General features: G+C 65.1%; 50 protein-coding genes and 1 tRNA gene (1 of these 51 only partly in view). 18 read left to right on the forward strand and 33 right to left on the reverse strand.

Annotated features, from left to right (window positions below):
• The 10 genes from F0185_RS29050 to F0185_RS29095 all read right to left on the reverse strand — a co-directional run.
• On the reverse strand, positions 1-1599 hold a 1599-nt coding region (locus F0185_RS29050), incomplete at its 3' end, for a glycoside hydrolase family 16 protein (RefSeq protein WP_370664086.1).
• A gap of 272 nt (positions 1600-1871) precedes the next feature.
• Complete coding sequence (locus F0185_RS29055) at positions 1872-2849, reverse strand: DUF2804 domain-containing protein (protein WP_167231001.1); 978 nt, start codon at positions 2847-2849, stop codon at positions 1872-1874.
• A gap of 139 nt (positions 2850-2988) precedes the next feature.
• Positions 2989-3399 carry a hypothetical protein gene (locus F0185_RS29060; RefSeq protein ID WP_167231004.1) on the reverse strand — a complete coding sequence of 137 codons (411 nt, stop codon included), beginning with the start codon at positions 3397-3399 and terminating at the stop codon, positions 2989-2991.
• Positions 3400-3409: 10 nt separating this feature from the next.
• Entirely contained in the window at positions 3410-4606 is a 1197-nt protein-coding gene (locus tag F0185_RS29065; protein WP_167231007.1) for a porin, read from the reverse strand.
• A 371-nt stretch (positions 4607-4977) separates the two neighbouring features.
• Positions 4978-5388 (reverse strand): hypothetical protein, encoded by a 411-nt coding sequence (locus F0185_RS29070; protein ID WP_167231010.1) that lies wholly within the window; start codon positions 5386-5388, stop codon positions 4978-4980.
• A gap of 10 nt (positions 5389-5398) precedes the next feature.
• On the reverse strand, positions 5399-6598 hold the full coding sequence (locus F0185_RS29075; RefSeq protein ID WP_167231012.1) for a hypothetical protein: 1200 nt from the start codon (positions 6596-6598) through the stop codon (positions 5399-5401).
• A gap of 399 nt (positions 6599-6997) precedes the next feature.
• On the reverse strand, positions 6998-7867 hold the full coding sequence (locus F0185_RS29080) for a pirin family protein (RefSeq protein ID WP_167231015.1): 870 nt from the start codon (positions 7865-7867) through the stop codon (positions 6998-7000).
• Positions 7864-8268, reverse strand: a complete 405-nt coding sequence (locus F0185_RS29085) for an OsmC family protein (protein ID WP_167231017.1) — start codon at positions 8266-8268, stop codon at positions 7864-7866. The genes F0185_RS29080 and F0185_RS29085 overlap by 4 nt, the downstream gene beginning before the upstream one ends.
• A 140-nt stretch (positions 8269-8408) precedes the next feature.
• Positions 8409-10481 carry a hypothetical protein gene (locus F0185_RS29090; protein WP_167231019.1) on the reverse strand — a complete coding sequence of 691 codons (2073 nt, stop codon included), beginning with the start codon at positions 10479-10481 and terminating at the stop codon, positions 8409-8411.
• Between the two features lie 321 nt (positions 10482-10802).
• On the reverse strand, positions 10803-12992 hold the full coding sequence (locus tag F0185_RS29095; RefSeq protein ID WP_167231021.1) for a hypothetical protein: 2190 nt from the start codon (positions 12990-12992) through the stop codon (positions 10803-10805).
• Between the two features lie 521 nt (positions 12993-13513).
• On the opposite strand from F0185_RS29095, the gene F0185_RS29100 reads away from it, so the two are divergent.
• Positions 13514-14326 (forward strand): PEP-CTERM sorting domain-containing protein, encoded by an 813-nt coding sequence (locus tag F0185_RS29100; protein ID WP_167231024.1) that lies wholly within the window; start codon positions 13514-13516, stop codon positions 14324-14326.
• A 58-nt stretch (positions 14327-14384) separates the two neighbouring features.
• Here F0185_RS29100 and F0185_RS29105 read toward each other — a convergent pair whose 3' ends face one another.
• From F0185_RS29105 to F0185_RS29140, 8 genes are all read right to left on the reverse strand, one after another.
• Positions 14385-14765, reverse strand: a complete 381-nt coding sequence (locus F0185_RS29105) for a DUF7668 domain-containing protein (RefSeq protein ID WP_167231027.1) — start codon at positions 14763-14765, stop codon at positions 14385-14387.
• 67 nt (positions 14766-14832) lie between these two features.
• The gene (locus F0185_RS29110; RefSeq protein WP_167231043.1) at positions 14833-17115 is read right to left on the reverse strand and encodes an SUMF1/EgtB/PvdO family nonheme iron enzyme; all 2283 of its coding nucleotides are present in this window, start codon (positions 17113-17115) and stop codon (positions 14833-14835) included.
• Positions 17116-17123: 8 nt separating this feature from the next.
• Entirely contained in the window at positions 17124-19364 is a 2241-nt protein-coding gene (locus F0185_RS29115; protein ID WP_167231046.1) for an SPFH domain-containing protein, read from the reverse strand.
• Between the two features lie 127 nt (positions 19365-19491).
• A complete protein-coding gene (locus F0185_RS29120) occupies positions 19492-20523 on the reverse strand; it encodes a hypothetical protein (RefSeq protein WP_167231048.1) in 1032 nt (343 codons plus the stop codon).
• On the reverse strand, positions 20520-21575 hold the full coding sequence (locus F0185_RS29125; RefSeq protein WP_167231194.1) for a hypothetical protein: 1056 nt from the start codon (positions 21573-21575) through the stop codon (positions 20520-20522). The genes F0185_RS29120 and F0185_RS29125 overlap by 4 nt, the downstream gene beginning before the upstream one ends.
• 8 nt (positions 21576-21583) lie before the next feature.
• Positions 21584-22147: a hypothetical protein gene (locus tag F0185_RS29130; protein ID WP_229477256.1), complete on the reverse strand. Its 564-nt coding sequence runs from the start codon at positions 22145-22147 to the stop codon at positions 21584-21586.
• Between the two features lie 17 nt (positions 22148-22164).
• Complete coding sequence (locus F0185_RS29135) at positions 22165-23430, reverse strand: hypothetical protein (RefSeq protein ID WP_167231054.1); 1266 nt, start codon at positions 23428-23430, stop codon at positions 22165-22167.
• 72 nt (positions 23431-23502) lie between these two features.
• Positions 23503-26700, reverse strand: coding sequence for a penicillin-binding transpeptidase domain-containing protein (locus F0185_RS29140; protein WP_167231057.1), 3198 nt, complete (start codon positions 26698-26700; stop codon positions 23503-23505).
• A gap of 228 nt (positions 26701-26928) precedes the next feature.
• On the opposite strand from F0185_RS29140, the gene F0185_RS29145 reads away from it, so the two are divergent.
• The gene (locus tag F0185_RS29145) at positions 26929-27801 is read left to right on the forward strand and encodes a thrombospondin type 3 repeat-containing protein (protein ID WP_167231060.1); all 873 of its coding nucleotides are present in this window, start codon (positions 26929-26931) and stop codon (positions 27799-27801) included.
• A 51-nt stretch (positions 27802-27852) separates the two neighbouring features.
• On the opposite strand, the gene F0185_RS29150 is transcribed toward F0185_RS29145, so the two are convergent.
• From F0185_RS29150 to F0185_RS29170, 5 genes are all read right to left on the reverse strand, one after another.
• The gene (locus F0185_RS29150; RefSeq protein WP_229477254.1) at positions 27853-29973 is read right to left on the reverse strand and encodes a peptidase domain-containing ABC transporter; all 2121 of its coding nucleotides are present in this window, start codon (positions 29971-29973) and stop codon (positions 27853-27855) included.
• Positions 29970-31040 (reverse strand): HlyD family secretion protein, encoded by a 1071-nt coding sequence (locus tag F0185_RS29155; protein WP_167231066.1) that lies wholly within the window; start codon positions 31038-31040, stop codon positions 29970-29972. The genes F0185_RS29150 and F0185_RS29155 overlap by 4 nt, the downstream gene beginning before the upstream one ends.
• A complete protein-coding gene (locus tag F0185_RS29160; protein WP_167231069.1) occupies positions 31037-31270 on the reverse strand; it encodes a hypothetical protein in 234 nt (77 codons plus the stop codon). The genes F0185_RS29155 and F0185_RS29160 overlap by 4 nt, the downstream gene beginning before the upstream one ends.
• Positions 31242-32195 carry a hypothetical protein gene (locus tag F0185_RS29165; protein WP_167231072.1) on the reverse strand — a complete coding sequence of 318 codons (954 nt, stop codon included), beginning with the start codon at positions 32193-32195 and terminating at the stop codon, positions 31242-31244. Before F0185_RS29165 ends, F0185_RS29160 begins: the two co-directional genes overlap by 29 nt.
• A 114-nt stretch (positions 32196-32309) precedes the next feature.
• Complete coding sequence (locus F0185_RS29170) at positions 32310-32498, reverse strand: hypothetical protein (RefSeq protein WP_167231075.1); 189 nt, start codon at positions 32496-32498, stop codon at positions 32310-32312.
• A 189-nt stretch (positions 32499-32687) separates the two neighbouring features.
• On the opposite strand from F0185_RS29170, the gene F0185_RS29175 reads away from it, so the two are divergent.
• The 6 genes from F0185_RS29175 (at position 32688) to F0185_RS35525 (ending at position 38887) form a co-directional block, all read left to right on the forward strand.
• Positions 32688-33362 carry a ribonuclease HI family protein gene (locus F0185_RS29175; protein WP_167231078.1) on the forward strand — a complete coding sequence of 225 codons (675 nt, stop codon included), beginning with the start codon at positions 32688-32690 and terminating at the stop codon, positions 33360-33362.
• A 25-nt stretch (positions 33363-33387) separates the two neighbouring features.
• A complete protein-coding gene (locus tag F0185_RS29180; protein ID WP_167231081.1) occupies positions 33388-34065 on the forward strand; it encodes an HD domain-containing protein in 678 nt (225 codons plus the stop codon).
• A 253-nt stretch (positions 34066-34318) separates the two neighbouring features.
• Positions 34319-35563, forward strand: a complete 1245-nt coding sequence (locus F0185_RS29185; RefSeq protein ID WP_167231084.1) for an MFS transporter — start codon at positions 34319-34321, stop codon at positions 35561-35563.
• A 25-nt stretch (positions 35564-35588) separates the two neighbouring features.
• Positions 35589-36422 (forward strand): substrate-binding periplasmic protein, encoded by an 834-nt coding sequence (locus F0185_RS29190; RefSeq protein ID WP_167231087.1) that lies wholly within the window; start codon positions 35589-35591, stop codon positions 36420-36422.
• Positions 36423-36551: 129 nt separating this feature from the next.
• Positions 36552-37415 carry an archaetidylserine decarboxylase gene (gene asd, locus F0185_RS29195; RefSeq protein WP_167231090.1) on the forward strand — a complete coding sequence of 288 codons (864 nt, stop codon included), beginning with the start codon at positions 36552-36554 and terminating at the stop codon, positions 37413-37415.
• A 20-nt stretch (positions 37416-37435) separates the two neighbouring features.
• Positions 37436-38887 carry a C13 family peptidase gene (locus tag F0185_RS35525; protein WP_167231093.1) on the forward strand — a complete coding sequence of 484 codons (1452 nt, stop codon included), beginning with the start codon at positions 37436-37438 and terminating at the stop codon, positions 38885-38887.
• A gap of 63 nt (positions 38888-38950) precedes the next feature.
• Here the strand turns inward: F0185_RS35525 and F0185_RS29205 are convergent, their stop codons facing one another.
• A complete protein-coding gene (locus tag F0185_RS29205; RefSeq protein WP_167231096.1) occupies positions 38951-39583 on the reverse strand; it encodes an NAD(P)H-dependent oxidoreductase in 633 nt (210 codons plus the stop codon).
• A gap of 280 nt (positions 39584-39863) precedes the next feature.
• Positions 39864-40784 (reverse strand): LysR family transcriptional regulator, encoded by a 921-nt coding sequence (locus F0185_RS29210; protein ID WP_167231099.1) that lies wholly within the window; start codon positions 40782-40784, stop codon positions 39864-39866.
• 109 nt (positions 40785-40893) lie between these two features.
• Here F0185_RS29210 and F0185_RS29215 point away from each other — a divergent pair, with 109 nt between their 5' ends.
• From F0185_RS29215 to F0185_RS29225, 3 genes are all read left to right on the forward strand, one after another.
• Positions 40894-41493 (forward strand): FMN-dependent NADH-azoreductase, encoded by a 600-nt coding sequence (locus tag F0185_RS29215; RefSeq protein WP_167231102.1) that lies wholly within the window; start codon positions 40894-40896, stop codon positions 41491-41493.
• A 47-nt stretch (positions 41494-41540) separates the two neighbouring features.
• Positions 41541-42407 carry a pirin family protein gene (locus tag F0185_RS29220; RefSeq protein ID WP_167231105.1) on the forward strand — a complete coding sequence of 289 codons (867 nt, stop codon included), beginning with the start codon at positions 41541-41543 and terminating at the stop codon, positions 42405-42407.
• A gap of 199 nt (positions 42408-42606) precedes the next feature.
• Positions 42607-43104 (forward strand): hypothetical protein, encoded by a 498-nt coding sequence (locus F0185_RS29225; RefSeq protein ID WP_187362681.1) that lies wholly within the window; start codon positions 42607-42609, stop codon positions 43102-43104.
• Here F0185_RS29225 and F0185_RS29230 read toward each other — a convergent pair.
• Complete coding sequence (locus tag F0185_RS29230; RefSeq protein ID WP_167231108.1) at positions 43074-44195, reverse strand: acyltransferase family protein; 1122 nt, start codon at positions 44193-44195, stop codon at positions 43074-43076. The genes F0185_RS29225 and F0185_RS29230 overlap by 31 nt on opposite strands.
• Positions 44196-44282: 87 nt before the next feature.
• Between F0185_RS29230 and F0185_RS29235 the strand changes: the two genes are divergently transcribed.
• On the forward strand, positions 44283-45263 hold the full coding sequence (locus tag F0185_RS29235) for a M14 family metallopeptidase (protein ID WP_167231111.1): 981 nt from the start codon (positions 44283-44285) through the stop codon (positions 45261-45263).
• 13 nt (positions 45264-45276) lie between these two features.
• Here F0185_RS29235 and F0185_RS29240 read toward each other — a convergent pair whose 3' ends face one another.
• From F0185_RS29240 to F0185_RS29250, 3 genes are all read right to left on the reverse strand, one after another.
• Positions 45277-46209, reverse strand: coding sequence for a 4-hydroxyproline epimerase (locus F0185_RS29240; RefSeq protein ID WP_167231114.1), 933 nt, complete (start codon positions 46207-46209; stop codon positions 45277-45279).
• A 98-nt stretch (positions 46210-46307) separates the two neighbouring features.
• Positions 46308-46628 (reverse strand): quaternary ammonium compound efflux SMR transporter SugE, encoded by a 321-nt coding sequence (sugE, locus tag F0185_RS29245; RefSeq protein ID WP_167231117.1) that lies wholly within the window; start codon positions 46626-46628, stop codon positions 46308-46310.
• Positions 46629-46825: 197 nt separating this feature from the next.
• Positions 46826-51076, reverse strand: a complete 4251-nt coding sequence (locus F0185_RS29250; protein WP_167231120.1) for a tetratricopeptide repeat protein — start codon at positions 51074-51076, stop codon at positions 46826-46828.
• A gap of 221 nt (positions 51077-51297) precedes the next feature.
• Here F0185_RS29250 and F0185_RS29255 point away from each other — a divergent pair, with 221 nt between their 5' ends.
• The 4 genes from F0185_RS29255 to F0185_RS29270 all read left to right on the forward strand — a co-directional run bounded on the left by F0185_RS29255 (position 51298) and on the right by F0185_RS29270 (position 53497).
• The gene (locus F0185_RS29255; RefSeq protein WP_166894736.1) at positions 51298-51660 is read left to right on the forward strand and encodes a DUF1304 domain-containing protein; all 363 of its coding nucleotides are present in this window, start codon (positions 51298-51300) and stop codon (positions 51658-51660) included.
• Between the two features lie 5 nt (positions 51661-51665).
• Positions 51666-51992 carry an ArsR/SmtB family transcription factor gene (locus tag F0185_RS29260; RefSeq protein WP_167231123.1) on the forward strand — a complete coding sequence of 109 codons (327 nt, stop codon included), beginning with the start codon at positions 51666-51668 and terminating at the stop codon, positions 51990-51992.
• A gap of 140 nt (positions 51993-52132) precedes the next feature.
• The gene (locus F0185_RS29265) at positions 52133-52429 is read left to right on the forward strand and encodes an ArsR/SmtB family transcription factor (RefSeq protein ID WP_167231126.1); all 297 of its coding nucleotides are present in this window, start codon (positions 52133-52135) and stop codon (positions 52427-52429) included.
• A 9-nt stretch (positions 52430-52438) separates the two neighbouring features.
• Entirely contained in the window at positions 52439-53497 is a 1059-nt protein-coding gene (locus F0185_RS29270; protein ID WP_167231129.1) for an alkene reductase, read from the forward strand.
• Here F0185_RS29270 and F0185_RS29275 read toward each other — a convergent pair.
• Both F0185_RS29275 and F0185_RS29280 read right to left on the reverse strand, forming a co-directional pair.
• Positions 53494-54060: a YceI family protein gene (locus F0185_RS29275; RefSeq protein ID WP_167231132.1), complete on the reverse strand. Its 567-nt coding sequence runs from the start codon at positions 54058-54060 to the stop codon at positions 53494-53496. The two genes, F0185_RS29270 and F0185_RS29275, sit on opposite strands and share 4 nt — an antisense overlap.
• Positions 54061-54087: 27 nt before the next feature.
• Positions 54088-54606 carry an SRPBCC family protein gene (locus tag F0185_RS29280; RefSeq protein ID WP_167231135.1) on the reverse strand — a complete coding sequence of 173 codons (519 nt, stop codon included), beginning with the start codon at positions 54604-54606 and terminating at the stop codon, positions 54088-54090.
• Between the two features lie 178 nt (positions 54607-54784).
• Between F0185_RS29280 and F0185_RS29285 the strand changes: the two genes are divergently transcribed.
• Both F0185_RS29285 and F0185_RS29290 read left to right on the forward strand, forming a co-directional pair.
• Positions 54785-54861 (forward strand) — tRNA-Arg (locus tag F0185_RS29285).
• 431 nt (positions 54862-55292) lie between these two features.
• Entirely contained in the window at positions 55293-55832 is a 540-nt protein-coding gene (locus tag F0185_RS29290) for an FxDxF family PEP-CTERM protein (RefSeq protein ID WP_229477255.1), read from the forward strand.
• Between the two features lie 235 nt (positions 55833-56067).
• Here the strand turns inward: F0185_RS29290 and F0185_RS29295 are convergent, their stop codons facing one another.
• Together F0185_RS29295 and F0185_RS29300 are read right to left on the reverse strand one after the other, a co-directional pair.
• On the reverse strand, positions 56068-56574 hold the full coding sequence (locus tag F0185_RS29295) for a DUF8051 family protein (protein ID WP_167231141.1): 507 nt from the start codon (positions 56572-56574) through the stop codon (positions 56068-56070).
• A gap of 289 nt (positions 56575-56863) precedes the next feature.
• Positions 56864-57348 carry the 3' end of a sensor histidine kinase, YfiR-like protein-associated gene (locus F0185_RS29300; RefSeq protein ID WP_167231144.1) on the reverse strand. The gene runs 1405 nt beyond the window's last position, so the window shows 485 of its 1890 coding nt (coding positions 1406-1890); its start codon lies off the right edge, out of view; its stop codon occupies positions 56864-56866.

Below are 57348 nucleotides of genomic sequence, written 5' to 3' on the forward strand. Positions count from 1 at the left end.
GTTTGGCGGGGGGGCGGGGGGCGTGGCTGGGTGGGTGGGGGGCGTGGGCGTCGGGGTCGGCGTCGGGGTTGGTGTCGGCGTTGGGGTTGGCGTCGGCGTTGGCGTTGGCGTACCCGACTCCCACACAATATCGTCAATCGCCATCTGGAACGGCGCCGTCGGCAGTTGCGTCGCTTCGCTGGAAAACTGGAACAGGTCCAGCATCGACTGCAAGGCCACTTTCGGCCCGACCAGGGTCGATACCGGAATCGTCGCCGTGGCCCAGTCACCGTTGCGCACCAGGCCGTACGTGGTCGCGTTGGCCGGGAACTTGACCGCATTCTGGTTGGTGTAGGTATCCTGGATACTCACATTGAAGGCCACATTGGCCGGAATCTTGATGCGGAATTTCAGGTTGCCGTTCCTGAAATTGCTCATATCGTGCGCCTGGCGCGATTGCACGCTGCCGCCGAACCACTGGTTGGGCGCGGTGTAGTTCAAGGCCATGACATTGCTGCCCTCGAACGGCGCGATATTACCGGCCGACATGGACGCGTTATTCCACACGAAGATATCGGAACTGGCGCCAGCCACCTGCTTGTTGTTGACGGCGGTGTTATCGGTGAAGACGCCGAACTTGCCCACTTCCGGCGTCGACTGGTTGCCCAGCTTGACCGATCCCTTGCCGTCGAGCTGGTACACGCGCACATAATCGACGTACATGGTGCCCGGCAGCGGCGCGGTGACTTGTCCGGGCGAGGCGGCGTCGGTGAAGTTGCCGCCCACGGCCAGGTTCAGCAGCAGGTAGAACGGCGCTTGCAGCGCGCTCGAATTGACCGGCAGCGGGTTGTCGTACATATTGTGCTCGACGCCGTTATCGACGACCGTAAAACGCATTTGCGACTCGGTCCAGTACAGGCGATAGGTCACGAAGCGGTTCGCCATCGAGGTCGGCGCGATATACCAGTTCTTGGTTTGCCACGCGGTCGAGGCCGCGCAGCTTTCGTTACCCGGCACGCAGGCGGCCTGCTGATACGTGATCACGTTCGCGCCGACGAAGCTGTCGATCGGCGCATTGCCGGCGGGGGCGCGCGAACTGGCGCGGTGGCCCATCTCGACAATATCGATTTCGCCATTGCGCGGCCAGCTCTGCGGGCTGGAACCGAGCAACCATGCGGCCGGCCACAAGCCGGTGCCGAGCGCCGGCGTGCTCACGCGCATTTCGATCATGCCGTACTGCACTTGCACCTTGCCGGCCGAGGTCACTTTACCGGAAGTAAATGAGTTGCTGCCAATGGTCTGGCGCTGGGCCTTGATCGCCAGCGCGCGCGAGTTCGATTCGAACGGCACGTTCACGATCGACAGGTTGTTCGGGCTGTAGTACTGCAATTCCTGGTTGCCGTAGCCGCACAGGTTGATCTGGCAACCGTTGCCGTCGTCCGCCGTCCACACCAGGCTGTTCAGGCTGGGGCCGTTGAATTCTTCCGACCACAGCAATTGCCCGATGACGGGATTGGTCACGCTGGCGTGCGCGCCGGCGCCGTACATGGCGAGAATGCCGCCCGCGATGGCGGACAGCATGAATTTCCGCTTTGCCTGGATGTTGTTTTGATTTTTCACAATGTCTCCTGATAACTGCTCTTCATAAAAACGGCATCAAGCCGGAAAGCACTGTGGTAGCGCTTCCACCATCGCTGACACCGCGCTGTGCCGAACTGCGCAAAATGCGGGGGCCTGTTGAATTATTGGAGCAAGGAAACAACCCGTTCCCTCCATTATGGAAACGCTTCCAACTCAGGCAGGTGGAATATATGCCGCCTGAATTTTGATGTCAAGATAAAAAGAATTGCATGTTGCGCAGGCCGCACGCACGCGCCTGCTTGTCTGCACGCCTACCAGCGCGAGGCGTGGTCCTCGGTCACGCCCGCCAGCCGCGTCACGGCCCGGCGCGGCGCATCCCTGCTGGCCCTCACCCATCCGGAAAACGTGCCGATCGGCTGCACGTAACGGCTCGCCGCCACCAGCAGGTTCTTGTCTTCGCGCCGGCACCCTTCCGGCGTGAAATGCAGGTCGAGCAAACCGTCGTCGGTGAAGACATGCCACGGCGCCATCGGATCGTGCTCGTTGAAATCGAAGGTGGCCGCGCCGAGGCCGATCAAGCGCCCGTCCAGCCACAAGGCGTTCTCGTGCGCGCCAAAGTAGCCGGCCTGCAGGTTGAAGCCGAGCGCCAGGCTGTGCGCCGAGGCCCAGCGCCACGCCGTCTCGCGCGCCAGCAAGCCGTTCGAGTAGTCGAAGCTGGCCACCCCGCCATCGAGCGCATAGGCCTGCGTGCCGACGCGTACGCTGCCGCTCAGCGCCAGGCCCGATGATTTTTGCGTCGCATGCACCGCCCCGCCGCGCACCGGCCCGACGGCCAGCAACAGCGGTGCGCCGGGCGCGTCGAAGGCGGCCTCGATCTCCAGGCCCTTGCAGCGCAGCGACAGCGCGCTTGCCGACATGTCGATACGGCTGGCGCCGAATCTGAAGCGGCTGTGGCCGCCCGCGTGCCCGGCCAGGCGCGCCGTCAGTCCCGGCAGACCGTCGCGCGAGAAGCCGGCCACCACCTCGCGCCGGGTGCGCTCGAACACGTAGGCAAACGCCGTGTTGGTCCAGCCGACATCGACGATGGCGATGCCGCAGAACAGCTGATCGGTGGCCAGTGCGGTGTAGTGCCAGCGCTTGTGGTGAAAGCGCCGCCACCAGCGGCTGCGCGCGTACGGCGCGGCCAGCAGCGCCCAGTCGAAGCGCGTGGCGGCGCCGGCAAAGCGGCCGAAGGCGGGATGGCCGTCCGCTGCGGGAACGGTCAGGGGTGCGGCGGAAAGTGGCGTCATCGAGGTGGCAAGGTGGCGGCGGTCGCCCAGCCTAGCAGATGCTGCCCCGCAAGGGCAAGCTGCTTGCGCCAGAAACGGAAAAGCCCTCCGCCGGGGGCTGGAGGGCCTGCATTCCTGCGCCGTGCCGTGCCGTCGCTGATTACTGCACCGTCAGAATCACCTTGACGGTATCGTCCACGGCCGACTTGTCGATGTAGCCGATCGCGCTCAGGTCGGCCGCGACCGCTTTTTTCACCTCGGCGGCCGTGTGATATTCCTTGGGCGCCGTGCCCTTGCCGGTAAACACTAGCTTGGTCCAGATTGCCTTGACCTGGGCCGGCTCCTTTTGCAGCACCTTGGTGTAGAACTCGGTGCGGATGGCCGCGCCCTCATTGAATTCGATCGGCGTAAACAAGGTCGACTTGCCGATGAAAAACTGGCCCGCCTGTTCGCTGAACATGCGCGTGGCCGGGTTCTTCGGATTGACGATCACCACGATTTCCGCAAAGGCGGGCAGACCCGCCGCAAACAAGCCTGCCGCCAGCAGCATCTTGCCGATTGTTGTCTTCATCCTGCTCTCCTTAGAATACGAAATCGATACCGGCGGCATATACGTTGACGGTATCGTGGAACCCTGGCCTGGCGCGCAAAAAGGTACCGGCGCCGTCACGCGGCTTGATGCGGTCGACCTGTACCTTCAAGGCGGCGGACTTGGCAAAATCCCAGCGCACGCCGATCGCGTTGGTCGACTGCTGAGCCGCCTTGACCACGCCATTGACGCCGGCCGTGAGCGGCGCCAGCGGGCCGGCCGTCGGCAAACCGGCATACGTGCGGGCATTGTCCTGCTTGGTGTCGCCATAGTAGTAATACGGCGTGATCTTGCCGAAGCGATAGCCGAACATCGCGTAATACGAATTGGTATCCGGCACGATGCGCGAATCGGTCCTGCGGATCGCATACTCGGTCTGCACCAGGAAATTCTTGTAGTCCATCGTGAAGCCGGCCGAGGTGAACGAACCGTCCACATCGGTGATGCTCAGATCGTTCGCGACCTGGACCAGGCCAACCCGGCGCAAGGTGGCCAGCAAGCCATCGAGCTGTTCGCTGTCCTGGATCGTCACCTTGGCGTCGGCACGGCCGACGCGGAAGGTGAACGGACCGTTTTCGGCGACGATATGAATCATCGTGGCCGGCTTGTAAGTGACCCGGTTGTCGTCGGTGATTTTGGCCGATACATTGCCGATACCGGCCTGTGCGGTCACCGTGGTATCGCCGAAGCTGTGCTGGTACACCAGGTCGACGCCGTCGAAGGAATCGCCATTGACCTGGCGATACACTTCGGTGGGCGGACGGATCATGGTATTGGCGTAACCAACCTGGCGGAAGTCCGAAATCATGTAGACCGGCATGCCCATGCGACCGACGCGCACCGACAGCTCATCATTGATCTTGAATTTTGCAAATGCCCACGCCAATTCCGCGCCCCAGGCATCGCGCGCATTCTTGCGCGCCAGGCCCTGCACGGTAAACGACAGCCAATCGTTCATCTTGACCATGCCCTGGATACCAAGATTGGAATCGACCCCGGGACGCGGGTTCTTGCCCACGCCGGCTTGTTGATTCGGCCGCGCGAATTCGATGTCATCCGTATCGGTCGCGGTCAAGGCCGCGGTACCGAATCCGCTGATCGTCACGGTAGGCCCATCGGCCGCCTGCGACGACATGCTGAAAGCTGCCAGGATGACTGAGACCATGGCAAGACGCATTGGTTTATTCATATTTTCTCCTCGATAGTTCGCTAGTGCTGAGTCCCTAGTGTGGGCCACGAGTAACTGTTTGTGTACCGCGCGCGCGGCTTAATTCACGAAAGCGTTGTATCGAAGGAACATAGGCAGGCATTGGCGCGCTTGAATATGGCCTAACAAATAACCTTCTCCGTAAACCGTATTTTTATGGCATGCCAAAAGAGAAAATATCCAGACGTGACAAAGCGCAAGCGTGAATTACGCTTGGCAAGCAAAGACGAGGCAGGAGGAAAACAATGATGACTGCCGGGATGTGGCGAGGAGGGTTGCGCCAGTCGCGATGACGGGCGCAAGGGGGCCAACCGATGAGAACGGCCCGGCGCACGCGCGCGGGCCGCTTTCGTTTACTGCACTGTCAGGATGACTTTCACGCTGTCGTCCACGGCCGACTTGTCGATGTAGCCGATGGCGCTGACATCGGCGGCAACCGCCTTCTTTACCTCGGCCGCCGTATGGTATTCCTTGGGCGCCGTGCCCTTGCCGGTGAACACCAGCTTGGACCAGATGGCCTTGACCTGCGCCGGTTCCTTCTGCAGCACCTTGCTGTAGAACTCGTTGCGGATGGGTGCGCCCTCGTTGAACTCGACCGGCGTGAACAAGGCCGACTTACCAATAAAGAACTGGCCCGCCTGCTCGCTGAACATGCGCGTGGCCGGGTTCTTTGTATTCACGATGACCACGATTTCCGCCAGGGCGGGCACGGTTGTGGCGCACAAACCCGCCGCCAGCAACATCTTGCCGATAATTGTCTTCATGTTCGCTTCCTCAGAATACGAAGTCGACGCCGGCGGCGTAGACATTGACCGCATCGCGGAAACCTGGCTTGGCGTTCAGGAACGTGCCCGAGCCATCGCGTGGCTTGATGCGGTCGACCTGCACCTTCAGCGCGGCCGATTTATGGAAGTCCCAGCGCACGCCGAGCGCATTGGTCGACTGCAGCCCGGCCTTCATCGCCGTGTTCACGCCGGCCGACAGCGCCGCCAGCGGCCCGGTCGATGGCAAGCCCGCGTAGGCGCGATCGCTGTCCTGCTTGACGTTGCCATAATAGTAGTAAGGCGTGATCTTGCCGAAGCGGTAGCCGAGCATCGTGTAGTACGAGGTGGTGTCGTGGATCACCAGCGAATCGGTCCTGCGCACGGCGTACTCGCTCTGCACCAGGATGTTCTTGTAGTCCATGGTGAAGCCGAGCGAGGTGAAGGAACCGTCGACGTCGGTCACCGACAGGTCGCTGGCGACCTTGTCCATCCCGACCCGGCGCAGGGTGCCCAGCAGGCCGTCGAGCGTTTCGCTGCCCTGCAGGCTGACCTTGGCGTCGGCGCGGCCGAAACGCACGGTGAACGGGCCGTTTTCAGCGACGATATGAATCGTGGTCGCCGGCTTGTACTCGACCCGGTTGTCGTCGGTAATCTTGGTCGACATTTTGCCGATGCCGACTTGCGCGGTCACGGTGGTGTCGCCAAAATTGTGCTGGTACATCGCATCGATACCGTCGTAGGAATCGCCGTAAATCTGGCCGTACACTTCCTGCGACGGACGGATCATGGTGTTGGCGTAGCCCACCTGGCGGAAATCGGAAATCATATACACCGGCATGCCGATGCGGCCGACGCGGATCGAGATTTCGTCATTGATCTTGAACTTGGCGAACGCCCAGCTCAGTTCGGCGCCATAGGAATCGCGTGCATTCTTGCGGGCCAGGCCCTGCGCGGTAAACGACAGCCAGTTGTTGATCTTGGCGGTGCCCTGGATGCCGAAATTGGAGTCCACGCCGGCGCGCGGGCTGTTGCCCACGCCTGCGGCCTGGTTGAAACGCGCGTATTCAACGTCATCGGTATCGGCGGCCGTCAGGGCGGCCGTGCCGAATCCGCTGATGGTGACGGCAGGAGCATCATCGGCTGCGTGCGATGAAACACTGAAAGCTGCCAGGATCGCTGTGACCAGGGCCAGGCGCAGTGGTTGATTCATTCTTTGTCCTCAAAGGTGTAATTGTTTCAGGGAACGGATTGTGGACTACGGGCAACTATTTGCCTACCGAGGACCACTTCAAATTCGCTAAATCGTTGTATTGAGGAAACACAAGCGGGGATTGGGGCGCTTGTGTATGGCCGAACGAATAATCTTCCGCGCGCAGGGTTGGGGGTGGAGAAAGCCGGCAGCGTGTTGCTGCCGGCCGCGTGCGTGGTCAGTCGGGAAGAAGTACCAGGAACACCATCGCCAGGCCGAACAGCATCGCCGCCTGCAGGCTGAAAACGACAGCGGGAATTTGCAGCTCATCAGGAATTTTCATGATCACCTCCACACCTTGTTTGCGTGAAGGCTTAGATTCCGGGCTTGCCGCAAAGTTCCATTTTCTTTGAAGCAAGCCTAACGTTTTGGCAAGGGAATGAACTCGGTTTCGCCGTGTACCTTGTCGAAGTGCTGCTGCTCCCAGTCGTCGCAAGCGCGCGCGATGCGCTCCTTGCTCGACGAGACGAAATTCCAGTACATATGGCGGTGGCCATCGAGCGGCGCGCCGCCGATCACCACGAACTGCGCGCCGGCGCCGGCATACACGCTCGCGACGGTGCCGGCGTCGAGATAGGCCATCGTGTTCGGCGCCAGCAGCTCGCCATCGATGGCAATCTCGCCCGTCACCGGATAGATCGCCGCTTCCTGCGGCAGGTCGTCCAACTCGATGCTGCGGCCCGCATCGAGCGCAATGTCGAGATACAGCGTTTCGCTGAAGGTGGCCACCGGCGACGTGTGGCCGAAGGCGCTGCCGATCAGCACCCGCACCAGCGCGCCGTCGAGCTGCGCCACCGGAATCGCGGTCGCCGGCGTGTGCGCAAAGCTTGGCGCGTCTTCCTCGTGCGCGCGCGGCAGCGCGGCCCACAGTTGCAAGCCGTGCGAGCGGCGCGGCTTGCCGGCCAGGTCTGGCGGGGTGCGCTCGGAGTGCACGATGCCGCTGCCGGCCGTCATCCAGTTGATCGCGCCCGGTTCGATGCGCTGGACCGAACCGACGCTGTCGCGGTGCTCGATGGCCCCTTCGTACAGATACGTCACCGTGGCAAGGCCGATGTGCGGATGCGGGCGCACGTCGTGATTGGCCTCGGCCGGCTCGTCGATGGGACCGAAGTGGTCAAAGAAGATGAACGGCCCGACCGCCTGCTTGGCGGCGGCCGGCAGCACGCGGCGTACCCGAAAGCCGCCGCCGATGTCTTTTTCGTGCGGTTTGAAGAAGTGGGCCACGCTCATGGCTGCACCAGGGTCGTGGTGATGTCGGTCGTCACGCCGGTCATCAATTTTTGGATCGGGCATTTTTCGGCGGCGGCCAGCAGGTCGGCGCGCTGCGCGTCGGACAGCTCGCCACCGAATCGCAAGGCGGCGGAGAGGCGGTACACGCCCTTGCGCTCGTCGCTGGCGTCGCGCTCGATGCTCACTTCGATGTCTTCGACCGGAATGCCCTTGCGCTTGGCGTACCAGACCACCGTGAGGGCCTTGCAGGCGCCCAGGGCGGCGTCGTACAGGTCGTGCGGCGACGGGCCGGCATCGGCCCCGCCCTCTTCGACCGAGCCGTCGGCCGGAATCAGGTGGTTGCGCACGTGGACGATATGGCGCATCGGTTGCGACAGATCGCGCTTGACGGTAATGGTCATGGGTTTCCTTCTGGATCAGGGTGGGTGTTGGCGGAATTTACACCCTTTCGCGGCATTGCGCATCCCACGGAATGGGGGGATGGCGCGAAAATCCGGTCGACATCGAGCGGCGTGGCGCCGCTCTTGCGCACTGCCCGGGACTACTTCAGCTTGAGTTTATCGGGGCCGCCGAAAAAGCAGTAGGGACAGACCTGCTTGCGGTGCTTGGCGATATCGGCGAGCTTGAAGGGCAGCGTATCGAAGTAGTTCAGTTGGTCCTTGCCTAGGTCGGGACTGTAGGCATCGGCGAAGCGGCAGCGCTTGGCGGGATCGGTGTAATGGATTTTGCTGAGCCGGTCGGTCACGACCCAGCCCAGGGCCTGGCGCTTGGGGTCGTTCTGTTTTTCCGAATAGCCCGGATAAAAAACGGTGTGCTGCCAGCGCACGTAAGGATGCGTCCGGTCCAGCCTGTCCTCTTTGGCAATCCGCAGTTCCTGGTTAAACAGCTCCTGGGTCCATCCGCCCCACGGACGATAGATGCGGCAGCGGACGATGAAACCGGTGTAGCTCGCCAGCGCGGCCGAGCTATGGTTGATCGAGACGTGCAGCGGATCGGCGACACTGGCGATGTCGACATCCGATTCGGCGATCGGATTACCAGTATCGTTGGCATAGACCCGCCATTGGATGCGTACCCGCGGATCGAAGCGGTTATACAGCTCGCCGCCATTTTCCATGATGACGTCGATCGCTTCGCTTCTCCTGGCGGACCAGGTATCGTTCACCACAGGCGCGTAGGCCGGGCCGTTGTTACCCTGGATATGGATATACGACTGCTTGAATTGTTCCTCGAAATGAAACCAGGCGCTCATGCTGTCGGGGCGAACGACGACATCGTCGAGCGTGAACGCAAAGGTGGGGCCTTTGGTTCCGGGCAAAGTGAACCCGATGATGCCCTTGAAGCCCGACACGGCATCGAACACGCCGCTCGACAAACCGCTTTCGGCGTTTTCGAGCACGCTGCCGACGACGGCCGAGACGACCGTTTCGAGCAGCATCACCACCACCAGGCTCGCGCCGCTCGTGGGCCACGCCAGCAACACCCCGACCACGCCGATCACGCCCTGCAATGCGGTCAACCACGCCGGCTGGCTGATGTCCACGTCGAAGCTCTCGGCGGTGACGCCGTCGGCGCTGGCATAGCTCATCAGGTACTGCGTATTGCCTTCCATGTAGGTGTGGACGATGCGCAGCTTGAGCGCAAAGTCGACATGCACGGCGATGGCGCTGAAACTGCTGGCGATACCGGTGACCTCGATGACGTCGTGGCCCAGCACGACGTCGATCGCATTGAGCGATGTCAGCGAAACCGCCGACGGCTCGTACACGGTATTGTATGGATTGTTGATCTGCCTGATGGCGCCCGAAATACCCTCAAACTTGGATTGCTCGAAGCGCGAAAACAGTTCGTAGCGGCCGCTGTGCAGGAACAGGTCGTTCAGGATCACGCTATTGATCGAGACCGCGACGCCGGTCTTGTGCGGGCCTTTCTGGCGCAGGGTGGTGCCGCTCCAGACGGTATCGTAGAACGGCACCCCGTAGTCGTCGTCACCCGTGTGGGCCGCCTGCTGCAGGGTTTTTTTGAAGCCCTTGTCGGTCGGCGCCAGGTTCATGTCCACCAGCTTGCTCGCATCGCCCTGGCCGAAACCGGCGATATCGACGCCCAGATTGAGCGAACCCTGCGTAATCAGGACGCCGAGCGCGGAAATCACATAGGCGCGACGGGTAAATGGTTCGAGCAGTGGTGGTGTAAACAGAAATTGCTTCGGATCCTGCGTGACCGCCCCCCTGATCGCGAAAGAGGTCAGCAGGCTGTTGCCCACGATATTGCCGTAGACGGGATTCGGATCGGTGCCTGAAATGAAGGTGCTGCCGGACGAGACGACCACGACGCGTTCGGTGTCCAGGCCAAACTGGATCGCTTGGCTCTTGTCATCGACCAGCCGCACGACCGGCATGCTGATCCGGGCCTTGACGCTGATCACGCAGCCCAGGGTAGGAAGTCCGGGGCCGGAAAAGGTGAGCGGCCCCACCAGCTCGATATCGGCGAAAACGAGATTGTTGGGGTTGTCGATCAGATCGAGCATGGGCTCGACCAGCACCAGATCGAAGGCCACGGTATTGGCGCCATGGGCCACCGAATTTTTCAGGCGCACCTGCATCAGGTTATTCACATATGCCGCGTGAATGAACGCCTGTAGCGCTTTTGCGCTGATGCTTAATGCTGCCGCAAACCCCGCATGCAAGGCCATATCAGGAAGCCCTATCGCAAAAAGGACCATCCCGCCAGAAGGCGGGATGGGTGGAAGACGATTGAGTGTCACACGCACGGGTACCTGACCCGAGCCGTAAAGGAGAGCAGCGCACCGTAGTAGGCCAGTCTACAATTTTTCCCACGGGTTCTTTCGAGACCCGGACGTTTCCGATTTCATAATCGCATTCCGGGTGGTGAATGTCAAAACATTAATCTGATATTTTTCGCCTTTTCCGCAACATCATTTGAGTATCTTTTTGTCCGGCCCGCCAAAAAAACAATAGGGGCAAACCAGCTTGCGATGCTGCGCTATGTGAGCAATATCGAACGGCAAAACGTCATGGTAAATCAGGTCGTCCTTGCCAAGCTCGGGGGTGTAGGCGTCCGCGAAGCGGCAGCGCTTGGCCGGATCGGTGTAATGGATTTTGCTCTTGCGTTCAGCCACCACCCAGCCGGTCGCGTGCCGCTTGTCCATCTGGTCGAGCGGCGCCGAAAAACCGGGGTAATACGCCACATGGTTCCAGTGCACGTAGCGGTGGGTGCGATTGAGCCGGTCGGTGATCCTGACGGCCATCTCCTGGCTGAACAATTCATCGGTCGAGGCGTCCCACGGGCGGTAGATGCGGCAGCGGATGATGAAGCTGTCGTATTTGCCCAGTGCCGGCGAGGCATGATCGACGCTCACTTGCGCGTTCGCGGCGTTGAACGGCAGATCGGTATCGACCAGCACCACCGCGGAAGGGCCGGCCAACACCTTCCAGGCGATCCGCACCTGGGTGTCGTGGACGTTATGGAGCGGTTCCGGGGTACTGAAACGCACCACGATCTGGCTCAGTTCGCTCGAAGGCCAATCCAGGTGCTCGACTTTCCCCGTGCTGGTGTAGTTGGGGAATCTCGTGACATAGATGCGCGCGCCGGCCGCGCTGCGTTCCAGCTTGAACCATGCCGTCATGGCCCCCGGCCGCAGCAGGACGTCGTCGCAGCGCAGGGTGAAGGTCGGCCCGCTGGTCTTTGGCAAGGTAAACTGGATGGCCGTGTGAAAACCGGACAGGGAATCGAGGACCGCCGGCATCAGGTCGTCCTGGGAGGCGCCAAGCAGGTTGCCGACCACGGCGCCGACAACCGTCGCCGCCACCGCCGACACGGCAAGATTGACCGCGCCGTCGTGCGGGGCGAGCATGATCCCGCTCGCGATCCCCATGGCATGGATGAAGCCGAGCCAGACCGGCGAATCGAGATCGACGTCGTAGATTTCCCCGGTGATGCCGTCGGCATTCGCATAGCGCATGACAAAACTGGTATCGCCATCGAAATACGTATGCACGATGCGCGCTTTGAGGGAAAAACCGACATGCACCGGCAAGACCTCGAAATTGCCGCCCGTGCCGCTGATCGTCAGGATGTCCTGGCCGAACACGATCTTCAAGGCATTCAGTGCGGTGAGCTGCAAGGTCGATGGCTCGAAGCTCTTCTTGGGGAATTTGCCGATCAACTGCAAGAGCGCAGTTTGCACCTGAGCATATTTTTGCCCTTCAAAGGTGGCCATGACCTGCGAACGTCCCAGCTGGTCGAACATGCGCTGGAAAGCCATTTCGTGCAGGCTCACCGCGGCATCGGTCTTGTGCGCCCCGGCGGTGCGTAACTTCGACGCCGTCCATTGGGTGTCATACAGGGGGGTGCCGTATTCGTCGTCGTCCGTGTGTACGGATTGCAACAGGGTCTTTTTCCATCCTTTCGGTGTCGACACGCGATTCAGATCGACCAACTGGGCGGCGTCGCCCTGGAAGTACAACTCCTGCACGTCGACCCCGATGTTGAGCGAGTCGGCCGACACGCGCACGGAGATGCTGTCCTTCTTGCTGCCCAGAGGCCCCAGCGTGTAGCCGAGCCGGACGAAATGGGCGAGCTGGGGCGGCGTCAGAAGCACTGTCGGCATCGCCCTCGCGATCACGCCCGAGAGCATTCCCCCGTTCAGCGGGCTTAATATGGATGAGGGATACACCGAAGAGACCTGGTCGGCGCCGATCACGGCCAGATCGTAGGTCAGCATGCCAAGGCTGCTCATCTTCAGCCCGAAGTGCAGCGCATTGCCGTTCGGCCGGATGGCGGCCACTTCACAGGTAGCCGTCAGCTTCACGCGCACGTTCACGCTACGGGTGGGCTTGTTTTCGCCGCTGCAGGTGAGCGTGCCGGCCAGGTCCATCGCCAGGATGACATGTTTGCCCGCGTTCGCTTGCAGCGTGATGCGCGGCTCGGCCTGGAACAAGTCGTAATCGACCGTATACTCGCTCAGATCGCTCTGGGCGACGCCGTGCGCTCCGCCCTTGATACGTCCGAGCACAATATTGTTGACGTAGCCGGCATGGATAAACGACTGCAGCACGTCCTTGGTGAAACTGAGCGCCGCGGCAAAGCCAGCATGCAGTGCCATAATGGAAGTCTCCCTGGAAGCGATTCAATTGCAGTCGTGGCAAAGCGGCCGGCGACGATCCAACCGTCAACGCCTGGCCGTCCCATAGCGAAATAGCAATGTATCACTTAATCTTCTATGGCGATATCAGCAATTTTCCCGGCGGGCGCGCAATGGAGAATGGGTGCGCCCCGAAACCCGACGATAGCGGTAGACGCACGGCAAAGTCATCGCTGCCCTGGCGCGAACAGCATGCGCTCAGGTCGCGGTCGAACGTGAAGTCGCTGGCAGCGCAGTCAATTCGATCACGCCTATTAAGAGCCTATTCTTGTAGGCAAGGCGCCGCTTGCTGCCGGCCCCTCGGAAGCGGGGACGGCGTTGCTCGTCGTAGCATGGCTAGCCATGCGTCCTCCTCCCGCCTTGTCCGCGCTCCCGCTGGACCGGCATCCAGCTACGCTCCCTACAAGAATAGGCTCTAAGCAAGCGATAAAATATTGACTATAATGCAACCTCACCAACGTGCTTACTTCGAGGCCTTCCCTATGATACAACGCGCTTTTGCACTCCCCTTCGCCGCGCTGCTCGCTGTCGCGCCTATGCAGGCGCATGCCGATTTTTCGGCTAGCGCGACAATGTCCAACATCCGCTTTACGCTCACCGATCTGAACCTGGACGACGGCATCGCACCGTCGCTGGTTCCCAAGCTCGACGGCGGCGCGGTGACGCGCGATTTTTCGACTTGGTACGAGGACAATGATGCTCGCACATACCAATCATTTTCCGCCGATCCGGCGTATTTCGACGCGCGCACGGTCGCTTTCGATACCCCCACGGCAGGCCCCAAACCCAACCGCGTCACCGGCTCGGTCAGCATCGGCGGAGACTCGTTCGATCACTTCGCGCTTGCCGCCAATGCAACGGTCGCCGGGACCCGCCAGCGCACCGCTGGTGCGGGAGCGCTGCTGGTTCGCTCGTTTACGCTCTCGCCCAACACCGCCGTGACGATCACGATGGATGTCAACGTACTTTCCGGCAAAACCAATGCCAACTTCAACGGGTATGGCACCTCCAGCGCCTCTTTCTGGATTGGTAACGGGGCAGTCGAGCGCGCGGCGCATGCGGTCGAGTCCCTCTACCAGGGCTCGGGTACGCCGGGGCTGCGGACCATGAGCACGACCTATGAAAGCCAACTGGGGGAAACGTCGGTTGACGCGTACTTCTGGGTCACCGCGTATGCCTGGGAAAACGGCAACGGCATGCCCCTGCCCGTGCCTGAGCCCGAAACCTATGCGATGTTGCTGGTCGGTCTGGGGATGATTACATGGCGCCAACAACGGCGCCGGCTCGGCCGCTAAGAAGCGGCGCCGTGCGTCGTGCGGTTTGACGAGGCGCGGCGGCGGCGCAGTGCGCGCCTTACGGCACGTAGACCATCTGGATATCGACAACGTAATCATCGCCGCTGTCGATGACTGCCAGGCCCAGCACCAGGTCGCTGCCGCCTTCGCCAACGGTCCACAGATCGACCAGGACGTCCCAATGATGACCGGTCCACATGCAGACGGATGTATTCCAGGTGTCATCCGGAAGCGGCACCAGGGTCTCCCCGTAGCGCTCGATGTAGCCCTCGATTTGCATCGCGGTGTTTGCCGGCACCGGCGCGACGCCCGGTACGCCGGCAGCGAGTTGATAGTCGTGGCGCACGAAGGCGTCCACAATGTTCAGGATGACAGGACGCCACGCCGAGGGAATCGGGCGCTGATTGTCGTCCTTTACTGCCGCAATTTCATCAGGCATATGATTGGTTCACTTTCTGCAATCCGCCACGCTGACGATGGCGGTAAAACAGCGCAGGGCCGCGCGATCACGGCGCGACGATATTGCGCGCCACCCGGAATCCCACGATATCGTTGCTCAGCTGCGCCGAAAACCCGTTGCGCAGCGCCGAGCGCAGATAGCGCGGGTTGTACAGCCACGAGCCGCCGCGCAGGATGCGCCGGCTCTGGTCGCCGCCCTGCTCCCAGGCGTCGCCGGTGTTCGGCGCGCCCTGGTAATTGTCGTGCACCGTGTCCTGCACCCACTCCCACACATTGCCGTGCATGTCGTACAACCCCCACGGATTGGGTGCGAACAGCCCACCGCGCGTGGTGCCCTGGCGGTACTCGCCCTTGGGACTGCCGTTGTAGGTGTAGTTGCCGTCGTAGTTGGCCAGGCTGGTATCGATCTCGTCGCCGAAGCTGAACGCGGTTTTGGTGCCGGCGCGGCAGGCGTATTCCCACTCCGCCTCGCTCGGTAGCCGGTACACCTGGCCGGTCTGCTCGCTCAGCCAGCGCACGTACAGCTGCGCGTCATGCCAGGTCACGCCCACCACCGGATGGTCGTCGGCCTGGGCGAACCCCGGCTCGGCCCAATTGACCTCGCCGTGCGGTTGCCAGCCAGTCGCGCGCACGAACTGGCGCCACTGGCCCACCGTCACCGGAAAGCGCCCCATCGCCAGCGGTTGCTCGATGCCGACCCAGTGCTGCGGCGTTTCGCGCTCCACCCACGCTTGCTGCGAGCCGGCCCGCATCGCGATCTTGCGCTCGTGCTCCGGGGACCCCATCTGGAAGCGCCCGGTCGGCAAGAGAACCAGTTCCGGCCCGGTGCCCGTCCCGTCCAGGAAGCGGTCGCGCAGCACGCCTTCGGTATCGGCTACCTGACTGCCTTGCTCGGGCGGCTGGGCCGACGATTCGGCCACGCTGCGTTCGGCCATCTCTTCGCGCGCACGCTGCTGCTCGGCGCGATACGCCGCCACCGCCTTGGCCTGCATCGCCTTGCGCTGCTGCTCCTCGCGCGCCTTGCGTTCTGCCTCAAAGTCGGCCTCGCGCCGCTCGCGCAGCTGGCGGCTCAATGCTTCCTTGCGTTCGCGCTTGGCCGCATCGGCTTGCGCGCGGTCGATCGCCTCCTGCTCCTTGCGCTGCTTTTCCTTGAGCAGATGGGCGGCGGCGGCGGCTTCCGCCTCGGCCTTGCGCTGCACCGCCAGCTGCCTGGCGCGCACTTCTTCCTGCGCGCGCTGGGCCACCTGCTGGGCGGCGTGCGCAAGCTGTTCCTGCGCCTGTTGCGCCGCATGCTGGACCGCCAGTTCCTGCGGCGACGGCCCGACCGCGCCGCGCAGGGCGGCCAGCAGGTCCGGCACCGTGAGCGGGCGCCGGTCCGGGTCGAACGCAAACCCGCTGCGCAGCGCATCCCATTCGCGCGCGGACAAGGCCTCGGGCCGCGGCGGCTCGTGACTGGCGCTGCGCGGACCGTCGAACGGCATGTGCCCTTCCACCATCTGGTAGATCATCACCGCCACCGCATACACGTCGAGCGCGCGGCTCGGCTGGCGTTGCAGGGTGCCCGCTTCCGGCGCGCGGTAGCCGGCGGTGCCCGAATTACCGGGCGCTTCAAGCCCGATGCTGCTCGCGCTGCTGCGCGCACGCGCGGCGATGCCGAAGTCGAGCAGTTTGATTTCGCCCTTTTTGGTGACGAACACATTGCCCGGCTTGATATCGCGGTGCACCAGCTTGTGCTTGTCCCACGCGTACTGCAGGGCCTCGGCAATTGGCGCCAGCAGTTCCTGCACGCGCGCCAGGGTGAGTGGCCCTTCACGCGCCAGCAGGCTGTCGAGGTCCTCGCCTTCCAGGCATTCCATGATGATGAAGTAGCTCGACGTGGCCGGATCCTGCGCCCATTCGTAGACCCGCACGATGTGTTCGTGCGCCAGGCGGCGCGCCTGGGTCGCTTCTTCGATCAGCAGTTTGGCGTGGGTGGCGCTTTGCGTCAGTTGCGGCGGCAGGATCTTGAGCGCGACCATCGCGCTGTGACCGAGTTCGGCATGCGTGGCCAGGTCCATCGCCTGCCACACCTGGCCCATGCCGCCCTGCGCAATGAGCTGTTCGAGGCGGTAGCGGCGGTTTTGCGGGCCGATCTCCTGGCCCACCATCAGCCCGATCTCGGTGCCCTGGCGGATGTGGATCGCCGGCGCCATGGGCGTGCCGCTGCCGCCGGGCGGCGCGTACTCCGCGTCCAGGATGGCGTTCTTGCGGCTGTCGAATTCCTGCTGGCTTAACAGGCCGTCTTCGTGCAGGCTGCGCAGCTCGCGGATCTTGTCTCTTGCCGTTTGCATCTGTCCTGTCAAGGTTGGATCGCCGCGCCGCATTCGGCGCAGAATTTATCAGTGGGACCGGCGCGGTGCCCGTTGACGCACACGCGCACCTGCGCTCGCGCCGCCTGATCATAGCCTACCCTCGCCCCGCCCTGCGCCACGCCGATGCCCAGGCCCGACTGCGAGGCCAGCGCCGCCTTGTTCACATCGTTCTGCATCCCCAGCAAGTCGAGCTGGTGGCGCCGGTCCTTGTCCACTTCGGCGTCGCGCAGGGCGCGTTCGCGCTCGACCCGTTCCTGCGCGCCGCGCGCCGCTTCGGCCGGCGTGACGCTGTAGGTCGCCGCCACCACCGACGCCAGCGCCGCCAACTGGTGCGGCGTCATGCTGGCGTGGACCTGGGTTTTCATCACGTCGGCCAGCGCCAGCGCGTTCGGGCCGGCCGCCAGCGCCACCTTGCCGGTGTCGCTCAGGGCGCCGATGGTCGAGACGCGACTGATCTCGATGCGCGCCAGCTCCGCTTCGTGCGCCTGTTGCGCGAACTGCGTTTCGCGCTCGTGCCCGAGGCGCTTGAGTTCCTGCTGCCAGGCCGCTTCCTGCTCCTGCAGGCGCAGCGCGTGGCGCTTTTCTTCGGCTTCCAGTTCGATCTGCTGCGACTGGCGCTGGTGGCGGCCGTCGGCGTCGATCGTGCGCAGCAGTTTTTCGTGCTGGGCGATCGCATCGTGCTGCGCACCGCCACGGCGCAGGGTCTCGATATTCTGGTTGATTTGTTCCGCGTCGCTCCTGGCGCCCGCATCCTTGAGCATGTCGGCGCGCAGCAGGTCGCGCTTGCGGTCCAGCGCCAGTTCTTCTTCCCATTCGGCGATGCGCTCGGTCTCGCGCTTGTAGGCGGCGTTGGCCAGCGCCAGCGACTGCCACTGGGCGGTGTGCTGTTCCTGTTCCAGTGCCGCCTGGCGCTCGCTGGCGGTTTTTTGCGCCTGGTGCAGGCGCGCGAGCTCCGCGCGTTTGCGCGTTTCGTCCTCGATCCCGAGCGCCTGGGTGATCTTGTTCTGGATCTGCTGCTGCAGCAGCTGGTGCGAAAAGCGCTGCTGCGCCAGCTGGCGCATCTCCAGCGCGCCCTGCTGCGCCACTTCGAGTTCGGTGCGCATGCGAATCTGCGCCAGGTGGCGCAGGTGCGCCCACTCGGTCGACTCGTCTTCGCGCGCCGCGCCCTTCTTGGCCAGTTCGTGTTCCAGCTCGGTGACGATGTCGCCGGCGCCGCGCTCGATGGCCTGCTTGCGGTTCTTCGACTCGACGATGCGGCCATACAGGTCGATCTCGCGCGCGCGCAGCGCCTGCAGGCGCTCGGCGTTCTGCAAGGTCAGCCCGGCTTTTTCGATGCTGTCGTCCTGGCGCAGTTCCTGGCGGCGGTAGCGCAGGCGGTTTTCCTGCTCTTCGACCCGGATGCGCTGCCATTCTTCGTCGTTGTATAACTGGTCGAGTTGTTTCGCGTGTTCGAGCTTGACGTGGCGCTCGTCGACCACCAGCCACAGGGTGCCGATGCGCGCCTGGTGGGCGTCGAATTTATCGTGGCGCAGGGCCAGCGTATCGACCTGCGCCACCGCCAGCCCGTACTGGGCCAGGCGCAGCTTGAGCGCACCTTGCAGGCGCTCGTCGAGCTGTGGGCGCAGGTCGCGGTTGCCCGACATGTCGCGGATCGACTGGCCGGCGATGAATTCGGCCGCCAGCTGGCGCACCGAGGGCGCCAGCAGTTCGCGCAGGTGGTCGGTCGTCACCGCGCCCGGCATGGTCATGAAGTGCCGGGCAAAGGCGCTGACCTGTTCGATCTTCACGCTTACGGTGAACTGCGCGCCGATGGCCAGGTGCTCGGACGTTTGCAGGTCGTCGAACGAGAATTCGACCGGCATGGCGGCGGTGCGCGTGATCAGGATTTCGGCGTGCTGGTTGCGCAGCAGGTGGTTCAGGCGCGTGAAAAAGCCCTCGATCTCGTATTCGCCCTGCGGCACCTCGGTCGCCTTGTCCGCCTGGAGGATGTAGGCGCGGGTGGTCGCCGGCACCCGCAAGGTCTTGACGAACAGGCCGGAAAGCTGCTCGACGCCGAAAAACACCGCCAGTTCGCCGGGGCCGGGAATCCAGCGGTTCTCGCGGAACACCGGTTCGTTGCGCGGCCCGCCCAAGGTCAACCCGCATTTGGCGCAATAGCCCGCATCGCCGGCATTCTGATGCTCGCAACGCGGGCAGGTGACGCCGCCAAAACCAAACATCTGGAACATATCGACTCCTGGTTGTTCAACTTGCACCACATTTTACGAAACCTGGCACGGCCGTACGATTTTAGCAGGGGACAAGGCGCACGACCGTCGCGCACACCGCCCCTCGCCGTTTCTCCTGAACGGGTGTTCAAATAATCCCGATCCGCTCCACCAGCGCCACGCTGGCGCCGCGTTCGCGCAGCGCCTCGGCAAAGCCCGGCGCCAGCGCGCTTTGCCACGTTTTGGGCAGCAAAATGCGGTCGCCGGCGACGGCCTGCCGCAAAATCAGTTCGCACTTCGGCGCGCAGCCGTCCACCGTATCGACCCGCCCCGCGTGCCAGGCGCCCGAGCAGCCGCTCGCGATGACCCGCCCGCGCGCCAAAAATTCGCGCCCCCGCGCCATGCGGTCGGCCATCACCAGCGCCAGTTCGAACGAATTGCCCTGGAAGCGCGCCTGCCCGAAGCGCACCACCGTGCGCCAGCGACCCAGCGCGCGGCCGTCGAAATGGCGCGCCCCGGCCAGCGCCTGGCGCACCGCCAGCAGCTGGACCGGGTCGAGCCCGGGCGCGGCGATGCTCTCTTCCTCCTCGCCCCCGGATCCGGGCCCGGCCAGCGGATACACATTCACCTCGACCCAGCACAAGCTGTCGTTGACGCCGCCGCTGTGCAGCGGAAACCAGGCGCGCGCCGAGGCCACGCTGGCCGCGCCGTCGGGCTGCCCGGTCAGCGCGCCTAGCCAGCCCAAGCCATCCGGCCCGCCCAGCAGCGCGTGCGCCGGGGCGTCGACCACGTCATGGCCGCCGATGCGTCCCAGTTGCCATTGCTCGGACCAGCCGTTGGCCAGCACCGGGCCGCTCGGCCGCCACACGCCGCGCGCCATGCGGTCGGCCAGCACCACGGCCAGTTCCCAGTCGCGTTCATGGCGCCCGGGAGCGCGATCGATGCTGATGACCACCTGGTCGCGGCTGTCGGAACAGCCTTCGGTCAGGCGCGCCAGGCGCACCACCTGTTGCATGCGTTCGGCCAGGGCGGCGTCGCCGGCGCCGCTGCATTTGACGTCGGCGCGGCCCGCACGCGGGCGCACGGTGGCGCTGACGGTCAGCACTGCGCCGCCGGCCAGCACGCTGCGGCATTCGGCCCCGTGGCGCTTGTCGGTCGGTTTGTCCGTTGCAATGCTCATGCCGGCTCGCTTTCGGGGAGAACGATGGCCACGCGGCGCGCGGCGCATGCGTGTTCGAGGTTGGCGATGATGCGGTCGGCGTCATCGAACAGCGCCGCCAGGTCGGCATCCCCGGCCAGTCCCAGGCGGGCCAGCAAGGCCCAGGCTTCGTCCAGCGCGGCGCCGGCGCGCAGGCTGTGGCGGGTGCGGGCCAACTGGCGGTCGGCCGGCAGCATCTGGCCCGGCGCGGCCAGCTCCAGCGCCGGCATGGTGTTGACCGACAGGCTCACGCCATCGAGCCGCTGCAACAGCGCAGCATGCCGCTGGAACAGCGCCTGGCCGGGCGGCAGCAGTGCCATGCGCAGGCCGTGCATGACGCAAGGCAGCTCGAGGAACAGGCGGCGCAGCGCTTTGGCGTCGGCGCCAATGGCGTCCAACGGCGCGGCAATCGGCTCGTTCTGCGCCGGCGGCGCCGGCGCATCCGCCACACTGACCGCGCGCGCCAGCAGCATTTGCGCGTAGTCGATACGGTCGCCCAGGTCCACCGGCACGCAATCGTCGACGCTGATGCCGAAGCGCGTATATAACAGTTGATTGAAGCCGCCGCGAAAGGTGTTCCATTCGTCCAGCGTGGTGCAAGGCGGCAGCGCCAGGTGACCGAGCGCCAGTTCGCGCTGGAGCGCGCCCTCGATGGATGCCGCGAACTCGCGCACGCCGAGCGTGTCGCCCGCCTCGCTGGCCAGGAACAGGTCGAAGCGCTGCTGCGCCACGCGCGGATCGGGACCATCGACGGCGAACGACAGGCGCAGGCCCAATTCGGGCGCGGCGGCGAACGGCGCCAGGTCGACACCATACGGGCCGGGATGAAAGCAGAACGCGTTTTCGGTCTCGGCCAGCACCATGCGGCTGCCTTCGGCAACGCGGCGCGTGTGGCCGCCCTGGTCGGCCACCACGCCGGCACAGCCCTTCGGCACCGTGCAGCCGGAGCCCATGCGCAGCGCCAGCGTGGCCGTGCCCAGCGCCGTGGTATCGGGCGGGGTGGCTTTGGCGTGGCGTTTGAACAGCCCGATCATGGTGTTTCTCACGCGGGCACCGGTTCCACCGCGAAGCGCGCGCCGCACTGCTGGAAGTGCGATGCCGGCGCGCCATCGAAGCGCCAGCCGCATTCCAGTTCGCCGTCGGCGTCGAGCCGCCCTTGCAGCAAAATCGCCCCTCCGCCGTCGACCACGCGCAGCATCGCTTGCTCGCGCAGCAGGCGCGCGGCGAACGGCGCGGCGGCGTCGAGCGAGAGGATCAGGCGCCAGTCGTCATCGTGGGCCACGAAATGCAGCGTCCAGTAACCGTCGTCGGTCAACAAGCGCGCCAGGTCGGCGCCACCGGAGGCGGCGCGCAGCATGCCGGCGCTGCCGCTCCAGCTGTCGTCATTGGCCGCGCGCGCGGCGCCGCGCCGCTCGATCGCCAACTGGCGAAAGCGCCGCAAGGTCAGCGGCGAGGCACGCAGGGCCGCCAGTTCCGCGCTGTTCAATGGTTGGCTGCCGACGATGGCGGCGAGCAGCACGGCGTCGGCCAGCATCAGGCGGTCGCCCTCCACGCGCGGCGACAGCAGCAGGCGTTCAAGCAGCTTGCGCTCCGGTCCCTGGTTCATTTTCACATCATTCTCCTTCATGGAACAGCGTCGAGCAGGCTGGCGATGGCGGCGTCGCGGCGCTTGCGCAGGGTTGGCAGCGAGACCTGGTCCAGCAGCGCCAGTTGCTGCATGGTCGGCAGCTCGCCGGTGGCCGGGTCCAGCCATTCGCCGGGATAGCTGTCGTCCTGCCCACCGATCATCTTGAGATACACGGCGAGGCGCACAGGCAGCGAAGTCGCCGCCAGTGCGCGGGCGATCCAACTGCCGTGCTCCTGCGCCGCCCACGCCAGTTCCATGAAGCGGGGGGGCAGTGAAAGGCTGGCGGCAATCGCGCTGTCGTACAGGACCGGCTGCGGCGCCTCGGGCGCGGCCGGATCGGGCTCCGCGCCGTCGCTGTCAAGCGCCACCTCCGGCAGGATGCGGCTTTCGCCCTCTTCGACGGCGGCGTCGGCCACCCTCCACAGGTCTTCGAGCCAGTTGGCCGCTTCGCCGGCGTCGTGCAGCCAGTCGCTGTCGCGGTTGGACGACAATTCTTCGTAGTCGCCGATCTCGAGCAGCATGACGCCGATCTTCCCGGGGCTGGTTTTCAGGTTGGCGAAGCGCTTCGATTTGGTGTGCAACGGCCCCGCGCCGCCGCCGAAGCGTTCCAGCGACTCGCTCCAGCGCAGCACCCACTCGGCCTTGCAGGCGCCGATGGAGCGCATCTGGCGCACTTCGATCGGCATCGCCGTCACCTCGCGTCCGAGAATGGCCGCCACCTGCGCCGCATGTTCGCGCCAGCCGCCGAAAATGCGCGCAATATCGCTGTAGGCGGTGTCCAGCATGCGGTACGCATACATCTTGTTAGGGCTGCAAGCGCGCCCGCAGGCGACCTGGTAGTTGTCCGAATCGACCTTATCGCGCACGCCCGCGTACATATCGTTGACCTTTTTGCGCAACATGGCATCGCCGCCGGGAGCAGCCCAGAACGGGCCGATTTTCCGGTGTTCGTTGGCCACCGCGGCGCACAGCGCGGCCCAGTCGGCGGGGCGCGCGCGCAGCTCGTACAACAGGCTCAGTGCCAGTTCGAGCACGCTTTCGCCATAGCTGTTGGCGCTCGCCCCGGCACGCGCCGAGCGCGCGCACGCGCGCAGCGCTTCGGCCGCCAGGTCGACATACTCGGCCAGCGTATCGGGCGCGTCTGGCGCATCAAGCAGGCGCGCCGGCGACAGAACCGCGAACGCCGCCAGGGAGCAGTGCCCAAGCAGTTTGCGCACCTGTTCCCAGCCCTGCTCCTGATACCGGGTTCCCGGCAAGCGCATCGCATCCCCATCGTTGTCTTAGCATCAAAATAATGCCATACAACCGGGATCGGCAAGGCGCGCTTGAAACGCCTATTTACCCTTCTGTTCTGGATTGCGCGCCGCCATCGCCCCAAGCACCGCCGCCACGATGGGCGCCGCGTGCTCGCCCCCGGTAGCGTCGGAATGGCTGACAAAGGCCGCCACCGCCAGGCGCCGGGTCTGGCCCGGCAGGCTGCCCGGCTCCAGCCAGCCGGTGAACCACACCGTGGCCAGGTCGCGTCCCTCCACGACGGAAGGCGAGGTGCCGGTCTTGCCGGACAGGCCACGCCGCACCGCCGCCAGGTGCGCGCCGCGAAAAGCGCCGGCCGCCGTGCCGCTGTCGACCACGCCCTTCATGCCGGAGCGCACCCGGTCCAGGCGCACGCCGAGCGCCGGCGTGGCGCCGGCAAGCGCGTCGCGGCCGTCGAGCGAGAGCAGCAGGCGCGGAGCGATCACCCTGCCCTCGCCCACTGCGCCGGCCACCAGCGCCATTTGCAGCGGCGTGACCTGCATGCGCAGGCCGATCGCCATCTGGCGCAGCTCGTGGCGCGTGTGAATCGGATCGATGTGGGCGGCACTCGCTTGCAGCGCGTCCCAGCTGGACCACGAGAAGTCGGGCGGCAGCAAGCCGCCATCGAGGCGCGCGGCCTGCTCGAAGCCGAGCCGGTGCGCCATCGCCACGATCGGGCGCACGCTGTCGAGCGCCCCGCCGTCGAGCGCCTGCAGGTCGGGCGCGCCGCCGTCCGGCCGCCCGAACAGGCTGCGGTCGCTCAGCTCACCGGACCAGGCGAACCAGGTATTGAGGCTGTAGGTCAGCGCCTGCGACAAGCCAAGACGTCCATCCTGCGCGCGCCGGTCGAGGTGCTGGTCCTTGTAGTTGGTGATGTGGGCCAGTCTGGTATCGAGCGGATAACTGGCCGCGTTGGTCTGGAAGGCGAAGCCCTTCGAGTGCGCCATGCGGTTGATCGCCGGCAACGGCAGGCCGGCCAGCAGCGCTTCGAGCTGCGGATCGCGCCTGGCGGCCAGTTCCAGCCCCAGCGCACTGATTACCTTGAAGGTCGAACCGGGGCTGCGGTGGGCGCCGCCATCGTGCTGCAAGGCCGGCAGGCGCAGCGGGCTGCGGGCCGGATTGGCGCGGTCGAAATCGCGCACCTCGTTCCAGTTGGCCGGGGTGACGGCGCCGCCGCCGGCGCCGGCCGCCGCCAGCACGTCGCCGGTGGCGGTATCGAGGATCACCAGGCCGGCCTGGCGGCCCGGCGTCACCGCCTGCGCGCCGCTGCAGGCGCCGCCGCTCCAGCGGCCGCGCCGCATGCCGATGCACTCGAGCGCCTGCTGGCTCGCCGTTTGCAGGGCCAAATCGAGGGTCAGGCGCGCCTGGTGGGTCACGCCATCGGGCGCGGGCAGGCGCGCCAGCATGCCGGCCACGCTGTTGGCGTGCGCCGCGCGGATGCCGAGCAGCGGCGCCAGTCCCGCATCGAGCGCCGCGCGGCTTGGCTCGCCGCCGCTCCAGAGGACCGTGCCATGACGGTCGGCCAGGGTCACCGACGCCAGGGACGTGGCGCGGGCGGTGGCGCTGTTGGCCGCCAGCGGCTGCCATGCCAACTGGCCGCCGGCCACGCGAAGATGGCGATACTGCTGGTCGCCCGCCAGTCCCGCCATGCGCAGCGGCGCGGCGCTGAGGGTGATGCCGCGCGCGCCGGGCTCCACGTCCAGCACCAGCGACTGGACCGACCCAGCCGAGGGGCAATCGCGCCCGCTGCAGGCGTCGCGGGGCTGGCCGCGCAGGCGCGCGCCGTCCACCGACAGCAGGCGGCCGACCAGCATCAATTCGATCGCCTGGCCGGCTTGCGCGGCACGCGGAAGCGCAAGCGTCAGGCGCGCGGGCGCACCGGCGGCGGCGTCCGGCCAGGCTTTGACGCGGGTCCATGGCGCCCAGCCTTGCGGCACATCGGCGAACAGGCGCGCGGCCGCCGGCGGCATCGACGCGGTGGTGGACGCCGGCGCGCTGGCCACGCTGGCCTGCCACTCGCCGACCTGCTGCGGCTTCATGCGCCACGCCAGCAGGCGCCGTTCGCTGTTGAACACCTGGACCTGTTCGCGCACATAGTCGCCGTCGGCCATGCGGTACAGGCGCTTGAGCAGCTTCAGGGAATCGGGATCGAGGCGCGCACCGGGCCAGCCGGCCAGTTGCGCGGCGCGCGTGCCGTCGCCGGCCGCCTGCCATGCCGCCAGGTCGCGCGGCGCCAGTTCCGCCAGTCCGCCGGAACCCAGGCGCACCAGGCCATGCCGCTGCAAGGCCTGGAACAGGGCCTGGTCTTCCAGGCTGGCGCGCGGCAGCAGCGGCACCTGGTAGCGACCGGGCGAGAACCACGCCGACACGGCCGGCCCGTCGGCCGGAAACGCCACCACCAGCGCTTTGGCGGCGCTGGCGACGTCGCCCGTTCGGAATAGCTGGACCAGCAGCTCGCCGGCCTGCGGACAGCGGTTGCTGGCACGGCGCTGGAAGCGCAGGGCGGCGTCTTTCCAGACCAGCCAGCCCTCGCGCCGCAAATCGACCGCGCCGCGCGCGCCCCCAGCGGCGAGCGTACCCTCGCCAACCCAGCGCATGGCCGGCTGCGCCCCGGTCCATTCGAGCCGCAATGGGGCGGCATAATCGGCCGAGGCCCTGCCGCTCAGTTGTACTTGCGGCATGCCCGCCACGTCCGGCCCGGCCAGGGCGATGTTACGCAGCGTGACCGGGCTGGCCGAGGCGTCGTTGCGGGCGACCCAGCGCGCCACGTCGGCGAAGCGGTAGCCGATGCGCAGCGGAAGCAGGCGCGCATTGGCGGGACCCTGCATGTGCGTACACAGGTCGATCCGCACCGGCGGCGCGCTGCGCAGCCTGGACGCGACCAGCAGCGTTCCGCCAGCATGGGACGTGACGCCGATGCCGGGCTGCGGCGCCACGCTAAATTGCGCTCCGGGCAAGGCGCCCTGCAAGGCATCGGCCGGTACCGGCAGGCCGGCGTCGTGCAGGATGGCGGCGCCGGGTTCCGATGACGCGGCCAGGTGGCGCGCGTGGGCGCCGATCAGCAGCGCGCCCGCGCAGGCGGCGATGACGCCGGCCGCGCCGATCCAGTGCGCGGACGTGAGCGCAAACGTGCGTGGCGCCACCGCTTGCCGCGAACCCTGGCGCAAGTGGCGCGCGCGGCGCCATGCCGTCCGGCGTCCGGACCACGCCTGCATAACCGAATCGAGCCAGCCTGTCATCATTTCTCCGCAAATTCCGTGGCACGCCTCGCGCGTGGCCTGCCTGGCACTAGCGGGGGGCCAGCGAAACCATGCAAGCTTATCAACTGTGCAAGCTTGCCGGCCCACGTTACGGAACTTACGTTTGCCCCGGATTCTGTTTCAATTGTAAGCAGGTGAATCAATGGTCCGGAAGCGTCGGGCGCCTTGCTATATTGGATTCATAGGAATTCACAAGGAGAAGTAAAAATGAAGCGTACCCTGACCTTTGCAGCACTGATCACCCTTGGCGCCGCCGGTTTCATGCCGCTGCCGTCGGTCGCTCAAACTGACTTCCGTGTGATCATCAACACCGCCCCGCCCGCACCGCGCTTCGAAAGCGTGCCGGCGCCACGCAGCGGCTACGTGTGGGCGCCCGGTTTCTGGAACTGGGAAAACAACCGCCACGTCTGGACCGCCGGCCACTGGGAAAGCGCGCGCAGCGGCTACGAATACCGCCGTACCGAATGGATCCGCGATAACAACAGCTATCGACTCAACCAGGGTGGCTGGCAGCAGGTGTCGCAGCAAAACTACGCGGTAGTGCGCGTCGCGCCGCCACCGCCACGTTACGAACGCATGCCGCGCCCACGCGCCGGCCATGTGTGGGTTCCCGGTCACTGGGAATGGCGCGGCAACCGCCACGCCTGGATCGGCGGCCAGTGGATGCGCGAACGCGCAGGCTATGTGTACTCGCAGCCGGCCTGGGTCCAGCGCGACGGCAACTGGTACATGGAACCGGCCCGCTGGAGCCGCCATGGCGAAGGCCGCGACCGCGACCGTGACGGTATCCCGGACCGCCTCGAAGGCCGCGACCGTGACCGTGACGGCATCCCGGACCGCCTCGAGGGCCGCGACCGTGACCGCGACGGCATCCCGGACCGCCTGGAAGGCCGCGACCGCAACCGCGATGGGGTGCCGGACCGCCTGGAACACCGTGACCGCGACCGTGACGGCGTGCCCGACGCCTACGACCGCGATCGCGACAACGACGGTGTGCCCAACCGCGTCGACCGCGACCGCGATGGCGACGGCGTCCCGAACCGCCGCGACAGCCGTCCCGACAATCCACGCCGCGACTGATACGGTGTAGTTTCAGCAAGCGCCAGCCCGGCTACCCGGCTGGCGCTTTTTTCATGCCTCGCCCGACGCCATGCGCGCGAGATAAGCGGCCCTGCCCTCTTCCCCGCGCAGGTCGCAGGCCACCTTGCCCTCTTCGAGCACGATGATGCGCCCGGCCGACAGGATCGTTTCGCGCCGGTGCGCGACGATGATGCGGGTCATCGGCAAGGCGCCGATGGCGGCGTTGACAGCCTGCTCGCGCTGCACATCCAGATGGCTGGTCGCTTCATCGAGCAACAGCAGGACCGGTTCGCGGTACAGCGCGCGCGCGATCAGGATGCGCTGTTTCTGCCCGCCCGACAAGACCGTGCCCATGTCGCCGATCAGCGTATGAAAACCCATCGGCATCGCGTTCACGTCGTCCTCCACGGCGGCGCGGCGCGCGCATTCGCGGATCCGTTCCATCGACGGCGCATCGGCAAAGAAGCTGATGTTGTCGGCGATCGAGCCGGCGAACAGCTGGTCGTCCTGCATCACCACGCCGATCTGGGCGCGGTATTCGCCCAGGCCGCTCCGGTTGAGCGCACGGCCGTCGACTTCGATGTCGCCCGCTACCGGCTCGAGCAAACTGGCCAACAGGCGCAGCAAGGTCGTCTTGCCGCAGCCGGACGGGCCGACAATGGCCACCGATTCGCCGGCCGCGATCTCCAGGTCGATCCCATCGAGCACCCAGGGATCGCCCGCGCCGTAGCGAAAGCGCAGATCGCGCAGGCGGATCGCCATCGGTTTGCTGTCCTGGTTCGACGGCAGCGGAAGGTGGCACACTTCCGGCGGCGTGAGCGCAATATCGGCCAGCCGTTCGGCGTGCAGGCGCAGCATGAACAGGTCGAGCGCCTTGTTGATCAAGGCGCTCACGCGCCCCATGAACTGGTCCTTGTAGCTGATAAAAGCGAGCAGCATCCCGACCGAGAAGGTATTGTCCAGCACGCGCTCGGCCCCCAGCCACACCACCAGGATCGCGATAATGCCGATCAGGAGCGAGTTCACGGTGCGGAACATCAGCCCCAGTTTTTGCGTGGTCACCTGGCGGTTCACGGTTTCCACCAGCAGGTTGAGCCAGTGGGCCTGGCGCGAGGCCTGCGCATTGAACAGTTTAATGGTGCGCATGCCGCGCAGGGTTTCGAGAAAGTGGCTGTCGCGCTTCGCGCCCCACACGATCGCTTCGACCGAGGCATCGCGCAGCGCCGTGTACGACGCGGCGCGCACCAGCGCATACAGCACGCTCCCCGCCACCACCAGCATGGTCAGTTGGGGCGCGTAGAACAGCATCACGCACAGGGTGATGGCCGCCATCAGGCCGTCGAGCAGGATTTCGACCATGTCGGTGGTGATCGCTTGCAGGATCACTTCCTGGGAGCCGAAGCGCGACATGATGTCGCCCAGGTGGCCGAACAGGCTGGCGCGCCCGGCCACCTTGATGGTGCTGGAAATGGCGATCAGGGTGGCGCCGCGCGCCGCCGTCACCGCCACCCGGATGATCAGCAAAAAAGCAAACCCCAACGAGAGCGTCAGCAGCAGGTCACGGTCGGCGCTGACCAGCGCTTCGTCGACCACCCACTGCATGAAGAACGGGCTGACCACGGCCAGCACCTCGATCGCCAGCGCCATGGCGGCCAGTGCGAACAGCGACTGCTTGACGCCCGTCATGCGCCCGAGCAGCGCGGCGAGGCGCACACGCGGGCGCGCCTGTCCCGACTCGAAAGCGGCGGTGGGACTCAGTTCCAGCGCCACCCCGGTAAAGTGTTTCAGCACGGCGGCGCGCGGCAAGCGGCGCACGCCGACCGCCGGATCGTGGATCACGACGCCCTTGGCGCTCACCTGTTTCAGGACCACGAAGTGGTTCAGGTCCCAGTGCAGGATACAGGGCGTGGCCAGCATCTCCAGTTCTTCGGGTTCGAGCCGCAGTGGCCGCGAGGCCAGTCCCAGGTGCACGCCGATGCTGACCAGGTCCTTGAGCGTGGCGCCGCGCAGCGACATGCCGAAGCGGCGCCGCAGGTGCGCCAGGTCGCTGCCGTTGCCATGGTATGCGGCGATCATCGCCAGGCAGGCCAGAGCGCATTCGGCCGCTTCGGTTTGCAGGATCGACGGCAGGCGCACGCCCAGGCCGGCGGCGGCGTCAAGTGGTTTGCTCATCGCCCCAGTCTCCCGGTGATGGTGTAGACCGGATCGAGCACCCATTCGTACAAACGGCGGCGCTCGAGCAAAATATCGGCGTCGACCTGCATGCCGGGGGCAAGCGGCACGCGAGCGCCGTAGGCCGTTACATCCTGGCGCGCCAGCGTGACGGTGATGCGGTACAGCGCTTCGCCGGCCTTGCCGTCGCCCGCCACCGCCCCGAACTGGGCCGGCAGCTCGGCCGGCTCGATGCCGGTGCGCGACATGCTCTTGATGGCGCCGGTGTAGTGCCCGAATTTTTGATACGGATAGGCCAGGTAGCGCAGCTGGACCTGCTGCCGCGCCCGCACGAAGCCGATGGCCCGGCTCGACGCGTACAGGTGCGCCTCCAGGGTGGCGCCGCGCGGCACGATGCTCAGCACCGGCGTGCCGGTGTTCACCGCCGCCCCGCGCGAGGTATGGATCGCGGTCACGGTGCCGGCCTGCGGGGCCGTGATGAGCAGTTCACGCTTGGCCGCCACCTCGGCCAGTTCGCGGTCGATGGCGCTGGTGTTGCGCGCCACCAGCGCGTTTTGCGTGGCCAGCTTGAGCGGCATGTCGTTCAGTTCCGCCTCCAGCGCCATGCGTTCGCGCCCGAGCGAGGACAAGGCGCGCTCCAGCGAACGCAGCTTGCCCGCCTGGTCGAGCGTGGCTTCGGCCGTGTTCTGCACCTGCTGCGCCGAGATGAAGCCGCGCGCCTTGAGTTCTTCGAGCCGCTTTTCGGAGGTGCGGGCCAGGGCCACGCGGCGTTTTTGCAGGGCGATTTCCTGCACCATGTTCTCTTGCTCGGCGCGCGCGGCGGCGATACGGTCGACCAGCATGGCGCGCTGCTGTTCGAACGACTGGGTCGCGCGCGCCTGTTCGGCGCCCAGGCTGGCGCGCTGCGCCCGCAGTTCCTGCGCCGCCTGGGCGTTGGTCTCGCCCACGGCCACGCTGCGTTCCTCGCCCGACAGCGCAACGAGCGCCTGGCCGGCGGCGACCACGTCGCCTTCGCGCACCATCAACTTGGTGGCCACGCCCACGCGCGGCGAAAACACGCGGATCATGCCCTGCTCCGGCACCAGCCAGCCACGCGCGCCTTGCGCGTGTAGCTGGCCATGAACAGCGTGGCCGTGATGGCGGCGACGATCAAGAGCGAGGCGCAAGCGTACCAGCGGTGCGACAGGCGCGGGCGAATGGCGACCGTGCCGAGCCAGCGCGTTTGCTGTTCACTGAGCACCTGCGGCCGGAACAGCGGCTGCCCGGCCTCACTCTTCGATGAAGTAGTCGCGGACATCGTAACTGACCTCGATCATGCGGGCGATTTTTTTGATGCGCAGCACTTTGCCGATGCGCGGATTGGCAAAGTCGCGCATCAACGGCGGGCGCGGCGCGTTGAAGAAGTAGCCGGGATCCTGGGCGACGATCGACTTGGCCACCAGATCGAGTTCGTCGCGCGAACTGACGGTCTGGATCACGCATGGCGCGTGGGTGACGCCCAGTTCGAGCAAGGCGCAGGTGCGGTGGTAGCCGTTGTTGAGGACCAGCCGGCCGCTGTCGTCGTCGCACACGGCGTTGAGGATGTTGGCGCTGTAGCCGACCACCAGGCCGAGCACGCCGGCAACCATGCCGGAAGCGCGGTAGTCGTTCAGTTGATCGGGGCGCAGCAGCACCGGTTCGTGAAAGCGGAAATCGGTGGAGTCGGAGCGGAACACGTAGCGCTTCGAGCCAGCCTCGCGGATCTGGACCGGCGCGCGCGCCTCGTCGGGCGGGAAGCAAAAATTGAACAGCGCGGCCGCATCGGGATTCGGCCCCAACTGCGCCTTGAGCTGGTCCACAAAGGTGCGCGTGACGTGGTTCTGGCATACCACCATGCGCCCCAGTTCGACCATGGCGATGCGGGTCGGCAGGCTGTTGAAGGTGCGCGCGTACTGCGAACCGGCGCATACCTGCGCGGCCAGCGGCGCCATTGCGGCAGGCAGCGCGGCGCAGTCCAGATCGTCGGCAATGCCGGCCTCGGTTTTTGCCAGTTCTTCGTAATACAGGTTGGCCGCGCTCCATTCGCGGATCAGCGCGGGACGAATGGCCTCGATCGACTCGGCGCACAGGTCGTCGGCGAAATCGAGATATTTTTGCAGCGGCGCCTGGCCGAGCAGCCACAGTTCTTCGTGGGTCGGCCGCGCCAGCGCGGCCTCGGGTGCCGGGATGTCGGAATCGTGCATTTTGCAACCTCACTGGAGAATTCAGGCCACCGCCGCGTCCGGCGGCGGACTGAAGAAGTAGTTCCGCCAACTAACGGAACAATTGCACGGCAATACGCTTAAGCAAGAAACGCTTTACAGCAGCCATCCGAGCAGGCCGCCACGGCCGCGGCTGTGCGACTTGCTGCCGCAACCACGGCTTTTGCTCTTGCTTTTGCTCTTGCAACGGCTCTTGCTCTTGCTCTTGCTGTGGCATTTGGTGTGGCAATCGGATTTGCCGCCGCCGTACACATGTTGCAGTTCAGTGCTGGTCAAGTTACGCATGATGTTCTCCTTGAATAATTGAAACTGGTTGAGTGGCAATTCCACTCACCTCGTGCAGACCGCTAAGGGCCATACTAGGCATTGACGGGCTCGGCAGTTTGATGCGCCACAATCGTGCTGATGAGGGCTTCCAACCGTCGCAAGCGCATCATTTGGGCAACAAATTGCCGTTACGGTTATGCTGTCGCCATGACCGAACTCACCCATTTGCTGGCGGCGGCCTTCAAGTCCGAACGCAGCGCCAGCCGCAAGCTCGCCGCCCGCACCGGCATCGGCGAAGAACAAGCCTTGCGCACCACGCTCGAACAACGCGCCGGCGCGCACGGCCTGGCGCACCTGCTCGAGCAACGCGCCGCGCTGGCGGCGACCGAAACGGCGCGCCTGGCCGCGCGCGACGCCAGGCGCGCACTGGCGCGCAGCGCCACCACCGGCAAACACGATGGCCCGCCGTGCGCCTGGCGCGCCTGGTTCGACGGCTCGGCGCACCCCAATCCGGGACGCTGCGGCATCGGCGCCCTGCTCACCGGCCCGGCCGCGGAAAAAATCGAGATCTCCCGCCCGGCCGGCTACGGCAACAGCAGTGAAGCGGAATACCTGGCGCTGATCGCGGTGCTCGAAGCGGCGGTCGCCATCGGCGCGCGCGGCTTGAGCGTGCATGGCGACAGCCGCGTCGTGATCGACGATGTGAATGGCCCGGCGTCGGCCGGCGCGCCATCGCTGCGCGAGTACCGCGCGCGCGCGCAGGCGCTGCTGGCGCGGATCGACGACGCCTGCGTGCGCTGGCTGCCGCGCCACAAGAACCAGGCCGCCGACGCCCTCTCGCAGCGCGCCGTGGCCGCGTTCGAACCAGCGGACATGGCATAATCGCTCCCCCTACCCGGAGCATGCAATGACCACCGACGAACTGAGTACCTGGCAGCCACGCCTGCAGGCCCTGGCCAGCGCCGCCTGCGGCGACGACGGCGCCCACGACATCAATCACCTGCAGCGCGTCTGGCGCAATGCGCAGGCGCTGCTGGCCAGCCACCCGGAAGCCGACGCGCTGGCCGTGATGGCGGCCTGCTACCTGCATGACCTGGTCAACCTGCCCAAGAACCATCCGCAGCGCGGCATGGCCTCACGCCGCTCGGCCGAACTGGCGCGGCGCGAACTGGCCGCGATCGGCTTCCCGGACGAGAAGCTCGACACGGTGGCCCACGCCATCGAAACCCACAGCTTTTCGGCGGCGCTGCCAGCGCACACCATCGAAGCGAAGCTGGTGCAGGATGCCGACCGCCTCGACGCCCTGGGCGCCGTGGGCCTGGCGCGCCTGTTCTATATCGCCGGCCAGATGGGCAGCGCGCTGGCCCATCCCGACGACCCGCTGGCCGAGCACCGTGAGCGCGACGACCGCGCCTATGCGCTCGACCATATCGAAGTCAAGCTGGCCAGGTTGCCAGGGATGATGCAGACCGCCGCCGGGCGCGCGCTGGGAGCGGCCCGGCTGGCGCAACTGACGACCTTCCGGGCCGCCTTCGCGCAGGAATGGACTTTAGAGCCTATCCCAGTAGATCGGAGTCGCAGCTGACGCGCCTGGCAAACGCGGGCTGCCTCGGTATTGCTGCGCAATACCCTCGTCGTTGCATGGCTAGCCATGCGGCCTCCTCGCGCCTTGCCCGCGCTTGCCATGCATCGCCTACGCGCATGTCGCCTACGCGCATGTCGCCATCCGCTTCCCCCGATCTACTGAGATAGGCTCTTGTAGGCACGGCCGCGCTCGCAACTGGCGGAGTAGGCTAAGATACGGCTTCCCCTTTCGCGCCCTCCCCGGGCTTTTCTCCATGAGCAGTAGTCCCGCCGCCGCACCTGTCGCCCCCCTACCCCCGACCAGCCTCAATTTCGTGCTGGTCGCGGTCTTCATCGACATGCTCGGCATCGGCCTGATCATCCCGGTCATGCCGCCCCTGGTCGGCCAGTTCGTGCACGGGCGCGATGAACAGGCCTTCTGGTTCGGCGTGCTGGCCATGGTGTTCGGGCTGATGCAGTTCATCTTCATGCCCATGCTGGGCGCCATCAGCGACCGCGTGGGACGGCGCCCGGTGATGCTCTATTCGATGGCCGGCATGTGCCTGAACTTCCTGTTTACCGCCTGGGCGCCCAACCTGGCGTTCATGTTCATCGGCCGCGTGATCGGCGGGATGTCCTCGGCCAGCATGTCGGTCGCCTCGGCCTATGCGTCCGACATATCGACGCCGGAGACGCGCGCCAAAAGCTTCGGCAAGGTGGGCGCCGCCTTCGGCCTGGGCTTCATCTGCGGCCCGGCGCTGGGCGGCATGCTCGGCGAAATCAACCTGCAACTGCCGTTCTACGTGGCCGCCGCCCTGTGCGCCGCCAACTTCGTCTACGGTTACATCGCCGTGCCCGAGTCGCTGCCGCTGTCGCGCCGCTCGGCGTTTACCATCGCGAAGATCAACCCCTTCTCGTCGCTGCTCAAACTGGTGCGCCGCACCGACATCCGCGCGGTGGTGATCGTGTTCGCCCTGACCAGCTTCGCCCAGATGATGCTGCAGTCGACCTGGGTGCTGTACACCACCTTCCGCTTCAACTGGAGCCCGGGCGACAACGGCGTGGCCCTGTTCTGCGTGGGCCTGTCGGCGGCCGTGGTGCAAGCGGGCCTGCTGGGCATGCTGATGAAACGCTTCGGCGAGGTGCGCCTGTCGCTGCTGGGAATGGTCTCGGGCTGCATCACCTTTGTCCTGTACGGCCTGGCCACCAAGGGCTGGATGATGTACGTTTTCATATTGTGCAATTTGTTATCGTTTACCGTGGGCCCGGCCTTGCAGAGCATCATTTCGCGCGGTTCCGACGCGAATTCCCAGGGCGAACTGATGGGCTCGCTGCAATCGATCAGCAGCCTGGGGGTGATCTTCATGCCGCTGCTGGGCACCGCCATCCTGGGGCTGGCCAGCCACCTGCCGCCGCACGACTGGCGCATCGGCAGCACCTTCTTTTTGTGCGCCGCGATGCAGGCGGTGGCGGTGGGCGTTGCACTTTTCTATTTCAAATCACATCGGATGCGCACGTGAGGCGGGCATGCGCTAGAATTGGTAAATGGGCAAATCCTCTACTCGCAGTGGGACCCGCGCGGCCGCACTGATCGCCGCCGTCCTGGCCACCTGCGCCAGCGCCATGGCGACAGCTTCTTGCGAGCAACCATTTCTGGTCCCGGTCGCGCCCACGGGCCTGAGCGTGACGGTCAAAGGCGATGCGGTAAGCGGCATCTACCCCGACCTGCTGCGCGGCGTAAGCGCCAAAAGCGACTGCAAGTTCACGTTCTCGGTGGTGCCGCGCGCGCGCCAGGAAGCCATGTTCGAAGCCGGCAAGTCGCATCTGCTGCTGCCGGCCGTGCGCACCCCGCGGCGCGACCAGCATGGCTACTTCGTCCCAGTCATCGGCACCCGCGCCACCCTCATGTCGGTGGACGCCACGCGAGCGCCGGTGCGCTCGATCCGCGAACTGCTCGCGCGCAAGGAGCTGCGCGTGGTGCTGGTGCGCGGCTTCGACTACGGCACCGCCTACCTGGAACTGATCGATCAATTGTCGGCCCAGGGCCGCCTGCTGCTCGAAAAAGACGGCGCCGCCGTGGCGCGCGTGCTCGATGCCGGCTTTGCCGATGTGACCCTGATGGCGCCGACCGTCTTCGCCAGCGCCATCGCCGACGACAAGCGCTTCGCCTGGATGACGCCCAAGCTGCGCATCGAGCCGCTCGAGGAACTGCCGTGGGGCGAAAGCGGCATTTATATTTCGAAGCGGGCGGTGAGCGCCGGCGACCGCGCCGCGCTCCAGAACCTGTTGGCGGGCGCCGTCAAGTCGGGCGCCGTGTACGAAAGCCTCAAACGCCATTACCCGCCCGCCGTGCTGGCCGGCGGCGTGCGGCAGCGCTGAGCGGCGCCGCGCACCGCCGCTCCTTCCTGACTATTTTTCATCGCATTGGCCTTGCAGGGGCCGGAAAGCGCTGCACAGGCGCGGCGCGCCGTTATAATTGGCCATCGTTTTTTAAACAGGTTGAAGCCCGTGTCCGATCGCATAAAAGTCATTCCCCAGTATTTAATTCCCAAACAAGGTCTGACCCGGTTCGCGGGCCGCATCGCCGGCCACCAGGGCGGGCAGTACACCACCACCCTGATTCGCTGGTTCGTCGGCAAATACGGCGTGAACATGGAAGAAGCGGCCAATCCGGACATCGCCAGCTACGCCAGCTTCAACGAATTTTTCACGCGCCCCCTGCGCCAGGACGCGCGACCGCTGGCCAAGGCCGATTTCGTCTGTCCGGTCGATGGCGCGATCAGCCAGTTCGGCGGCATCGACGACGACCAGATCTTCCAGGCCAAGGGCCACAAGTTCAGCACCACCGCGCTGGTGGGCGGCGACGCAACCCTGGCGGCCCAGTTCCAGCATGGCAGTTTCGCTAACCTGTACCTCAGCCCCAAGGATTACCACCGCCTGCACATGCCGTGCGAAGGCCGCCTGACGCGCATGATCTACGTGCCCGGCGCGCTGTTTTCGGTCAATCCGACCACCGCGCGCGGCATTCCCGGCCTGTTCGCCCGCAACGAGCGCGTGGTCTGCGTATTCAACTCGAAGGAGCATGGCGCCTTCGTGCTGGTGCTGGTGGGCGCGACCATCGTCGGCAGCATGGCCACCACCTGGCACGGCCTGGTCAACCCGCCGCGCCCGGGCGTGGTCAAGGAATGGCGCTACGACGACAAGACCATCGTCCTCAAAAAAGGCGAAGAGATGGGCCGCTTCCTGCTTGGCTCGACCATCGTCATGCTGTTCAAGAAAGACACGATCGGCTTCAATCCCGAGTGGGCGCCGGAACGCTCGGTGCGCCTCGGTGAGGTGATGGGCAACAAGCCAGCCGCCAAACGCGCCTGATTCGACGGGGAGGCGACGTGGTGGACAACCTTACCAGTGCGCCGGTAGCGCACGCGCAGAGCGCGCCGCGGCCAAGCGTGTTGGTGACGTGGGACTGGCTCGCAGAAGCTGCGCGTTCGTCCCTGTTCCTGGCGCCACGCTGGCAACGGCTGGCGGCGTCGCCCTGGCAGATGGCGTTCCAGGTGCTGATCCACTACGGCCTGGGCATGCTGTTCCAGCGATCCTCCATCGAGGGCGAGGCCATTTTCCTGTGGCGCGCCTTGCTGGCCGGCTGGTTCGGCGCCCTGCTGACCGCATGGCTGTGCTACCTGATCCAACCCGATCCGCGCGTCAGCCGCAGCCCCCACAGCGCCCCCGGTGCGGCCCACTTGTTCACCTTGGTGATCGCGCAGTCGAACATTTTCTTGCTGTTGATCTTCGCTCTGCATGTTTCCCTGATTCGTACAGGCCTTGTCGGCGACACCAGCGCCTGGGCGCAATGGATCGTCTGGAGCGTGCCGATACTGTGGAGCGTACTTGCAAGGCTGGCGTTGCTGCTGCGCGCCGCCCGCCCGCTTGCGTCGCTGCGGGCCATTGTCGCCATTGCCGTGGTGATGCTGACCTCTGTGCTGGAGTACCACCTTGCCCCCACGCCGATGGCCTGGCGCGCCGCGCCCCAACCCGAGGCGCCGGAAGAAGAACCGTTCATGGTCAGCCAGGAAATGATGGAAGCGCAGCTGCCCCTGCTCGACGAGCAGCTCGACGCGCTCAAGCCGCAGCGTCCGGGCGTGATCGACATGTACACGATCACCTTCGCGCCCTACCAGGGCGAAGAAGTGTTCCGGCGCGAGAGCGCCATGGTGGCCGACGTGATGGCCAGGCGCTTCGACGCCGCCGGCCGTGGCCTGCAACTGATCAACCACCGCAAGACGGCCGAAGAACTGCCGTGGGCCACGCCGCTGAACCTGCAGCGCGCCATCGAAGGCATTGGCGCCATCATGGACCGCGACGAAGATGTGCTGTTCATCCATATGACCTCGCACGGGGCGTCGGACGGCGAACTGGCGGCCAATTTCTGGCCGATCGATGTGGAACCGGTGATGCCGCCGGACCTGAAGGAATGGCTCGATGCGGCCGGCATCCGTTACCGCGTGCTGTCGATTTCGGCCTGCTTCGCCGGCAACTGGATCGCGCCGCTGGCGGCCGACGGCACCCTGGTGATGACGGCGTCGGACGCCGACCATACGTCCTACGGCTGCGGCAAAAAGTCGCCGCTGACGTTCTTCGGCCGCGCCATGTACGACGAACAGCTGCGCACCACCACGCGCTCGTTCACCGAGGCCCATGCCGCCTCGCGCAAGATCATCCTGCAACGCGAAACCGCAGCCGGCAAGGACGATGGCTATTCGAATCCGCAGATCAAGGTGGGCGGCAAGATCGTGCCGGTGCTGGAACGGATGAACAAGCGGCTGGCGGAAAAGCCGTCAGCGTAGCTTGAAGGAGCCGGCGCCCAGGCGCCGGCCATCCTGAGAAATCGGCTATGAAGCCGGTGTCGTTCAGGCCATCCGGGTGATGAACTCGTCGCTCGGGCGACGCACTTTTTTCAGGTTGACCAGCCAGTCGCCTTCGGCTTCGCGATAACCGAGCGCCATGATCGCCACCGAGCGCAAACCACGCGCGCGCAGGCCGAGCAATTCGTCGAGCTGGTCGGGATTGAAGCCTTCCATCGGGGTCGCGTCGACCTGCTCGAAAGCGGCCGCCGTCAGGCCGATGCCCAGGCCAATGTAGGCCTGGCGCGCGGCGTGTTCGAAGTTGACCTTCGGGTCACGCTGCGGATAGATCGACAGGATGAACTTGCGGTAGTTCTCCCAGCCTTCGTTGACCATGCCGCGCTCTTCGTTCACCAGGTCGAACATGGCGTTGATGCGTTCTTCGGTGTAGTTGTCCCAGGCCGCAAAAACCACCATGTGCGAACCATCGGCCACCTGGCCCTGGTTCGAGGCGATCGGACGCATTTTCTCGCGCAGCTCGGGGTTGCTGATCACGATCAGTTCGAACGGCTGCAGGCCGCTCGATGTCGGCGCCAGGCGCACGGCTTCCAGAATGCGGTCGACTTTGTCTTCCGGGACGACTTTGGTGGCGTCGAATTTTTTGGTGGCGTAGCGCCAGTGGAGTTTTTCAAGCAGCATGGAATGTCCTCTTATATAGTCGTTCGGGTAATGTCAAGGCCAGGGCGCACACGAGAGCGGCGCCGCGGGGAACCTATTATCTTCGATTCCCCGCTCCAGCGTATCCGAGCGGAAAATTCGCCCTAGTGTCCTGAGTTGGAAATTCGTTGATTATAAATATGGCGAAATCGTGCTGAGACAAGGAACAAAGCGCAGACAGGCAAGCGCCTGGCGAGCATTTGTGACGCGGTATCGGCGCGATTATCGCCATATTTATTCAACGAATTTCCAACTCAGGACACTAGACCATCCCCATGCGCTTGCGCGCTTCGGTGCAGCACAGCCCTTCCATCATGTCGAGGAAGGCGCGGGTCTTGGCCGGCATCAGGCGCCGGCCTGGGAACACGGCCCACCCGGTCACCTGCGGCAAGTCCCACTCGGGCAGCACGCGCACCAGCTCTCCCTTGGCCACGCAGGGCGCGGCAAACAGGTCGGAACTGGCCGCAATCCCCGCCCCGGCGCACGCCACGCGCGTGAGCAGGTCGGGCGAATTGGCGGTCAGGCGGCCGGGTAGATCGCGCTCCCACACGGTCTTGCCGCGCGTGAGGCGCCATGGCGACGGCCCGCCCCCGCGACTCAAAAGGCACAGCAGGTCGTGCTTGAGCAGGTCGTCCGGATGCTCCGGCAAGCCGCGCAGCGCCAGGTACGACGGCGCCGCGTACAGCGCCATTTGTTCGAGCGCCACGCGGCGCGCGTTGAGCGAAGCGTCGTCCGGCAGGTCGCCCATCCGGATCGCGATGTCGAAATTTTCGCTCACCAGGTCGACCCGGCGCGGCGACAGGTCCAGCTCCAGGGTGATGGCCGGGTACTGCGCCATGAAGTGCGTCATGACCTGGGTCATGCCAAGGCTGGCGAAATCGGCCGGCATCGAAATGCGCAGCCGCCCGCTCGGGGCCTGCTGGCGGTGCTGCACCAGCGCGCCCGCCGCCTCGACTTCTTCGACCACCTTGCGCGCGTGATCGAGCAGGCTGGCGCCGAACTCGGTGAGCATCAGCTTGCGCGTGGTCCGCTGCAGCAAGCGCTCGCCCAGTTTCGCTTCCAGCAGCGCGATGCGGCGCGAGACGGTCGACTTGGGCAAGTCGACCCGCAGCGCGGCCTGGCTGAAGCTGCCCGCCTCCACGATCCGTGCGAACAAGAGCAGGTCATTCGGTTCCACATCCATTTGATTGTCCCACTGGCAGAATAATGATATCCATTTTACAGACTTCCGCATTGATTATGGGACGCGTAAAGTAACTACATCGCAGTTCAACGTAGAAAAAGGAAATAAAATGAACATCTTGCAAATCAATTCCAGCGCCCGTTCGACCGGTTCCGAGTCCACCCGCATGGCCGACGCCATCGTCGCCAAGCTGCAAGCGGCCAACCCCGGCGCGCAACTGACCCGCCGCGACCTGGCCAGCAACCCGCATCCGGCGCTCGACGAGCCAACCCTGGGCGCGCTGTTCACGCCAGCCGACCAGCGCACGCCGGAACAAGCGGCCCGCGTGGCCTTGGATGACGCCCTGATCGCCCAGGCGCAGGCCGCCGACACCATCGTCATCGGCGCCCCGATGTACAACTTCGGCAGCTCGGTGCAGCTCAAAGGCTGGTTCGATGCGATTGCCCGCGCCGGCGTCACCTTCGCCTACACCGCCGCCGGCCCGGTCGGCAAACTGACCGGCAAAAAAGTGTACGTGGCCTTCGCCCGTGGCGGCATGTACCGCGACACCCCGAACGACACCCAGACCCCGCACCTGAAAATGCTGCTCGGTTTCCTCGGCATGACCGACGTCACGTTCGTGTACTCCGAAGGCATGGCCATGGGTCCGGAAGCGGTCGTCAAGGCGCAGGCCGAAGCGAACGCCGAGATCGAAGCCGCAGTAGCCTGATTCACCCGGGACGACGCTGCATCACAGTAAAAACGCAGGAGAGAAAAATGACACAAGAATTGAACATCGTACACACGCCGCGCGCCGTCGAGCGCCTGGTGGGCGGCCAGTTCGTGATGGACGGCGCTGGCGTCAGGATCAACCGCGTGCTCACCCAATCGTTGCAGCGTCGCCTGGACCCGTTTTTGATGCTCGACGCCTTCGGCAGCGACAAGCCGGGCGACTATATCGCCGGTTTCCCCGAACACCCGCACCGGGGCTTCGAGACGATTTCGTACATGATCGCCGGCAGCATGCGCCACCGCGACAGCGCCGGCAACGAAGGCCTGATCACCGATGGCGGCGTGCAGTGGATGACGGCCGGGCGCGGCGTGGCCCACTCCGAGATGCCGGAACAGAGCGACGGCATGATGGAAGGCTTCCAGCTGTGGCTTAACCTGCCGGCCAAGGACAAGATGACCGCCCCATGGTACCGCGACATTCAGGACACCGAGATCCCCCGCTTCACCACCGGGGCGGGGGTAACGGTGCAAGTGATCGCCGGCGCCAGCCACGGCGTGCAAGGCGCGGTGCGGCGCGAAGGCACCGAGCCGCTGTACCTCGATGTCAACCTGCCGGCCAACGCCAGCTTCGAACAGGCGCTGCCGCCGGGGCACAACGCATTTTTATACGTATTCCGGGGCCAGGTGCTGGTCGGCGACAAACCGGTGCCGGCGGGCCGCATGGCGATCCTGGCCAATTCGGCGCAGGCCGACGGCGTGCGCATCATGGCCGCCCAGGACAGTCGCCTGATCCTGATCGCCGGGCGCCCCTTGAACGAACCAATCGCCCAGTATGGCCCGTTCGTGATGAATACCCAGGCCGAGGTGTTCCAGGCGGTCGAGGACTTCCGGGCCGGTCGCTTCGGCGCCTGAGGCATTAGGAGCCTGCGCGGCAGAAGCTCGTCGGCCGAAACGGGTGGAGAAAAGTCCCACTTCCCACCCATTTCTCGGTCTGTAGCCACGGCTACAGACCTCAAAAGTGGGTGTGAATTGGGTTCTTTTCCCATCCGTTTCGTCTCGACTCCTTCTGCCGCGCAGGCTCCTAGCCCCCCGCAACCACAAGGAGAACATCTTGCGCTACACTGGAGGCATGTTCCCAATCCTGACCCAGGCCCTGGCCTACGTGAGCCGTGTATGCGGCTTCGACACCCTCGACTCCTTCCCTCCCGGGCACGCCCACGCGCGTACCCACTGGAGCGGCGCGCATTTCGACATCGCCTCCGATCTCAAGCCGGACCAGATCGAGCGCGCCGTGTGCGAAAAAATCGCCAATACGCCGATGATTTTCTCGCACATCGCCAACCCCACGCCCGACATGCAACGGGTCATATTGGGCATGATCGGCAGCCGCGTACAGCACGGCGGCCAGCCGCTCGACCTGGTCGCACTGCTGATCGGCGCCTACCGCAGCCCGTACACCAAGGATGCCCTGCCCGGCCTGCGCGCCGCGATTGAAGTGAACGAGGGCGAGCCGCGCGCCGTGCTCGACTTCCTGGGCGACAGTGCCGCCGCATTCGGCGTGATCGACGCCGTGCCGCGTCAAAGCGGCTTGAAGTTGGTCGGCAGGTAGCGCGCGCGCACCGCCATGAATGGCCGTTCGACGCAGCGGTACAACACCCAGCCCGACAACACCGACAGCGCCAGCATGGCGCCGATGGCCACCGGCGAGCCGGCGCCGTAGCCGTGTTCCTTGAGCGGCGTGGCGGCCAGGATGCACACCTGCTTGTGCGTCAGGTAGATCGCATACGACCATAGCGCCATGCTGGCCGCGCCGGGCACGCGCATGGACCGCAGCAGCGACTTGCGGCCCAGGGCCGCCACGATCAGCAGCGAAAAGCCCAGCGCCAGCAGCGGATAGCCGAACACCGTCACGCCGAAGCCCTGGCGCTCGTCCAGGAACAGCCAGATCGCCAGGCCAATGACCGCCATGCCGGCGCCGCAGGCCAGGTTGCCGTTGGAGGTCAGCGTGCGCCACTGGCGCGGATGAAAATTTTTCAGCAGCGCCAGCGCCACGCCGGCCACCAGTTCGTCGAAGCGGCACAGGGTCGAGTAATAGATGTACTGGTAGTAGTTGCGCGAGCCGTGCGGATGATCAACGACCAGCTCCTGCCATGTATAGGCGCGCACCAGCATACCGGCCACGATGGCGGCCGCGATGGCGGCCCAGCTCCAGCGCAGGGAAGCGCGCAGCGAGGCGATCATCAGGGCCAGCGCCGGCAGCACCAGGTAGAACTGCTCCTCGATGCACAGCGACCAGGCGTGCGAAAACGCGGTGCCCGGCGCCAGGTTGATGTTTTGCGTGAACGTCAGGAAGCGCCACAGCGGCGGCAGTTCGAGACCGGCCCGAAACCACGGCGAAAAATAGTAAATCGCCAGCATCACGTAAAACACCGGCAGCGTGCGCAGGGCGCGCCGGCCGTAGAAGCGCGCCAGCGAAAAATCGCGCGGCGAGCGCATGGCGGCGAAGATCTGGTTGCCGATCAGGTAACCGGACAGGGCGAAAAACAGGTCCACCCCGATCCAGCCGATTTTTCCCACCCAGCCAAAGGTATCGGCGCGGCTGACGAACAGCACGTAGTGGTGCAGCACGACCAGGGTGACTGCCAGCGCGCGCAGGGTGTCGAGACCTTCGATGCGCTCTGTGGAGGAGGGAATTTTCATGCGCCAGATGATGCCACGGGGCGTCGGCAGGCGCCAGTAATGTCCGCTAGAATAGACGACCACCAATCAACAGGGCCACCCCAGACCATGACCACCGCACGCGAGCTGCAGTTCAAATCGATCAATTACACCGGCGCCAGCGCCGGCCCGCGCCTGATCGTCACCGGCGCCGTGCATGGCAACGAAACCTGCGGCACCAAGGCGATCCTGCGCGTGATGGAAGAAATCGACAGCGGCGCGCTGCATGTGGCGGCCGGCAGCGTGACCTTCGTCCCGGTGACCAATCCCCTCGCCTACGCGCTGAACCAGCGCTCGGGCGAGCGTAACCTGAACCGCAACCTGTTCCCCAACCCGCAGCCGGGGGACTTCGAAGACCGCGTCGCCAACTGGCTGTGCCCCCTGCTCGCCCAGCATGACGTCTTGCTCGACCTGCACTCCTTCAATGCGCAAAGCCAGCCCTTCGTCATGGTCGGCCCGCGCAACAACGACGGCGCCCTGCAACCATTTCGCCACGCCGAACAGGAACGCGCGCTGGCGCGCCGCCTGGGGGTGCGCCGTTTTGTCGACGGCTGGCTGGCGACCTACGGCCAGGGCGTGCAGCGGCGCCTGAAAAGCGGCGACGCCTCGACCCTCGACCTTGTGCTGCGCTACGGGATGGGCACCACCGAATACATGCGCAGCACCGGCGGCTATGCGCTCACGCTCGAATGCGGCCAGCACCTCGACCCGGCCGCACCAGGCGTGGCCTACCGCGCCATCGTCAATACGCTCGCCTTCCTTGGCCTGATCGACGCGCCGCGGCCCGAACCGATCGCGCTCGACCAGATGGAAGCGCTGTCGATGGTGGTGGTGCACGACAAGCTCGATGCGGGCGACCAGTTCAGCCGCGTGTGGTCCAGTTTCGACCCGGTGTCCACCGGTGACCAGATCGGCACGCGCGCCGACGGCACGCCGGTGCTGGCCGAATTCGACGGCAAGATCCTGTTCCCCGATGTGAACGCGGGGCCGAACTCGGAGTGGTACTACCTGACCCGCGCCAACACCGACTTCGAGCGCTTTACCGAGTAAGCGCCGGTGCGGCTCAGCGAATGCCCCACACAAATGGGTCGCTCTCGTCGAACAGCAGCTGCGCCGTGGCGTTGACCCAGGCCTTGCCACGAATGCTGGGCATGATGCGCTCGCCGTCGTAGCGGTAGGAGGCCTCGAACACGCTGCCGATGATGCTCTCCTGGCGCCATTGGGCGTGTTCGGCCAGCTTGCCGTCGGCCGCCAGGCACGCCAGCTTGGCGCTGGTGCCGGTGCCGCAGGGCGAACGGTCGTAGGCCTTGCCGGGACAGAGGACGAAACTCTGGCTGTCGGCCCCCGTGTTTGACTCCGCGAACAATTCGATATGATCGATCAGGGCGCCGTCGTCGCCGGTGACCTCGTTCGCCTCCAACGCATCGCGCAGCGCCACGCAGTAGGCGGTGAGTGCGTCGACGTTGGTGCGCTGCAGCGCCAGGCCGTGGCCGGAGACCAGGAAAAACCAGTTGCCGCCCCAGGCCACGTCGCCCGTGACCGGACCGGCGCCCGGCACCTGCACAGTGACCGCGTGGCGCGTGCGGTACGAGGCTACGTTGTCGATGGTGACCGCGCCGTCGTCATGCAACTGCGCCTCGATGACGCCGACCGGCGTATCGATGCGGTGCCGTCCGGGCTTGACGCGCCCCATGAACGCGAGCGAGACCACCACGCCGATCATGCCGTGCCCGCACATGCCGAGGTAGGCCACGTTATTGAAGAAAATGACGCCGGCCACGCAATCGGGCGCGAACGGCTCGCACAGCAGCGCGCCGACCAGCACATCGGAGCCGCGCGGCTCGCACACGACGGCCGAACGCACATGGTCGAAGTCGCGCCGGAAGCGCTCGCGCCGTTCGGCCAGCGGCCCGCCGCCCAGGTCCGGGCCGCCGTCGATGATCAGGCGGGTCGGTTCGCCGCCGGTATGGGAGTCGATGATGGAGATCGTTTTCATGTCACCAGCATACCCCGCGATGGCGCGCTTGTCTTGTGCGGCGACGGCGACGCCACGGCGAAATTGGCACAAGCGCCAGCGTGGCGAGGGACCGCCAATCAGCCCGGCGAGAGCAGCTTGAGCCCCAGGATGCCGGCCACGATCAGGGCGATGCAGCCAAGGCGCATGGCGCCGGCCGGTTCGCCCAGCACCAGCATGCCGAAGATCGCCGTGCCGACCGTGCCGATCCCGGTCCAGATGGCGTAGGCGGTCCCCAGCGGCAGGTTACGCAGCGCCAGGCCGAGCAAGCCCACGCTGCCGGCCATGGCGGCCAGGGTCAGTACCGAGGGAACCAGGCGCGTGAAGCCCTGTGTGTATTTCAGGCCGACGGCCCAGCCGACTTCCAGCAAACCCGCGACGAACAAATAGATCCATGCCATGACAAACTCCTTGGTTGGCAAGGTCGTCCAAGCCTGGCTCCGTCAGTGGCAGGGTCGTCCCTGCCGGAGAAAAAGGTCGCTGAAGTATACCACCGCCAGGGCGCCTGTGCCCGGGCAGCGCGGCCGGGCATGGACGGATTGCGCGGCTGCTTGCGCATGTAGTCGTCCCGGCAGGCCTGGTCTTTCAGTGTCTCCGGTCACCTCGTTGACTGGTCGTGGTCCGGCGTCGGGGGAAGCTGCACTGTGTCCAGCGGAACCTGGTCCCAGTCAACCTGGCACGGAGCATGATACAGAAACGCCGTGCCGCTACGGGTATCGTAATACGGCGCGTAATGGCGCGCGCCGCGCGAGGCGGCTCCGTGCAGGAAGCGCGCCCGCTCATGTTCGCCGCGCTGGTAGTGCACGAGCCCCATCAGCCAGTGCGAGGCCCAGTCGTAGCGGTCGCGCTTGAGCGCCTGTTGCAGGTCGGCGAACGCCAGATCGAGGCTGCCCGCCAGCAGGTGCGCTTCGCCGCGGCAGCGGTAGGCGTAGCCGTGGGCCTCATCGCCGTCCTCGGCGTCCTCGTTATGGGCGACCGAGAGGGTAGCCCACGCGATCGCATCATCGAACCGGCCCAGGTACAAGGCACTGAGCGAGGCCAGGTCGAATCCCCGATTGTCGATGGCAATCTGTTCGGCCGGGAAGCACGTGCCCGCCTGGATGAACATGTCCAGCGCCTGCTCGTACGCTCCCGCGCCGAACAGGGCGTTGCCCATGCCGAGCCAGGATGGGTAGAAGCCGGGCGAGATGGCGGCCGACTTTTTATGCAGCAGATAGGCGCTGCGATGCTCGCGCGCGCCGGCCTGCGCTTGCGCGGCGCGGTGATACGGGTAGCAGGCCATGTCGACACCATGGCAAAGAATCGATTCACCGCGCGCCAGCGCCTGTTCGATCGCCGTGTCGACCCAGCCGTTGGCGTCGCTCCGCTCTTCCTCGACGATGCAGACGAACGGTTCGGCCAGCACGTGAATATCTTCATGCCACTGGAAGGCGGGATTGGGCAGGCCCAGGTCGTCGCAGTAATCGTCGCTGCCCAGGATGAAGATGACGGTGTCCGGGCTGATCGCCATGTCGTTGACGGTGTAGAACCAGACAAACAGGAAACCGGCGTCGAGGCGCAGTTCGGGGGCGGTGCGCATCGCGCAGTCGTCCTCGGCCTCCAGCCAGGCGCAGTCGGTGACGATGCGCCCCGCCACCGCATTGCTGGGGATGCGGGTCAGGCCGACCGAGCGCGCGTGCAGGTCGCCACCGACAAAATACACCCGGTCGATGCCGCGCGCGTCGCGCACGCCGGCGTCGCGTCCGTCCAGATACAGGTCGCCTTCGACCGCAATGTGGGTCCAGCTGTCGTCGGCGGCGTGCTGCAAGAGGGCGTCGTCGATCATGACATCGCCGGGCAGGAACAGGAGCAGCGCATCGCTGTCGGGCCAGCAGGCGCCGTTGTCGGTACTGCACGAACTGCCCGGTTCCTGAGGATCGCGCCGCTCGCCGACGCAGGCGTCGGGGAAGCGCTCCTGGAATTGACCGAGCGACAGGCGCTCGAAGCCGTCGAAGCTGGTAATGCGCCTGATCGCCTGGGGCGGCGCCGCCGTGGGCGAGAGCGCCGCGTCGCGGTCGGCCGGGCGCGTGTCGGCGTCGCACGGCGCTAGCGGTTCATCGAAGCTCGTCTCGTCGTAGTTGTCGTCAATCCCCGACTTCGCGCGCCACAGCGCCGCCTCGGCATGCATGCCGCGCAGATGATGGCAATAGCCGATCATCCACTGTGCCTCGGGCACGTTGTCGCCGTCGAAGTCCTCGCTGGCCGGGGCCTCGGCGACGGTGTGAAAGTCGGCCAGCGCCAGGTCGATATCGGGTGGCTCGGCGCACAAGGCGCCGTTGGCACGGTACATGGTCAGCCAGTCGCGATAGAGCTCGTCGCCGTGCTGCTCGATCAGAACGGTGAAGACGGCGCACGCCAGGGCATTCGGCACCTCGTCGGCGCAAGCCGGTTCGTCGCGCACGGCGGCGACGCAAAACTCCACGCTGCGCAACGAAAGCGGCACCAGCGCCAACTGGCCGGGCGCGGCCTCCATGGCGGCGGCGCATACGCTGGCGGTGCGCATGGCGACCGGCACGCTGCCCAGGCGCTTCGGGTAGGCCGCGATGAAGCGTTCGCAGGCGGACTGCGAAATCCAGATGGCCGGTATGTACGCCAGGCAGTCCGGATGCTGCGCAAGGCAAGCCTCGGCCACCTTGCGCGTCATGCATTCGGGCGCAATATGTTTGGGCTCGAGGTCGGCGCCGTCGGTGCGCGCCATTTGCCGCAGGATGAACGCTTCGTCCCAGAACACGCGCCAGCATCTGCTGGCCGCCCCGGTCCAGAAGTTGTTGTCCAGGCAGGCCGCTTGCCCGTGCCTGGCCACGATCGCGGGCCAGTCGGCATCAAAGCCCCAGGTGGCCTGCGCCAGTTCGTACAGGTCGCGGTCGAAGGCAAAACACGGGATGCTGTCGAGCGCCTTTTTGTAGGTCGCCACGGCCAGCCGCAGCACGGGCCTGGTGGCCCATGCCGGCAATTCGCTGGCGCTTGCGCCAATGTGCAGGACGGCGGCCGCCCGCATGTCGTCGCCCTGCAGCTCGGGCGGCACCTGGCAGAGACCTTCGCCCGCCATGACGGCGCGCAGGCACATGGCATGGTCGATCATGTGAGGCGGCAGATGGGACAGGCGCAGGCCACGCTCGGAGTTCGCCACCAGATCGAGCAGCGCGGCGTCGACCAGGCGCGCGGGAACATCGGCGATGTTGGAGGGGCAGCGCCGCACCATGTTTTCGGCTATCGCGCGCGTGAACGCCGCGTCGGGAAAATACTGGGTGAAGCTGACGTTCGGGCCCCACGAATACTGCTCCAGAACAGCCATGCACAGGGCCGGCGTGCGCAGCTCCACCGGCACGCGCTGTATGCAATTGGGATCCTGGTAGCGCAGATACACGCCCCAGAATGCTTCGTCGCGCAGCGGCGCCACGCCGGCGCTTCCAGGCTCGCCGGTCCAGCCGACATGGACCTGGGGCGGATACAGGAAATCGATCCCCGCGTGGCTGGCGTACGGCGCGGCAAAGGCGGGATTGACCGCCACCGCCCTGCCCTGGCACGCGGCCGCCAGCGCTTGCTCGTCGCGGCGGTAATGCAGGGCGCCCATCAGCCAGTTGCCGTAGCCGGTGCCGGGGTCGATCGCCAGTGCGTGCGCGAGATCGGCCTCGGCCAGCGCCAGCTGGTTCATTTGCAGACAGGCCTCGGCGCGCAGTTCGTACGCAAACGAGAGCTCCGACGGGTCCTCCCGCAGCGTGGTGGCGTGCCCGATCGCCAGCGTGGCCATGCGCACCGCCGTTGCGGCGTCGCCGCAGCGCACCGCGCACAGCGCCGCGTTTTGCGCAGCCTCGTTGACCATGCCAGTCTGGTTGTCCGGGAACAGCGCGCTGGCTTGCTGGTACAAGGGCAAGGCCTGGGCGAACGCACCTTGCGAAAACAGGGCGTCGGCCATGCCGCACCACGCCGTGTAGTCGCCCGGCGAGAGAGCCGCCGCCTGCTTGTACAGCAGATAGGCATTGCGGTAGTCGCCCAGCAGGATGGCGTCGGCGGCGCCCTGCGCAAACGGAACGCTGGCCATCGACACGTCCTTGCGCAGGATATCCTCGCCCGCGCGCAGGGCGCTTTCGATCTCGCCCTTGCGCCACTGCGGCTCGTTGGCCGTCGCGTGCTCGAACGGAAACAGGAAGCGCTGGTCGAGGATGAACACCATCGGGGCGCCGATGAAGACCGCGCGCGGGTCGGCAAAGACGCCCGCGTACCACCACTCGCCGCAGATGAACAGCACCGTGGACGGCGAGAGCGCCATCTGGCCGACCCGGTACCAGCACGCGAACAGGTACGGCGTCTCCAGCCGCACCAGGGGCGGATCGAGCACCATGACCGGCTCTTCGCCGATCAGCCATGCGCAGTCGGTGGCGGTGATGGCGCCTCCGACCGGTTCGTGCAAGTCGAAGCGGGCCAGATCGACAGTGGTGCAAAACACGTCGCCGCTGACATAAAACAGGTTGGCGGGCGCGCCGTCGACATGCAGATTGCCGTCCACCGCCAGCTTCAGATGAAAGTGCTCGTGCAGATCCTTCAAGCGCTCCTGCGAAATGAAGACATCGCCGGTAAGCAGGATGATGCTATCGGACGCGTAGTAGTCGCTGAAGGCGTAGTCGCCGTCCCCGGCGCCGTCCTCGTTGGTCTCCACATGCGGAAAGTGCGCGATGAACTCGCTGATGGTAATGGTCGGGTAGTCGCTCACGGGCCCCAGCGGGGTAAATTTGTCGTTCATCAGTTGTTGTTCATCAGGGCGGTCGATCAATATGGAGGCGCGCCGGCAGGCGGCCTTGTAGTCGAGCACGGCCGCCTCCACATGCGCGTGACGCCGTCCCAAGTGGCCGGGATGGAGAAATGGGTGGTCATCAAAGCCTGGAAGCGGTCGATCGGCGCGGCAGGCACCGGGGAACATTATTATAACATTAACAAGTAGTGCTTCTGCCAACGTTCCATCTCCAGCCAGTCGCCATGCGGCTTGCGCCCGGTTACACTACGCTTCCCACAATCCATAACAAGGAGCCATGAATGGCCATTGCCGCACAAGTGCTGATCGGTTTGATCCTGCTGGCGCACGTCTACTTCGTCCTGCTCGAAACGGTGCTGTTCAAGACGCGCGGGCGGCGCGTGTTCGGCCTGACAGCGGAAAAAGCCGAGATCATGGCGCCGGCCATGTCCAACCAGGGTTGCTACAACGGCTTCCTGGTGGCGGCGCTGGCGGTCGGCCTGCTCCATCCCCAGCCCGAGGTGGCGCGCGCGTTCGTCGTGTACGGCCTGGCCTGCATCATGGTGGCCGGGGTGTGGGGCGCGCTGACGGTCAAGAAGACCATCCTGTTCATCCAGACCGTGCCGGCGGCGATCGCACTGGCCTTGTACTTGCTGTCGCACTGAGACCGATGACGACGTCCGACTCAAACACAGCTGATTCGCCGGTCGACGCCATTCACAAGGCGCTGGCCAATCCGATGCGGCGCCAGATCCTTGCCTGGCTCAAGGAACCGCGCGTGCATTTCGCGCACCAGGAACATAACCTCGATGTCGGTGTGTGCGCCGGCCTGATCGACGCGCGCACGGGGCTGGCGCAATCGACCGTGTCGGCCCATCTGGCGGCGCTGCAACGCGCCGGGCTGATCAGCTCGCGCAAGGTCGGCCAGTGGATCTATTACAAGCGCAACGACGAAGCCATCAAGGCCTTCCTCGACCAGATCAACGACGATCTGTAGGCCTGGGCCCTGTTTCGCCGCCACCCGCGCCAGCTTTCGGGCGCGTCCGGCGGCAGCTCCCCTCCCCGGTTTTGCTCACTTGCAAGCAGGATCTTTTTATATATCGTAATATGACGATATTAGATTCGGAAAAACCCGATATGCAAATCGACGCCATTCACAAGGCTTTGGCCAACCCGATGCGCCGCCAGATTCTTGGCTGGCTCAAGGAACCGCGTGTCCATTTCGCGCATCAGGAACACAAGCTTGAGGTCGGCGTGTGCGCCGGCCTGATCGACGCGCGCACGGGACTGGCGCAATCGACCGTCTCGGCCCACCTGGCGGCGCTGCAGCGCGCCGGGCTCATCACCGGGCACAAGGTTGGCCAGTGGATCTATTACAAGCGTAACGAGGAAACCATCAAGGCTTTCCTCGACCATATGAACGAGGGACTTTAGGAGTCAAGCATGAGTACATTATTCGACCCGATCACCATTGGCGATCTGACGCTGCAAAACCGCATCATCATGGCGCCGCTGACGCGCGCCCGCGCCATCGGCGGCGAGCGCGTGCCGAACGCGCTCATGGCCGAGTACTACGTGCAGCGCGCCTCCGCCGGCCTGATCCTGAGCGAAGCGACCTCGGTCACGCCGCAGGGCGTGGGCTACGCCGACACGCCGGGCATCTGGTCCGACGCCCAGGTCGAAGGCTGGAAACTGGTGACCGAGGCCGTGCACAAGGCCGGCGGCAAGATCATGCTACAACTGTGGCACGTGGGCCGCATCTCCGATCCGGACCTGCTGGGCGGCGACGCGCCGGTGGCGCCAAGCGCGATCGCGGCCAAGGGGCACGTGAGCCTGCTGCGCCCGATGCGAGAGTATCCGGTGCCGCGCGCGCTGGACCTCGAAGAAATCCCGGGCATCGTGGCGGCCTACCGCAAAGGCGCCGAGAACGCGAAACTGGCCGGCTTCGACGGCGTGGAAATCCACGGCGCCAACGGTTACCTGCTCGACCAGTTCCTGCAAGACGGCACCAACAAGCGCACCGACAACTACGGCGGTTCGGTCGAAAACCGCGCCCGCCTGATGCTCGAAGTGACCGACGCCTGCATCGAGGTCTGGGGCGCCGGCAAAGTCGGCATGCACCTGGCGCCACGGCGCGATGCGCACGACATGGGCGACTCCGATCCGAAAGCGACCTTCGGCTACGTGGCGCGCGAACTGGGCAAGCGCGGCATCGCCTTCATCTGCGCGCGCGAGTCGCAGGGCGAAGGCCGCCTTGGCCCGTACCTGAAGCAGCAATTCGGCGGCGTGTACATCGCCAACGAAAAGCTGACCAAGGACAGCGCCGAAGCGCTGGTGGCCAGCGGTGAAGCCGACGCGGTGGCCTTCGGCATCTGGTTCATCGCCAATCCCGACCTGCCGCGCCGCCTCCAGCTCGACGCGCCGCTCAACGCGGCCCGTCCCGACAAGTTCTACGGCGCTAACGACGACGGCTACACCGACTACCCCGCCCTGCAAGCTTAATCAGCCACGGCTTCGACCTGGATGCGCAGGTCCACATCCATCTTGAAGCCGTATTCCTTGCCGGCGGTCAGGCCGAAGTCATCGCGCTTGATACTGCCGTAGGCGTCCGCCCCGCACAGCTCGCGCTTGAGCATCGGGTGCGGGATGCACTTGAAGCTCTTGATCTGCAGGTTGACCGGCCTGGTCACGCCATGCAGGGTCAGCTCGCCTTGCAGCTGGGTCGGGGCGCCCTCCTTGAAACCGGTCAGCTTGCCCTTGTAGCGCGCCACGCCGAACCTGGCGACATCAAACAGGTCCGGTCCGGCCGCCCATTTATTGAGGACGTCATGGCCGAAGTCCACGCTGGCCGGGTCGATCGCGATATCGACCATGCCGTAGCCGGCTGCCTTGTCGAGCGTCACCTTGCCCGAATTGCTGTTGAATTTGCCGCGCCAGACCGAGACGCCCATGTGGTCGGCTTCGAAACTGGGAAAGGTGTGGGTGGGGTCGATCTGGTAAGTGACCGGTGCGGCCAGCGCCGCGCCGGCGATGCCGGCCAGTAGTAAAAAGAACAGTTTTTTCATGATTGCTAACGGTCGATGCCAGGTTGGTCAAGCTTGTGCTGCGCTTACAGTGGCCAGGTATTGTTCGTAGACGTCGTACATGCCGCCGAATCCCTGCTGCATCGAGGCGTGGCCGGACTTGAAGGTTTCGAGCTCGACGTCGCTGGCGTCGATCGGCGTGGACACCAGCGTCAGCGTGGTCTTGCCGTCGGCTTCCGTCAAGGTGACCGTGTTGAGCACTTCCAGCGGCCACGTCGGACTCATGGCGTAAGCGATGCGATTGCCTTCGGCGTCGGCGAAGCCGTTGACGAACACCAGGCGCTCGGGCGCCGCGATCTCGCGATAATCGAAGCGGCCGTACATTTCCACGCCGGGACCGAAGCGCATGCAATAGTGAAATACGCCGCCCGGCCGCGCCTCGTGGCTGATCACGTCGATGGCGCAGCCTTGCGGCCCCCACCAGTTGCGCAGGTGCTCGGTCTCGGTCATGGTCTTGAATACAAGGGCGCGCGGCGCGTCGAACACGCGCGTGAGGTCGAAATCGACCGAAGAATCTGGGCTGGTCATGGTGTGGTTCCTGTGCTGAAGCGGTGGGTGAATGAAGCCGTTGGTAAATTAGCACTGGCTGGCGATCCGGGTCAAGCGGCGTCGGCATCGAGGCGCGGGCGGGACGGCGCAGGCCGGCGAAATTTTTTACTCAGGTAACTTTGACATTCGCGAAATCATTGCTATAATCTTGTCTTTCGCGGCTGTAGCTCAGTTGGATAGAGTACTTGGCTACGAACCAAGGGGTCGTGGGTTCAATTCCTGCCAGCCGCACCATTATTCGTAAGTTGAAAGGCCTGAAGAGCAATCTTCAGGCCTTTTTTCTTTTCCGATAACATTCTGTTGTTGTGTCACACTCTCTTACACTTTAACCTCGAGCCCAAGCTGAGCACGTTAAGCGAAGAAGCGCGCTCTTCCAAGGAGATCGGCGCGCGTTTGTGTAGGTATTGGCCTACAGTCAATACAACAGCTTGGTAATCTTTGTTTATTTGCATTAGAATCGGACGCGCTCCCCTATGAAAATGTAAAAATCGACTTATAGGGGAGTAATTAATTTGTCGATGCAAGAATGCCGAGGTGTTGCGCACACATTGTGTCGTAATGTCGATGTTGAACGCGCCTTTGCTAGCATGAAGCTCCCCGATTCTTGATAACCAGGCCGTCTTGCACGGCTGATTTTTTCTTACGAGGTAATATTTATGAAACATATGAAATCCCTGATTGCTGCGGCTGTCCTGGCAACCGCATCACTCGGCTCGTCGGCGGCATTCGCTGCTGATATTTCCAACAACCCACAGGCGCTGCCTGTGCTGGACAACACTGCCAACTTCGGCAGCTCGTTCTTGCTGAACAACCAGGGCAACACCTTTGCCGACAAGTTCCGCTTCTCGGTCACCCGCGTTGAGCATGACTTCGACGCCATCGTGTCGTCGATCACCCGCAACGACAAGACCGGCATGGACATCACCGGCCTGAGCCTGTTCAGCAGCACCGGCACCCTGATCACCTCCGGCACCCAGGAAAGCACTGGCGCGGTGGATATCTGGAGCCTGCGCGCGGACAGCCTGGGCCTGGGTAACTACTACCTGCAGGTCAGCGGCAAGATGGTGTCGGGCACCGCCGGCAGCTTCGGCGGCACCGTGATGCTGGCGCCAGTACCAGAACCAGAAACCTACGGCATGATGCTCGCTGGCCTGGGCGTGCTCGGCTTCCTGGCACGTCGTCGCAAGGCAGTCAAGCAAGCGTAATTTGCTTAGCTGAAAAAAAACGGAAGCTTCGGCTTCCGTTTTTTTTCGTCCCGCCGCAAGCGTACTCCGCGTTTGCCAGCGACGAGGCAAGCTGCGGTCCCTCCTCGTCACGGTTTCGTTTTGCGCTCACGGCATATTGCTTGAAACGAGCAGCATTGAGGGTCGCCGTGCGCTGTTGCTTTGGATCGAGTCAGTGGCGCGCTTCGCCCGCGTTGACCGCGATCTACTGGATTCATCAATGCATTGCATGATAGCTAGCAAAGATGACGATGCCTGCGCCGATGAGAATTGCCACTCCACCGGCAATCAGAAATGTTGGCTTTGCGCCCATCATTGTTATCGGATCATTCCCTGATGAGTTTTCACGTGCCAGTGCGAGGGACGCTCCTATCAGTGCCAGCGAGATGATCATTCCAATAGTTTCCCGCCTTTGCAAGAGGCTTGGCATCGGATCAAGCGAGACCGGAAAAATACTCAGGAGATCGAGAGCGTAGACGACGGCAAAGCCTGCACCAGCGATGGCTGTGGCATGCGCAGCCCATCGGCCGCCTTTCAGGACAAAATAGACGAGTGCCAAGCTGCCTATGCCCAGCGCCGTAAGGAATATATTGAACAGGATGACCGAAGCCTCCCCAATATTGGCAAAGTTCCTGGTCTCGATTGGCCCGCCTGGAACCATCGTTGCAAATAGCAGAACCGAGACCAAGGTCAGCGCAGCGACGAGTTTTCGCGTTGGTGTCATACTTTTTCCTGTCGTTTCGCCCCCGGCACAACCGAAAGGCGCTAGGAAAGCGCTGATCAATTGAGGTTTTCGGTGCAAGTGATGCGCTCAGCGGCGTCGCATTTTTCCGGCGCCGGAATTCTTGATTTTGGACCGTTGAAGGATGCAATTTCTCCAAATTTGAGGCATTCTCCCCGTTCTCTTGTCCTCAGGACGGGGCTCGGGTTTCCGAGACCCTGGTAGCCGGCATCGCCCATTGCTGCCACTTCATCACCATGCAACAGCGCGTATGCTTGCGTCACATGAGGTACTAGCTGCGCACCTTCTTGATCACGCTGCGGTTGCTCAGGATCTCCTCGATCTGCTCGAAGCGCACCGGCTTGACCATGTGATGGTCGAAGCCGGCCTCGAACGCCAGCTGGCGATCCTTTTCCTGGCCCCAGCCGGTCACCGCGATCAGCAAGGTCATCTGGCCGCACGACAGGCGCCGGATCCCGCGCGCCAGGTCGTAGCCCGACATCTGCGGCAGGCCAATGTCGAGAAACGCATAATCGGGGCAAAAGCGCGCCGCCGCCGTCAGCGCGTCCGGTCCGTTGTGGGTGATCACCACGCTGTGCCCCATGGCCGAGAGCAAGGCGCCGATGCTGTTGACAAAATCGACATTGTCGTCGGCCAGCAAAATCCGGTAGGTTTCCGAGGTCATGAAGGCGGCCGGGCTGGTCTTGGTCGGCATTTCGGGCTCGACCACGATCGGCAGGCGTACGATGAATTCGCTGCCGCGGTTGATGCCGGCGC

This window comes from Massilia rubra (assembly GCF_011682065.1).
In the GTDB taxonomy this organism is placed as follows: domain Bacteria; phylum Pseudomonadota; class Gammaproteobacteria; order Burkholderiales; family Burkholderiaceae_D; genus Telluria_A; species Telluria_A rubra.

Bases quoted from the DNA above. Each gene is read 5' to 3' on its own strand.
- F0185_RS29065 (WP_167231007.1), bottom strand. From the start codon at position 4,606: ATGAATAAACCAATGCGTCTTGCCATGGTCTCAGTCATCCTGGCAGCT.
- F0185_RS29170 (WP_167231075.1), bottom strand. From the start codon at position 32,498: ATGCGTAACTTGACCAGCACTGAACTGCAACATGTGTACGGCGGCGGC.
- F0185_RS29130 (WP_229477256.1), bottom strand. From the start codon at position 22,147: ATGAACCAGGGACCGGAGCGCAAGCTGCTTGAACGCCTGCTGCTGTCG.
- F0185_RS29180 (WP_167231081.1), top strand. From the start codon at position 33,388: ATGACCACCGACGAACTGAGTACCTGGCAGCCACGCCTGCAGGCCCTG.
- F0185_RS29105 (WP_167231027.1), bottom strand. From the start codon at position 14,765: ATGCCTGATGAAATTGCGGCAGTAAAGGACGACAATCAGCGCCCGATT.
- F0185_RS29190 (WP_167231087.1), top strand. From the start codon at position 35,589: ATGGGCAAATCCTCTACTCGCAGTGGGACCCGCGCGGCCGCACTGATC.
- F0185_RS29145 (WP_167231060.1), top strand. From the start codon at position 26,929: ATGAAGCGTACCCTGACCTTTGCAGCACTGATCACCCTTGGCGCCGCC.
- F0185_RS29120 (WP_167231048.1), bottom strand. From the start codon at position 20,523: ATGAGCATTGCAACGGACAAACCGACCGACAAGCGCCACGGGGCCGAA.
- F0185_RS29160 (WP_167231069.1), bottom strand. From the start codon at position 31,270: ATGTCCGCGACTACTTCATCGAAGAGTGAGGCCGGGCAGCCGCTGTTC.
- F0185_RS29140 (WP_167231057.1), bottom strand. From the start codon at position 26,700: ATGACAGGCTGGCTCGATTCGGTTATGCAGGCGTGGTCCGGACGCCGG.
- F0185_RS29115 (WP_167231046.1), bottom strand. From the start codon at position 19,364: ATGTTCCAGATGTTTGGTTTTGGCGGCGTCACCTGCCCGCGTTGCGAG.
- F0185_RS29280 (WP_167231135.1), bottom strand. From the start codon at position 54,606: ATGACCAGCCCAGATTCTTCGGTCGATTTCGACCTCACGCGCGTGTTC.
- F0185_RS29095 (WP_167231021.1), bottom strand. From the start codon at position 12,992: ATGGCACTGCATGCTGGCTTTGCCGCGGCGCTCAGTTTCACCAAGGAC.
- F0185_RS29175 (WP_167231078.1), top strand. From the start codon at position 32,688: ATGACCGAACTCACCCATTTGCTGGCGGCGGCCTTCAAGTCCGAACGC.
- F0185_RS29075 (WP_167231012.1), bottom strand. From the start codon at position 6,598: ATGAATCAACCACTGCGCCTGGCCCTGGTCACAGCGATCCTGGCAGCT.
- F0185_RS29155 (WP_167231066.1), bottom strand. From the start codon at position 31,040: ATGATCCGCGTGTTTTCGCCGCGCGTGGGCGTGGCCACCAAGTTGATG.
- F0185_RS29165 (WP_167231072.1), bottom strand. From the start codon at position 32,195: ATGCACGATTCCGACATCCCGGCACCCGAGGCCGCGCTGGCGCGGCCG.
- F0185_RS29295 (WP_167231141.1), bottom strand. From the start codon at position 56,574: ATGACACCAACGCGAAAACTCGTCGCTGCGCTGACCTTGGTCTCGGTT.
- F0185_RS29110 (WP_167231043.1), bottom strand. From the start codon at position 17,115: ATGCAAACGGCAAGAGACAAGATCCGCGAGCTGCGCAGCCTGCACGAA.
- F0185_RS29290 (WP_229477255.1), top strand. From the start codon at position 55,293: ATGAAATCCCTGATTGCTGCGGCTGTCCTGGCAACCGCATCACTCGGC.
- F0185_RS29070 (WP_167231010.1), bottom strand. From the start codon at position 5,388: ATGAAGACAATTATCGGCAAGATGTTGCTGGCGGCGGGTTTGTGCGCC.
- F0185_RS29260 (WP_167231123.1), top strand. From the start codon at position 51,666: ATGACGACGTCCGACTCAAACACAGCTGATTCGCCGGTCGACGCCATT.
- F0185_RS29185 (WP_167231084.1), top strand. From the start codon at position 34,319: ATGAGCAGTAGTCCCGCCGCCGCACCTGTCGCCCCCCTACCCCCGACC.
- F0185_RS29240 (WP_167231114.1), bottom strand. From the start codon at position 46,209: ATGAAAACGATCTCCATCATCGACTCCCATACCGGCGGCGAACCGACC.
- F0185_RS29220 (WP_167231105.1), top strand. From the start codon at position 41,541: ATGACACAAGAATTGAACATCGTACACACGCCGCGCGCCGTCGAGCGC.
- F0185_RS29210 (WP_167231099.1), bottom strand. From the start codon at position 40,784: ATGGATGTGGAACCGAATGACCTGCTCTTGTTCGCACGGATCGTGGAG.
- F0185_RS29150 (WP_229477254.1), bottom strand. From the start codon at position 29,973: ATGAGCAAACCACTTGACGCCGCCGCCGGCCTGGGCGTGCGCCTGCCG.
- F0185_RS29135 (WP_167231054.1), bottom strand. From the start codon at position 23,430: ATGCGCTTGCCGGGAACCCGGTATCAGGAGCAGGGCTGGGAACAGGTG.
- F0185_RS29055 (WP_167231001.1), bottom strand. From the start codon at position 2,849: ATGACGCCACTTTCCGCCGCACCCCTGACCGTTCCCGCAGCGGACGGC.
- F0185_RS29060 (WP_167231004.1), bottom strand. From the start codon at position 3,399: ATGAAGACAACAATCGGCAAGATGCTGCTGGCGGCAGGCTTGTTTGCG.
- sugE (WP_167231117.1), bottom strand. From the start codon at position 46,628: ATGGCATGGATCTATTTGTTCGTCGCGGGTTTGCTGGAAGTCGGCTGG.
- F0185_RS29275 (WP_167231132.1), bottom strand. From the start codon at position 54,060: ATGAAAAAACTGTTCTTTTTACTACTGGCCGGCATCGCCGGCGCGGCG.
- F0185_RS29270 (WP_167231129.1), top strand. From the start codon at position 52,439: ATGAGTACATTATTCGACCCGATCACCATTGGCGATCTGACGCTGCAA.
- F0185_RS29125 (WP_167231194.1), bottom strand. From the start codon at position 21,575: ATGATCGGGCTGTTCAAACGCCACGCCAAAGCCACCCCGCCCGATACC.
- F0185_RS29080 (WP_167231015.1), bottom strand. From the start codon at position 7,867: ATGAGCGTGGCCCACTTCTTCAAACCGCACGAAAAAGACATCGGCGGC.
- F0185_RS29085 (WP_167231017.1), bottom strand. From the start codon at position 8,268: ATGACCATTACCGTCAAGCGCGATCTGTCGCAACCGATGCGCCATATC.
- F0185_RS29230 (WP_167231108.1), bottom strand. From the start codon at position 44,195: ATGAAAATTCCCTCCTCCACAGAGCGCATCGAAGGTCTCGACACCCTG.
- F0185_RS29205 (WP_167231096.1), bottom strand. From the start codon at position 39,583: ATGCTGCTTGAAAAACTCCACTGGCGCTACGCCACCAAAAAATTCGAC.
- F0185_RS29100 (WP_167231024.1), top strand. From the start codon at position 13,514: ATGATACAACGCGCTTTTGCACTCCCCTTCGCCGCGCTGCTCGCTGTC.
- F0185_RS29235 (WP_167231111.1), top strand. From the start codon at position 44,283: ATGACCACCGCACGCGAGCTGCAGTTCAAATCGATCAATTACACCGGC.
- F0185_RS29215 (WP_167231102.1), top strand. From the start codon at position 40,894: ATGAACATCTTGCAAATCAATTCCAGCGCCCGTTCGACCGGTTCCGAG.
- F0185_RS29255 (WP_166894736.1), top strand. From the start codon at position 51,298: ATGGCCATTGCCGCACAAGTGCTGATCGGTTTGATCCTGCTGGCGCAC.
- F0185_RS29265 (WP_167231126.1), top strand. From the start codon at position 52,133: ATGCAAATCGACGCCATTCACAAGGCTTTGGCCAACCCGATGCGCCGC.